General features: G+C 64.0%; 51 protein-coding genes (1 of these 51 running past the window's edge). 26 read left to right on the forward strand and 25 right to left on the reverse strand.

Annotation, left to right across the window (positions count from 1 at the left end):
* A partial coding sequence (locus Q2941_RS24760; protein WP_458193991.1) for an acyl-CoA dehydrogenase family protein occupies positions 1–218 on the forward strand: 218 nt, incomplete at its 5' end.
* Between the two features lie 273 nt (positions 219–491).
* Here Q2941_RS24760 and Q2941_RS24765 read toward each other — a convergent pair.
* The 10 genes from Q2941_RS24765 to Q2941_RS24810 form a co-directional block, all read right to left on the reverse strand.
* Positions 492–1,529, reverse strand: coding sequence for an amino acid ABC transporter substrate-binding protein (locus Q2941_RS24765; protein ID WP_027521593.1), 1,038 nt, complete (start codon positions 1,527–1,529; stop codon positions 492–494).
* 111 nt (positions 1,530–1,640) lie between these two features.
* The gene (locus Q2941_RS24770; RefSeq protein WP_027521592.1) at positions 1,641–2,234 is read right to left on the reverse strand and encodes a L,D-transpeptidase; all 594 of its coding nucleotides are present in this window, start codon (positions 2,232–2,234) and stop codon (positions 1,641–1,643) included.
* A 361-nt stretch (positions 2,235–2,595) separates the two neighbouring features.
* Positions 2,596–3,582, reverse strand: a complete 987-nt coding sequence (locus tag Q2941_RS24775) for a hypothetical protein (protein WP_027521591.1) — start codon at positions 3,580–3,582, stop codon at positions 2,596–2,598.
* Between the two features lie 128 nt (positions 3,583–3,710).
* Entirely contained in the window at positions 3,711–4,286 is a 576-nt protein-coding gene (locus Q2941_RS24780; protein ID WP_458193992.1) for a thioredoxin family protein, read from the reverse strand.
* A 30-nt stretch (positions 4,287–4,316) separates the two neighbouring features.
* Complete coding sequence (locus Q2941_RS24785; RefSeq protein ID WP_458193993.1) at positions 4,317–5,015, reverse strand: cytochrome c biogenesis CcdA family protein; 699 nt, start codon at positions 5,013–5,015, stop codon at positions 4,317–4,319.
* Between the two features lie 445 nt (positions 5,016–5,460).
* Positions 5,461–6,072 carry a sigma-70 family RNA polymerase sigma factor gene (locus tag Q2941_RS24790; protein ID WP_254109310.1) on the reverse strand — a complete coding sequence of 204 codons (612 nt, stop codon included), beginning with the start codon at positions 6,070–6,072 and terminating at the stop codon, positions 5,461–5,463.
* A 375-nt stretch (positions 6,073–6,447) separates the two neighbouring features.
* Positions 6,448–7,185, reverse strand: coding sequence for a response regulator (locus Q2941_RS24795; RefSeq protein ID WP_027521587.1), 738 nt, complete (start codon positions 7,183–7,185; stop codon positions 6,448–6,450).
* Positions 7,186–7,204: 19 nt separating this feature from the next.
* On the reverse strand, positions 7,205–8,953 hold the full coding sequence (locus tag Q2941_RS24800) for an ATP-binding response regulator (protein ID WP_458193994.1): 1,749 nt from the start codon (positions 8,951–8,953) through the stop codon (positions 7,205–7,207).
* Positions 8,923–10,998 (reverse strand): sensor histidine kinase, encoded by a 2,076-nt coding sequence (locus Q2941_RS24805; RefSeq protein ID WP_458193995.1) that lies wholly within the window; start codon positions 10,996–10,998, stop codon positions 8,923–8,925. The genes Q2941_RS24800 and Q2941_RS24805 overlap by 31 nt, the downstream gene beginning before the upstream one ends.
* 6 nt (positions 10,999–11,004) lie before the next feature.
* The gene (locus tag Q2941_RS24810) at positions 11,005–12,000 is read right to left on the reverse strand and encodes a TRAP transporter substrate-binding protein (RefSeq protein WP_458193996.1); all 996 of its coding nucleotides are present in this window, start codon (positions 11,998–12,000) and stop codon (positions 11,005–11,007) included.
* A gap of 218 nt (positions 12,001–12,218) precedes the next feature.
* Here Q2941_RS24810 and ugpB point away from each other — a divergent pair, with 218 nt between their 5' ends.
* From ugpB to Q2941_RS24865, 11 genes are all read left to right on the forward strand, one after another.
* Entirely contained in the window at positions 12,219–13,559 is a 1,341-nt protein-coding gene (gene ugpB / locus Q2941_RS24815; RefSeq protein ID WP_458193997.1) for a sn-glycerol-3-phosphate ABC transporter substrate-binding protein UgpB, read from the forward strand.
* Between the two features lie 233 nt (positions 13,560–13,792).
* On the forward strand, positions 13,793–14,824 hold the full coding sequence (locus Q2941_RS24820; RefSeq protein ID WP_458193998.1) for a M4 family metallopeptidase: 1,032 nt from the start codon (positions 13,793–13,795) through the stop codon (positions 14,822–14,824).
* A gap of 42 nt (positions 14,825–14,866) precedes the next feature.
* Complete coding sequence (locus Q2941_RS24825) at positions 14,867–15,133, forward strand: protealysin inhibitor emfourin (RefSeq protein WP_027521581.1); 267 nt, start codon at positions 14,867–14,869, stop codon at positions 15,131–15,133.
* 314 nt (positions 15,134–15,447) lie between these two features.
* Positions 15,448–17,070 (forward strand): ABC transporter substrate-binding protein, encoded by a 1,623-nt coding sequence (locus tag Q2941_RS24830; protein WP_458193999.1) that lies wholly within the window; start codon positions 15,448–15,450, stop codon positions 17,068–17,070.
* 227 nt (positions 17,071–17,297) lie between these two features.
* A complete protein-coding gene (locus tag Q2941_RS24835; RefSeq protein ID WP_458194000.1) occupies positions 17,298–18,311 on the forward strand; it encodes an ABC transporter permease in 1,014 nt (337 codons plus the stop codon).
* Positions 18,312–18,320: 9 nt separating this feature from the next.
* The gene (locus Q2941_RS24840; RefSeq protein WP_458194001.1) at positions 18,321–19,220 is read left to right on the forward strand and encodes an ABC transporter permease; all 900 of its coding nucleotides are present in this window, start codon (positions 18,321–18,323) and stop codon (positions 19,218–19,220) included.
* A 290-nt stretch (positions 19,221–19,510) separates the two neighbouring features.
* Complete coding sequence (locus tag Q2941_RS24845; protein WP_254109308.1) at positions 19,511–21,319, forward strand: dipeptide ABC transporter ATP-binding protein; 1,809 nt, start codon at positions 19,511–19,513, stop codon at positions 21,317–21,319.
* 19 nt (positions 21,320–21,338) lie between these two features.
* Positions 21,339–21,518 carry a DUF4089 domain-containing protein gene (locus Q2941_RS24850; protein WP_027521576.1) on the forward strand — a complete coding sequence of 60 codons (180 nt, stop codon included), beginning with the start codon at positions 21,339–21,341 and terminating at the stop codon, positions 21,516–21,518.
* Positions 21,519–21,525: 7 nt separating this feature from the next.
* On the forward strand, positions 21,526–22,920 hold the full coding sequence (locus Q2941_RS24855) for an AtzE family amidohydrolase (protein WP_027521575.1): 1,395 nt from the start codon (positions 21,526–21,528) through the stop codon (positions 22,918–22,920).
* A gap of 1 nt (position 22,921) precedes the next feature.
* Positions 22,922–23,314 (forward strand): oxalurate catabolism protein HpxZ, encoded by a 393-nt coding sequence (gene hpxZ, locus Q2941_RS24860; protein WP_254109307.1) that lies wholly within the window; start codon positions 22,922–22,924, stop codon positions 23,312–23,314.
* 4 nt (positions 23,315–23,318) lie between these two features.
* Positions 23,319–24,041, forward strand: coding sequence for a GntR family transcriptional regulator (locus tag Q2941_RS24865; RefSeq protein WP_027521573.1), 723 nt, complete (start codon positions 23,319–23,321; stop codon positions 24,039–24,041).
* Positions 24,042–24,140: 99 nt separating this feature from the next.
* Here the strand turns inward: Q2941_RS24865 and atzF are convergent, their stop codons facing one another.
* On the reverse strand, positions 24,141–25,949 hold the full coding sequence (atzF, locus tag Q2941_RS24870) for an allophanate hydrolase (RefSeq protein ID WP_458194002.1): 1,809 nt from the start codon (positions 25,947–25,949) through the stop codon (positions 24,141–24,143).
* A gap of 196 nt (positions 25,950–26,145) precedes the next feature.
* Entirely contained in the window at positions 26,146–26,655 is a 510-nt protein-coding gene (locus Q2941_RS24875; protein WP_027521571.1) for a MarR family winged helix-turn-helix transcriptional regulator, read from the reverse strand.
* Between the two features lie 135 nt (positions 26,656–26,790).
* Here Q2941_RS24875 and Q2941_RS24880 point away from each other — a divergent pair, with 135 nt between their 5' ends.
* Both Q2941_RS24880 and Q2941_RS24885 read left to right on the forward strand, forming a co-directional pair.
* Positions 26,791–28,647 (forward strand): feruloyl-CoA synthase, encoded by a 1,857-nt coding sequence (locus tag Q2941_RS24880; RefSeq protein WP_458194003.1) that lies wholly within the window; start codon positions 26,791–26,793, stop codon positions 28,645–28,647.
* Positions 28,648–28,873: 226 nt separating this feature from the next.
* The gene (locus Q2941_RS24885) at positions 28,874–30,556 is read left to right on the forward strand and encodes a tannase/feruloyl esterase family alpha/beta hydrolase (protein ID WP_458194004.1); all 1,683 of its coding nucleotides are present in this window, start codon (positions 28,874–28,876) and stop codon (positions 30,554–30,556) included.
* A gap of 359 nt (positions 30,557–30,915) precedes the next feature.
* Here Q2941_RS24885 and Q2941_RS24890 read toward each other — a convergent pair whose 3' ends face one another.
* Positions 30,916–31,410 carry a MarR family winged helix-turn-helix transcriptional regulator gene (locus Q2941_RS24890; protein ID WP_027521568.1) on the reverse strand — a complete coding sequence of 165 codons (495 nt, stop codon included), beginning with the start codon at positions 31,408–31,410 and terminating at the stop codon, positions 30,916–30,918.
* 80 nt (positions 31,411–31,490) lie between these two features.
* Between Q2941_RS24890 and Q2941_RS24895 the strand changes: the two genes are divergently transcribed.
* From Q2941_RS24895 to Q2941_RS24905, 3 genes are all read left to right on the forward strand, one after another.
* Positions 31,491–32,711: a cytochrome P450 gene (locus Q2941_RS24895; protein WP_458194005.1), complete on the forward strand. Its 1,221-nt coding sequence runs from the start codon at positions 31,491–31,493 to the stop codon at positions 32,709–32,711.
* A gap of 9 nt (positions 32,712–32,720) precedes the next feature.
* On the forward strand, positions 32,721–33,044 hold the full coding sequence (locus Q2941_RS24900; RefSeq protein WP_027521566.1) for a 2Fe-2S iron-sulfur cluster-binding protein: 324 nt from the start codon (positions 32,721–32,723) through the stop codon (positions 33,042–33,044).
* Between the two features lie 62 nt (positions 33,045–33,106).
* Positions 33,107–34,318 (forward strand): ABC transporter substrate-binding protein, encoded by a 1,212-nt coding sequence (locus Q2941_RS24905; protein WP_027521565.1) that lies wholly within the window; start codon positions 33,107–33,109, stop codon positions 34,316–34,318.
* Positions 34,319–34,391: 73 nt separating this feature from the next.
* On the opposite strand, the gene Q2941_RS24910 is transcribed toward Q2941_RS24905, so the two are convergent.
* Complete coding sequence (locus tag Q2941_RS24910; RefSeq protein ID WP_458194006.1) at positions 34,392–35,231, reverse strand: fumarylacetoacetate hydrolase family protein; 840 nt, start codon at positions 35,229–35,231, stop codon at positions 34,392–34,394.
* A 108-nt stretch (positions 35,232–35,339) separates the two neighbouring features.
* Between Q2941_RS24910 and Q2941_RS24915 the strand changes: the two genes are divergently transcribed.
* The 3 genes from Q2941_RS24915 (at position 35,340) to Q2941_RS24925 (ending at position 38,102) form a co-directional block, all read left to right on the forward strand.
* Complete coding sequence (locus Q2941_RS24915) at positions 35,340–35,999, forward strand: GntR family transcriptional regulator (RefSeq protein WP_027521563.1); 660 nt, start codon at positions 35,340–35,342, stop codon at positions 35,997–35,999.
* A gap of 73 nt (positions 36,000–36,072) precedes the next feature.
* A complete protein-coding gene (locus tag Q2941_RS24920) occupies positions 36,073–37,314 on the forward strand; it encodes an MFS transporter (protein WP_458194007.1) in 1,242 nt (413 codons plus the stop codon).
* A gap of 11 nt (positions 37,315–37,325) precedes the next feature.
* The gene (locus Q2941_RS24925; RefSeq protein WP_458194008.1) at positions 37,326–38,102 is read left to right on the forward strand and encodes a cyclase family protein; all 777 of its coding nucleotides are present in this window, start codon (positions 37,326–37,328) and stop codon (positions 38,100–38,102) included.
* A 43-nt stretch (positions 38,103–38,145) separates the two neighbouring features.
* On the opposite strand, the gene Q2941_RS24930 is transcribed toward Q2941_RS24925, so the two are convergent.
* Entirely contained in the window at positions 38,146–39,411 is a 1,266-nt protein-coding gene (locus tag Q2941_RS24930; protein ID WP_458194009.1) for an NAD(P)/FAD-dependent oxidoreductase, read from the reverse strand.
* Positions 39,412–39,715: 304 nt separating this feature from the next.
* On the opposite strand from Q2941_RS24930, the gene Q2941_RS24935 reads away from it, so the two are divergent.
* The 5 genes from Q2941_RS24935 (at position 39,716) to Q2941_RS24955 (ending at position 46,770) form a co-directional block, all read left to right on the forward strand.
* The gene (locus Q2941_RS24935) at positions 39,716–40,888 is read left to right on the forward strand and encodes an ABC transporter substrate-binding protein (RefSeq protein ID WP_458194010.1); all 1,173 of its coding nucleotides are present in this window, start codon (positions 39,716–39,718) and stop codon (positions 40,886–40,888) included.
* A gap of 538 nt (positions 40,889–41,426) precedes the next feature.
* Positions 41,427–42,614 carry a hypothetical protein gene (locus Q2941_RS24940; protein WP_458194011.1) on the forward strand — a complete coding sequence of 396 codons (1,188 nt, stop codon included), beginning with the start codon at positions 41,427–41,429 and terminating at the stop codon, positions 42,612–42,614.
* A 361-nt stretch (positions 42,615–42,975) separates the two neighbouring features.
* Complete coding sequence (locus tag Q2941_RS24945) at positions 42,976–43,434, forward strand: hypothetical protein (RefSeq protein WP_458194012.1); 459 nt, start codon at positions 42,976–42,978, stop codon at positions 43,432–43,434.
* A 130-nt stretch (positions 43,435–43,564) separates the two neighbouring features.
* Positions 43,565–45,352, forward strand: coding sequence for a type I secretion system permease/ATPase (locus Q2941_RS24950; RefSeq protein ID WP_051389619.1), 1,788 nt, complete (start codon positions 43,565–43,567; stop codon positions 45,350–45,352).
* On the forward strand, positions 45,349–46,770 hold the full coding sequence (locus Q2941_RS24955; protein ID WP_458194013.1) for an HlyD family type I secretion periplasmic adaptor subunit: 1,422 nt from the start codon (positions 45,349–45,351) through the stop codon (positions 46,768–46,770). Before Q2941_RS24950 ends, Q2941_RS24955 begins: the two co-directional genes overlap by 4 nt.
* A 17-nt stretch (positions 46,771–46,787) precedes the next feature.
* On the opposite strand, the gene Q2941_RS24960 is transcribed toward Q2941_RS24955, so the two are convergent.
* The gene (locus Q2941_RS24960) at positions 46,788–47,564 is read right to left on the reverse strand and encodes a response regulator transcription factor (RefSeq protein WP_027521557.1); all 777 of its coding nucleotides are present in this window, start codon (positions 47,562–47,564) and stop codon (positions 46,788–46,790) included.
* 250 nt (positions 47,565–47,814) lie between these two features.
* On the reverse strand, positions 47,815–48,393 hold the full coding sequence (locus tag Q2941_RS24965; RefSeq protein WP_458194014.1) for a hypothetical protein: 579 nt from the start codon (positions 48,391–48,393) through the stop codon (positions 47,815–47,817).
* Positions 48,394–48,658: 265 nt separating this feature from the next.
* On the opposite strand from Q2941_RS24965, the gene Q2941_RS24970 reads away from it, so the two are divergent.
* Positions 48,659–48,937 (forward strand): hypothetical protein, encoded by a 279-nt coding sequence (locus Q2941_RS24970; protein WP_027521555.1) that lies wholly within the window; start codon positions 48,659–48,661, stop codon positions 48,935–48,937.
* 54 nt (positions 48,938–48,991) lie between these two features.
* Here Q2941_RS24970 and Q2941_RS24975 read toward each other — a convergent pair whose 3' ends face one another.
* The 8 genes from Q2941_RS24975 to Q2941_RS25010 all read right to left on the reverse strand — a co-directional run.
* Positions 48,992–50,863 carry a bifunctional sugar phosphate isomerase/epimerase/4-hydroxyphenylpyruvate dioxygenase family protein gene (locus tag Q2941_RS24975; RefSeq protein WP_027521554.1) on the reverse strand — a complete coding sequence of 624 codons (1,872 nt, stop codon included), beginning with the start codon at positions 50,861–50,863 and terminating at the stop codon, positions 48,992–48,994.
* Positions 50,860–51,918, reverse strand: coding sequence for a Gfo/Idh/MocA family protein (locus Q2941_RS24980; protein ID WP_027521553.1), 1,059 nt, complete (start codon positions 51,916–51,918; stop codon positions 50,860–50,862). The genes Q2941_RS24975 and Q2941_RS24980 overlap by 4 nt, the downstream gene beginning before the upstream one ends.
* Entirely contained in the window at positions 51,915–52,652 is a 738-nt protein-coding gene (locus tag Q2941_RS24985) for an ABC transporter ATP-binding protein (RefSeq protein WP_027521552.1), read from the reverse strand. Before Q2941_RS24985 ends, Q2941_RS24980 begins: the two co-directional genes overlap by 4 nt.
* A 10-nt stretch (positions 52,653–52,662) precedes the next feature.
* A complete protein-coding gene (locus tag Q2941_RS24990) occupies positions 52,663–53,406 on the reverse strand; it encodes an ABC transporter ATP-binding protein (protein WP_458194015.1) in 744 nt (247 codons plus the stop codon).
* Positions 53,403–54,401 carry a branched-chain amino acid ABC transporter permease gene (locus Q2941_RS24995; protein WP_027521550.1) on the reverse strand — a complete coding sequence of 333 codons (999 nt, stop codon included), beginning with the start codon at positions 54,399–54,401 and terminating at the stop codon, positions 53,403–53,405. The genes Q2941_RS24990 and Q2941_RS24995 overlap by 4 nt, the downstream gene beginning before the upstream one ends.
* Positions 54,398–55,273, reverse strand: a complete 876-nt coding sequence (locus Q2941_RS25000; protein ID WP_254109296.1) for a branched-chain amino acid ABC transporter permease — start codon at positions 55,271–55,273, stop codon at positions 54,398–54,400. Before Q2941_RS25000 ends, Q2941_RS24995 begins: the two co-directional genes overlap by 4 nt.
* A 167-nt stretch (positions 55,274–55,440) precedes the next feature.
* Complete coding sequence (locus Q2941_RS25005; RefSeq protein WP_027521548.1) at positions 55,441–56,568, reverse strand: ABC transporter substrate-binding protein; 1,128 nt, start codon at positions 56,566–56,568, stop codon at positions 55,441–55,443.
* A gap of 58 nt (positions 56,569–56,626) precedes the next feature.
* Positions 56,627–57,455: the 3' portion of a shikimate dehydrogenase gene (locus Q2941_RS25010; protein WP_458194016.1), read on the reverse strand. It continues 47 nt past the right edge of the window; the window shows 829 of its 876 coding nt (coding positions 48–876); its start codon lies beyond the right edge, outside the window; the stop codon is at positions 56,627–56,629.

Genomic DNA, 57,455 nt, shown 5'->3' on the forward strand with positions numbered 1-57,455 from the left:
ACGTGGCCAAGGCCGCGTCAGCCGTCGCGGTCGCCAAGGCACGCGCCGGCACCACCGCGACGCGCGCGGTGCAGGAAGGCGTGCAGATGCATGGCGGCATGGGCATGACCGACCAGTTCGACATCGGCTTCTTCATGAAGCGCGCCCGGGTCTGCGAGGAATTGTTCGGCGACGCGAATTACCACGCCGAGCAACTGGCGAGGGCGAGGGGGTATTGAGGCGTATTGAGTGAGGCGAGGCAGCGACGCCGCCTCATCCTCAGGCGTCATCGCCCGGCTTGACCGGGCGATCCAGTACGCCGCGGCCCCTCCGCACCCCATCACTGCCTCTGGAATACTGGATCGCCCGCTTTCGCGGGCGATGACAGTTGACAGGATGTAGAACGTCTGCCCCAAGCTTGTCATTGCGAGCGCAGCGAAGCAATCCAGACTGTCACCGCGGAAAGACTCTGGATTGCTTCGCTTCGCTCGCAATGACGAAGGAGAGACCTCCTACCGCATCGGCGGTGCGTACTGCACACCACCCGCGTTCCAGAGCTGGTTCATGCCGCGCGGGATCTTCAGCTTGGATTTCTCGCCGATATTGCGCTCGTACATCTCGCCGTAATTGCCGACGTGGCGGATGATGCGCACGGCCCAGTCCTTGGTCAGTCCAAGCTGCTCGCCGTAATTGCCTTCGGTGCCGACGAGGCGCATCACTTCGGGCTTCTTCGACTTCAGGGCCTCGTCGATATTCTCCGAGGTGATGCCGAGCTCCTCGGCGTTGATCATCGCGTAAAGCGTCCACTTCACGATCATCATCCAGTCGTCGTCGCGCTGGCGTACGACCGGTGCGAGCGGTTCCTTGGAGATCATGTCCGGCAGGATCATGTGGTCGCCGGGCTTGGAAAGGTTGAGCCGCAGCGCGTAAAGCTGGGAGGCGTCGGCGGTCAGCGTGTCGCACTTGCCGCTGTCATAGGCTTTAACGACGTCCTCGAGCTTGTCGAACTTCACCTCTTCGTACTTCATGTTGTTGGCGCGGAAGTAGTCGGCGAGGTTGAGCAGCGTCGTGGTGCCCGCCTGCACGCAGACCTTGCTGCCGTTCAGGTCCAGCGCAGTCTCCTTGTTGCGCGAGCGCGGCAGCATGAAACCTTCGCCGTCGTAATAGGCGACCGCCGGGAAATAGAGATCGTAGTCGAGCTCACGCGCCATGCTCCAGGTGGAGTTGCGCGAGAGGATGTCGACCTTCCGGCTCTGCAACTCCTTGAAGCGCTCGCTGGCGTCGAGCGGAATGAACTTGGCCTTGCTCGGATCGTTGAAGATGGCGGCCGCCACCGCGCGGCAGAAATCGACGTCGAAACCGGTCCAGTTGCCCTTGTCGTCGGGGATCGAGAAGCCCGGCAGCCCCTTGTTGACGCCGCAGAAGACCTCGCCGCGCCGGACCGTGCGCTTCAGCGTGCGGGTGTCGTACATCTCATAGACAACGGCCAAAGCGCCGACCAGGACCGCGACTGCGAGCCCAATCAGCAGGCCGCCTCGAAAAGTGCGCATGATTTGTCTCTCTCGAAAAAATCGGGAAAAGGAGTTTGGACGAAGGCGGAGAGCATGATCCGGAAAAGTGCGAAGCGGTTTTCCGAAAAGCTCATGCTCAAACGATAACCCTTAGAGTTCGGGCTTCTGCCGGATGACCACCTTGGTCCCGACCGGGACGCGATCGTAGAGATCGGCGACGTCATTGTTGACGAGACGGAAGCAGCCCGACGACACCTTGGTGCCGATCGTATCAGGGCGGTTGGTGCCGTGGATGCGGTAGACGGTGGTGCCGAGATACATGGCGCGCGCGCCGAGCGGGTTGCCGGGGCCGCCGGCCATGAAGCGCGGCAGATAGGGCTGGCGCTGGATCATCTCCGGCGGCGGCGTCCAGTCCGGCCATTCCTTCTTGTTGGTGATGTTCACTAGCCCCTGCCACTGGAAGCCGTCGCGGCCGACGCCGATGCCGTAGCGGATCGCGCGCCCGCCGGGCTGCACCAGATAGAGGTGCCGCTCGTTGGTCGAGATGATGATGGTGCCCGGCGCTTCGGTCGTGCGGTAGTAGACGACCTGCTTCTGCCATTCCGGATCGAGCTGGTAGGAATCGTCCGCGATCAGGCCCGGCTCGTCGCCGCGGTCGGGCTGCTGGGCGGAAGCGTAAGAGGTGGAAAAAATCAGGCCGAGTGTGGCGATGAACATCCCGGTCAGGCGACGAAAATCCGTCATTTCAAGCTCTCCCCGCTGCCACAGCGCAAATCATTCGGAACCATCAAAACTCAGGGGCAGCTTCATGGCAAGTTAATGGCGCGTCCGGCTGGTATGTCACTAGGATGTTTTGGTTTTTTGACATGTATCAATGCCACGAACAGGGGGGCATGGCGCGAAAAGCATAGAAGTATGCAGCCGCGAGGCCGGTGCGCTCCCTCTCCCGCTTGCGGGAGAGGGTTGGGGAGAGGGTCTCCGCAATGGGTAGCTCCCGGCCTGGAGAGAGCCCTCACCCGCGCCTTCGGCGCGACCTCTCCCGCAAGCGGGAGAGGTTGAGCAAAGCGCGTGGCTAAATCACCTGAGCCAACAGGCATCGCGTTTACTAGATCCGGTTGTTCTCAGGCCCTATTCTAAGTCGCCGGACGATCTCGGTGCCCACGGCGCGGGCCTCTTGCCGCGAGCCGATGCGGGGACTGCGAAACCTTTGTCCGGACCGCAATCTGATCACGACGATGCAGTGCTCGTCCTCGGATCGGCCGCGGCGCTCGACCGTGATCGCCTCCACGTCGTGTCCCTCGATATGGTCAGCGCGCAAGCTGCCGTCGCCCGAGAGGCGTTCAACGCGAACATCGCCTTGCCGGATGATCCAGAAGGCGCCGGTCACGAGATTTGCGTATCTGTGAACGGCGAACGCGGCGACCGCGCCGATCGGCAGCAGCAGCATGTCGACCGGGCCGGGCGAAAGGCCACGCCATAGCTTGTAGGCGTAGGGAACGGCGGACAGTCCGACGGCGATCAATGCGACGATCCTGATGTCCCTGCTGGAGAACGGCTCGACGGGCTCGCCGAGATGCATTTCGGGATTGGCAGCATCGAGCGGATTGACCGGTGCCTCGACATTGGGAACGCCGAACTGCGCGGCGATCCGGGCAACGGTGTCGCGGACATGCGTGACGTCGGAGATGGGCGGGGACGTCAGGCGCTCTCCCGAGACGAGCGTGAAGGCCAGATGGAAGCGCGTCGTGGACGCCTTGCGGGCCTGGACCTGTCCCTGGACCTGCAGTTGCGAGATTTCATCTTTCGCGACGATCCTGGTGCGAAGTCGTCCGAACGGACGCTGGCGCCCGATCAGGATTTCATTCGGCGTGATGATCCACACCACTGCCGGTGCAAGCATGACGGCGCCGATGAACGCCGCTCCCAGGAGCAGCGCGAGCACGGAGATGATCAGTTCCAGGACATCGTGCGCGAACAGGCCTGGCGTGAAGCAAAGCGAAACGATTGCCGCGAAGCCGGCGATCACCAGCCGCTGCGCAATTGAGGAGCCTTCACGAAGGCGGATGTCGCTATTGGTGGTCGCGTCGTCCATTTCGGGCGGCCGATTCCGTCGCCACGAAACTCCACGGACGCATCCGTGGAGTCAAGCAACAAGGGCGGCATCCAAAGCCAGCCAAGTAAACCGGCCAAGTAAACCGGCCACGTGACGTCCGCGCGGGATCAGCTACTGGCATTGAGCAGGCGTGCGACCGTGCGGTCGATCTCGTCATAGCGGCCCTCGCCGGCATGCTCGAACACGATCCGTCCGTTCTGGTCGATGATGTATTGCGCCGGCCAATACTGGTTGCGATAGGCGTTCCAGGTCCTGGAATCATTGTCCTGCGCCACCGGATAGGTGATGCCGTGGCGCTTCAGCGCGGCCTGGACGTTGGAGGCTGAGCGCTCGAACGGGAATTCCGGCGTGTGCACGCCGACAACGACCAGGCCCTTGTCCCTGTATTTGGCGTAGAGCTCGGTGACATGCGGCAGCGTGTTGACGCAGTTGACGCAGCCATAGGTCCAGAAATCCACCAGCACGACCTTGCCGCGGAGATCGGCGAGGCTCAGCGGCTTTGAGTTGAACCAGTTGCTGATGCCGGTGAAGTCCGGCGCGATCTCCTGGCTTGCGGCAGCAGTGACCATCGGCGTCGGGCGCGCGGCCTCGTCGCAGATGCCGGGGATGATGGCGCCGGTCAGGACGAAGCCGATCAGCGCGGCGGACACGGCGAGCAGTCTTGGCATCGGTCTTGGGGTCATGGAAGCTTTCCTCCGATGGAACGCAGGCGATTACAGGCCGATCTGGCCGGTGGGATAGAATCCGGTGAGCCACGCCACGATCAGCGTGTCGTATTGGAAGTAGGCGGCGAGGGCGAAGGCGATGACGACGACGCCAAAGGCCTGCTGCAAGCGCGGCGAGATGCGCGCGATGCCGGCTATACGCGTGGTAACGGCCTGTCCGCCATAGGCGATGGCGAGCATCGGCAGCGCCGCGCCGATCGCGTAGGCGATCAGTAGCGTGCCGGCCCAGGCGAGGTTCTTGGAGGTCGCAACCAGGGTGAGGATCGAGCCGAGCACGGGACCCGCGCAAGGCGTCCAGACCAGGCCAAGCGTGGTGCCGAGCACCAGCCCGCCAAGCGCGCCCTCGCGCTGCGCGCTCTGCGAGGCGCCGAGATCGAGCCAGCCGTGGAGCCGGATCGACAGCCACTCGAACGGCGCCGGCCACAGCATCAGCAGGCCGAAGCCGAGCAGGAGAACGGCGGCAGCCGAACGCAGCACGTTCGGGTCGAAATCGAACAGGCGCGTGACCGCGCCGAGCAGCAGCGCGGTTGCGGAGAACGAGACGACGAAACCCAGCGCAATCATCGCTGGCCGCAAATACCCGGCGCGGCCGATCGAGGCGCCGAGCAGGGTCGGCAACACCGGCAGCGTGCAGGGCGCGGCGATGGTGAGGACGCCGGCAAGAACAGCAAAGATCAGGTCGAGCATCGGGGCACTCGTAGGTGGACACGAGGCTGTTCGGGCCGGATGCTTCGATCGTTACGCGGCGTCACGCCTTCGTGACCGAGCAGTGTTGGCCACGACGACGGTGCGCTCCCTCCCCCCTTGTGGGGGAGGGCTGGGAGGGGGTAGCCCCGGGCGAGGTCGGAGTTCGTGGCACCCCCCTCCCTGCCCCTCCCCCGCAAGGGGGGAGGGAATGAGAGAGCGGTGCCCGCCTCACTGCACCATGAATAAAAAACGACCCGGAGGCGGGCACACCGTCCGGGTCGTTGGAGGTCCTTGGGAGGTTTAAGCAAACCGTATGGAGCTTTATAGGAAGGAAGTTTTTCCGCCTGATGTTGTGGTTTGTTTCAATTGTTTCGTCGGCGGTAACGCTTCCGTGTGCCGGGACAGGGCCGTTTAGCTGGTCCTATCCCTTTGAAATTACATATCTTTAGGCTGCGAAGCGGTCGACGCCGGCAACCTTAAGCAAATCGGCGAGTTGCTTGCGGGCATAGAACATCCGCGTCTTCACCGTGCTCTGGGGGATGCCGATGATCTGGCCGACCTCCTCCACCGATTTCTCGTGGTAGTAGACGAGGTTGATGATCTCGCGGTGCGCCGGCGACAGCTTGGCCACGCAGGCGCGCAGGATCGCGCTGGTGTCGTTGCGGTCGAGGGCGGTTTCCGGCGTGTCGTGCTCGTCCGGGATCTGGCGCACGTCTTCCTGGTCGATGTCCTCGAAGCGGCGCTGGCGCATCGCGGTCAGCGCCTTGAAGCGGGCGATCGAGAGCAGCCAGGTCGAAACCTGCGAGCGGCCCTGGAATTGGCTGGCGGTCCGCCACACGTCCAGGAAGACCTGGCTCACGAGGTCTTCGGCCGTGGTGGCGTCGCGCACGATGCGCAGGATGAAGCGGTACACCCGCACATTGTGACGGCAGTACAGGATGTGCATGGCCGTCCGGTTGCCGTCGGCGACGCTCTCCAGAAGCATTTCGTCCGATGTCGCCTGAGCGGCAAGGATGCCCTGGCTGGCCTGGGCGTTGATGGCGACGACGTTCTGCATGACTGGCTCCCCGTAACGCCGCAACCGAGCGGCGTTTCCTTGGACCAAAGTGTTAAAGAGCCAGCGTTTCGGGATGTCTGCGCGACAAGCGGAAAATGGTTTCGTGCGCTGCCAAATTGTTTCGTCGTGGGGCCGGCGACGAAACATTCGGGGCAAAAAAGCCAATTATTTCAATATACGGGATTTACGGGGCTGCGGACTTTGCAGGGGCGGGAACGAATCTTTGGTTTCCGCGTTCGTGCGCGACCTCCACACACCGTCATTCCGGGGCGATGCGCAGCATCGAACTATGGTGCGCAATTGCGCACCTGAGAATCTCGAGATTCCGGGTTCGCGCTTACGCACGCCCCGGAATGGCGACGCGAGAGTGAAGGGCTACGCCTTCTCGCCGGACGGCGAGAACAGATAGCCGCCGCCTCTGATCGTGCGGATCACGGCGGGCTTGGTCGGGTCGGGCTCGATCTTGCGGCGAATGCGCATGATGCGCAGATCGACGGCGCGGTCGAAGGCCTCGGCGTCGCGCGCATTGGCGAGCTCCAGGAGACGCTCGCGCGACAGCACGCGCTTCGGATTGGCCGCGAACACTTTGAGCAGCCCGAATTCGGATGCGGTCAGCGGATGCTCGTTGCCTTCGTCGTCGCGCAGCGCCTGTGCTTCGAGATCGAGCCATTTTGTCCCGAAGCGCACCAGCTGATCCTTGTCGGATTTCGCTGCCGCCGTTTCCGCCGCCACCGCCTTCACCGGCATGCTCCGCCGCAGCACCGAGCGGATGCGTGCCATCAACTCCCTGAGCTCGCAGGGTTTGGCGACATAATCGTCGGCACCGAGCTCGAGCCCCACGACGCGGTCGATCGGGCTCGCGGTCGCCGTGAGCATGATCACCGGCACGTTGATGCGGCTCTTGAGGTCGCGGATGATCGACAGGCCGTCTTCCTCGGGCATGTTGAGATCGAGCACGACGAGATCGGGCATGCTGCCCTGGATCGCGGTGCGTAAAGACTTGCCGCCGTCGCACAGCGTCACGGTGAAGCCGTGCATCTTGAGGTAATCGCCGACCATTTCCCGGGCCGGGGCCTCGTCGTCGACGATCATGATGTGCTGGCTCTGTGTCATGTCATTCAGATCCTGGCACTCAAAGCAATTCGGTCGAAGGTAGCGTGATGGTGAAGGTCGCGCCCTTGCCGGGGCCGTCGCTTGCGGCGGTCACCTCGCCGCCGTGCATGTCGATAATACGCTTGACGATCGAAAGCCCAAGGCCTGTCGAGCTCTCGCCCGCGGTCGGTTTTGCGGAAAGCCGCTGGAATCGGCCGAAAAGGCGGCCCAAATCCTCCGGCGACAGGCCCGCGCCCTCGTCATTGACGCGAATGACGGTGTCGCTGCCCTCATGCGTGACGGTCACGCCGATCCTGCCGCCGATCGGACTGTATTTGATCGCATTGCTGATCAAATTGTCGATCGCCTCGCGGATGCGGTCGGTGTCGCACATGGTGACGATGTTTGCAGGGGCGGTGACGCCAATCGTCTGCTGCTTGTTGACGGCGAGCGGCTGGTTGGCCTCGGCGACCTCCTGCACCAGGGAAGCGACGTCAACAGGTTCGCGGCGGATCGTGATGTCGAAAGCGTCTGCCATCGCATCCGAGATCAGGTGATCGACCATCGTGGTCAGGCGTTTGGTGGCGTCGCGAATGTGATCGACCTGCGCGATGACGCCGCCGCTCGAGGCGCCGGTCGTGATCAGCTCCTTCAGCATCTCGGTACGGCCGAGGATGACGCCGAGCGGATTCTTCAGGTCATGGGCGACGGTGCCCAGAATCTCGTTCTTGAAGCCGTTGGCGCGCTGGAGCCGCAGCCACTGCGCGGAGAGGCGCCGGTTGGCCTGCATCAAGGCACGGGTGCGCTGGGCGACACGGTCCTCGAGCTGGGTATTGGCGTCCTGGAGCTGCTGATAGAGAATGACGTTGTCGAAGGCGATCGAGAGCCGGCTGGAGAAAATCTCGACCAGCGAGCGGTCGGTCTCCGACAGGTCGCGTTCGGCCTGGAGCAAAACCACGACCTCGCGGCCGCTGCCGGTGCGCAAATAGAGCACGCTGCGATGGTCGGCGAATTCGTTTTTGCGGCGCTGGAAGGCGGCTTCCACGAGCGCGCGCAGATCGGGGTCGAGCGCTTTCGATGTAGTGGTGCCGATGAAGCGGCTGTAGCAGCCACTTCCCGCCAGCACCGACAGCTCCGCGCCCGCCGATCCGCCATTGTCGCGCAGTACCAGTATACCGGCGCAGTCGACGTTAAGCAGCGAGGCGAGCTGGGTCAGCACGCCCTCGGCGAGCCGCTGCATCGACTTGAAGTCATAGAGCGTGGAGGCGGCGTCGATGATGATCTCGAGCCCGCGCCGCGTCTGCACCATGCGCTCGAGCTGCTGATAGGAGCGCAGCGCCGCGGTCAGCGAGGTGAACAGCTTGTCGGCGGTGAGCTCGGTCTTCGCCTTGTAGTCGTTGATGTCGTACTGGACGATGACGCGCCGCTCCGGCGCCTGGCCGGGCTGTCCCGTGCGCAGGATGATGCGGACGGTCTCGTTGCGGACCTCGTTGCGGATGAATTCGACGAGCTCGAGCCCCGCGACATCCGTCTCCATGATGACGTCGAGCAGCACGGCGGCGACGTCGTTGTGCTCGCGCATCAGCTTGCGGCCCTCGGCCGCCGAATAGGCGGAGAGGATCTCGAGACCCTGGCCGTTCAGGGTGTAGTCCGAGAGCGCAAAGCGCGTACCGTCATGCACGGCGGGATCGTCGTCGATGACGGCGATCTTCCATTTCCGCGCAGTCGTATCCTCCGCCGCGGTGGCGGTGTCGTCGATCAGGTGGAGGACATCGTCCTGTTCGGCCATTGAGAAGTCCCGTCAGTCTCTGTGCTTTGCATGCCGCCCTTGGCGACCCGGGGCATGATAATGCGAAAAGTGGTGCCTTGTCCCAGCTTGGATTCCAGCATCATCCGCCCGCCGAGCTGCTGGGTGACCAGGTTATAGACGATATGGAGGCCTAGACCCGTGCCGCCTTCATTGCGCCGGGTGGTAAAGAAAGGGTCAAAGGCCTGCCGCTGCACGTCCGGCGTCATGCCGGCGCCGTCGTCGACAAAGCTGATCTCGATGTCATCAGAGCCGCGTGGCCGTGCCGAGATCGAGATGGTGCCGGCGCGGCCGTCGGCGAAAGCGTGGTTGGCGGCATTGAGGAACAGGTTGGTCAGGATCTGGCCATAGGAGCCGGGATAGCCGTCGAGCAGCAGCCCCTCCGGCACGTCGACGTTGAGCGTAATCGGCGAGCGCTTCAGCACCGGGCGCAGGCTCGCGATGATCTGGTCGGTGGCCTCGCTCAAGCTGAACTGTCGCCGCTCGGCATGGGAGCGGTCGACCGCGACCTGCTTGAACGACTGGATCAGCTCGCCGGCGCGCTGGAGGTTGGCGACGAGCTGCTGCGAGGCGTCGCGCGAGGAATGCACGAACTCCTCGAGCTGCGAGCGGCGCAGGCCGCTGTCGCCTTTCAACTGCGCCTCGAAGATCTCGCTGCGCCGGGCAAAACTGGAAGCAACGGTGAGGCTGATGCCGATGGGGTTGTTGACCTCGTGGGCGACGCCGGCAACGAGGCCGCCGAGCGCGGCAAGCCGCTCGGCATCGATCAGGTTCTGCTGCGCGGTGTTGAGCTCGAGCAGCGCGCTCTCGGCCTTCTCCTTCGATGCGCGCAACTCGTCCTCGGTCTGGCGCTTGGCGATCGCGTTCTCGCGGAACACTTCCACCGCGCGCGCCATGGCGCCGACCTCGTCGCGCGCCTTGATGCCCTGCACCTCGCGGTCGAGATCGCCGATCGTGATCGCGCGCATCGCCGTCATGATCTGCTGCAGGGGCAGCCGGATCGACAGCGCGATCAGCACGCCGACGGTGAGGATGATGCCGAGGAAGATCACCGCAATCGACAGGACTCTTCTCGAAATGTCCGACAGCGTTCGGTCGAAGGTCTCCTGCGCCCGCTGCTCGCGCTGGCGCATCTTGGTCGAGAGGTCGTCGATGGCGCCGATCGCCTCGGCCTGGCTGGCGTCGATGGTGTTGCGCAAGAGATCGGTGCGGCTGGTGAGCTGCTCGGAGAGGTTTGCAAAGCCCTCGCGCAGCGCGGTGGTGCGGGTGGCGAGCCGCTCCAGCGCCATGCGCTGGAGATCGTTGTCGGCGAGATCCCTCATGACAGGGATGGTCTTCTCGATCGTCTCGGTGTTGCGGCGGGCGTCCTCGGCGGAAGCCGACGCGAGCGAGAGATAGTAGGAATTGGCCGCGACCAGCATGGCGGTGAAGGCTTCGCGGGACTTGCCGAGCGAGGGCCAGATCAGCGCGTCGCGATGGCCGGTGGCGCCTTCGATGATGGAATAGAGCCCGGCCATGTCCTTGGCGGGCCCCAGCACCTGGTCCTCATAGGTCTTGGCGATGGTCGCCTGCACGCTGCGCAATTCGCCAAAACCGTTGAGGAAGCGCTCGGTGGTGCGCTCGAGCTCCTCGACCGAGCCCGCCAGCATCGGGTCCTTGGCGGCGCGGTTGGTCAGCGTGCCCAGCACGGCCTCGCGGAGCAGCAGGATCTCGGCGAACAGGTCCGGGCTCGGCTGGTTGATGTAGCGGTGGATGAGGTTTTGCAGGCGCCCGGTCTCGCTTTCGAGCAGCGCCAGGATCTTGTCGGACTCGCGCACCTGGCGGAGGTCGTCCCAGGCTGAGGCCAGCACCTGCGCCCCGTTCCAGATCATCGCCACCAGCACCACGACCACGGCGGAGTTCAGCGCCGCGATCGACAGGATGCGCCAGCGGATCGGGACGGCGCGCAGCAGGCCGACGATCCGGGCGCGCAAGCGTCCGACCGGGCCGGGCAGTTTTTCCTTCTCGCTGTGTCCAAGCGCTGCCAAGCGGCCTCACTCCACCTTGCGAATACGTTCGATCAGCGCGGCCGCGGCGGGATCCTGCGCGGCCTTGGCGTAGATCGGGGCCATCGCGTCCTCGAACGGCTTGCGGTCGATATCCCTGACGATGGTGACGCCGGCAGCTTGCGCCTTGCGCTGCGACTGCTCCTCCAGATCGCGCCACTTCTCGCGCATGAAGTGGCTGGAGCGCAGCGCGGCCTCGCGAAAGATCTGCTGATCCTCCGCCGACAGGCTTCGCCACGCTCTTAGCGAGATCACCAGCACCTCCGGGCTCATCGTGTGTTCGGTCAGCGTATAGTAGCCTGCATATTTGTAATGGTCCGTGGTCACGAAGGACGGCCAGTTGTTTTCCGCACCATCGATCAGATGGGTCGCGAGCCCCGTGAGCACCTGCCCATAGGGCAATTCGACCGGCTCGGCGCCGAGCGAGCGTATCATCGCCGACATCAACTCCGACTGCTGGACTCGGATCCGTAAGCCCCTGAGGTCGGTCACGCTCTTCACCGGCCGGATGCGGTTGTAGATCGACCGCGCGCCGGAATCGTAGAAAGCAAGGCCGACGAAGCCGAAAGGCTCGAAGCTGTTGAGGATTTCGCGGCCGATCGGCCCGTCCAGCACTTTTTGCACGTGCTCGATGGAGCGGAACAGGAATGGCATGGCGAGTACATTCATCGCCGGGACGAAGTTGCCGATCAGCGCCACGTTGGTCCGGTTGAGGTCGATCGCGCCGACCCTTGTCTGCTCGATCGTCTCCTTCTCCTCGCCGAGCTGGCGGGAGTGGAACACCTTGACCTCATGCCGACCGCCAGTGCGTTCCGCGATCAGGGCGCCCATGTAACGCAGCGCCTGGACGGTCGGGTAATCCTCGGCCTGGGTATCGGCGGCGCGAAACTCGCGCGCAAACGTCCCCGTCGCGCACATCGCGAACAAGAGCACGACGAAAACCACCCCGGTCCGCGAGAGTTCGGCACGGCTCAACACTGGCACACTCAACCCCTCAGTGATGGAGTCCATGGCGGGAAGAAAAGGTTCAATGCAATCTAGCAGAAGGTGGGGGGAACGCTATCCTGCTGCGAGCGGCGAAGCGGGCCGATTGTGCAGCGCGGCCGATTCTTATTCCTGATTGAAACCAGCCATGCCGCGCCTTAAGCAGGTACGGGGCAAAAGTAGTCGCCTTTTGTTCGCGCGAGACGGGATGAACGATCGTGGTTAGAGCCTTGCGTCTTTTGCAGACCGTCGCCGTCGCAGCGGCCTTCGCCTTGATGCAGATTGTCCCGGTCTCGCCAGCGCGTGCCGCGACCGACATCCAGCTCTGGCACGCGATGTCCGGCGAGCTCGGCCGGCAGTTGGAGAAGCTCACCTCCGACTTCAACGCCTCGCAATCCGACTACCGGATCGTGCCGAGCTACAAGGGCAACTACACCGAGACGGTGACGGCGGCGATCTTCGCCTTCCGCTCGCGCGGCCAGCCGGCGATCGTCCAGGTCAACGAGGTGGCGACCGCCACCATGACCGCGGCCAAGGGCGCGATCTATCCCGTGTTCAGCCTGATGCAGGATCAGAACGAGCCGTTCTCGCCCGATGCCTATCTGCCGGCCGTGTCCGGCTATTACACGGACGCAGCCGGCAATCTGCTGTCATTCCCGTTCAACGCCTCGACGCCGATCCTCTACTACAACAAGACCATGTTCCGTGACGCCGGCCTTGATCCGGAGACGCCGCCAAAAACCTGGCCGGAGCTCGGGGCTGCCGCAAAACGCCTGCGCGAGCGCGGCGCGGCCTGCGGCTTCACCACGTCCTGGCCGTCCTGGATTCTTGTCGAGAATTTCTCGGCGTTTCACGATCTGCCGCTTGCGACGAGAGCCAACGGCTTTGCCGGGCTGGATGCGGAATTGCGCATCAACAATCCGCTTCTCGTGCACCATGTCGCTGAGCTTGCCGAGTGGCAGAAGGACAAGGTGTTCGACTATGGCGGCCGCGGCCAGTTGGCCGAGCCGCGCTTCCAGAACGGCGAATGCGGCATCTTCATCGGCTCGTCCGGCACGCGCGCCGACATCAAGGCTAACTCGAAGTTCGAGGTCGGCTACGGCATGATGCCGTATTGGCCGGACGTGAAGGGCGCGCCGCAGAACTCGATCATCGGCGGCGCCACGCTGTGGGTGCTGCGCGACCGTCCGCGCGACGAGTACAAGGGCGTGGCGAGATTCTTCGCTTACCTGTCGCAGCCGGGCGTGCAGGCGGCCTGGCACCAGAACACAGGCTACCTGCCGATCACCCGCGCCGCCTTCGAGCTGACCCGCGCGCAGGGTTTTTACGAGCGCAACCCGGGCGCCGCGATCTCCTTCGAGCAGATCACGCTGCATCCGCCGACGGAGAACTCGAAGGGCATCCGGCTCGGCTCCTTCGTGCTGATCCGCGGCGTCATCGAGGACGAGCTGGAGCAGGCCTTTGCCGGCAAGAAGGACGCCCAGGCGGCACTCGATTCCGCGGTCGAGCGCGGCAACAAGCTGCTCCGACAGTTCGAGCGCGCCAGCCCGGATCGGTAGGAACGGCGCCGATTGCCGCACCGGTCGCGCATCAGGCGCGACGTTCACTCGTCAGCAAATTCAATTGGACGTCGGAAGAGTGCGTGAATCCGCGCGCAACGAGCCGCGCGTCCACGCTCTCGGAACCGTGAAGCCTGAGCGCGCGGCGGCGCTTGTGGCCGCCCGCCTGCAGCTATAATCTTGAAGTTGTTTCATCCATAATTTTTCCGGAAAAGTTGTAGTGGAGATTATCCATGCCGTGCTCATGTTTCATCATCCCAAACGACGTTCTGACCAAGCTATCCCACGACAAGAAGCTGTCTGCTGCGCTTCGCAAGCAGCTGGTCGACACAGTCCAGATCAGTCATGAACTGCGCGAATTGCGGACGCAGGCTGCGAGATTGACCAGCGTTGCCGCCGCGCGTGCCAGTGGACTCGTCACGCTTGCGGCGGCGCCGTCCATCACGGTGTACGACTGCAAGCACACGCAGACGCTGCCGGGTAGCCCTGTGCCGAAGCCGAAGACGTCCTCGGACGGGTCCGTCAAGCGCACCTTCAACGAGACGAGCAAGGTGGCCAAGTTCTACCAGCAGGTCTTCAACCGGAATTCGATCGATGATCACGGCATGACCATGATGTCGTCGGTTCACTTCGGCAACAAATACAACAACGCGATGTGGAATGGTTCGCAGATGATCTACGGCGACGGGGACGGCAGCATCTTCGTCGACTTCACCAGAGGCAACGACGTCATCGGGCATGAGTTGACCCATGGCGTGACCCAGCACAGCCTCCAGCTTGCCTATAGCGGCGATGCAGGCGGCCTGAACGAGAGCATCTCCGACTGTTTCGGTTCGATGTTCCGGCAGTGGCAAGCCAAGCAGAACGTCCAAAAGGCCGACTGGCTGATCGGGCGTGACATCATGGGTCCCGCCGCCAAGAAGCAAGGGCTCACCTGCCTGCGCGACATGGCCAATCCCGCAGCCAAGCACTGCCTGGCGCCGCAGCCGACCCAATATTCCCAGATTACGCCCGGCATGGATCCGCATTACGCCAGCGGGCCGCCGAACCTCGCCTTCCATACGGCCTGCACGACGCTTGGCGGATACAGTTGGGCCAAGATCGGCCAGGTGTGGTACCATTCGCTCACGGGTTTCGGGCCGACGCCGAACATGACGATGAAGGCGTTTGCAGCGAGGACCCGGCAGGGCGCTCACACGTTGTATCCTGCCGACCCCGCGGTCTTCGCCGCCGTCGATGCAGGATGGAAAAAGGTCGGGCTGTAAGCCGGTTGCAGCGCGTTACGAAAGGAAGGAAGCGTGGATCGCTTGAAGATCGAGCGCGTCGGAGGGTTCGCCGGCTTCGGCGGCCCTCATCTCAAGAGCCGCGGTGAAGTGGCGTTGTCGGATTTGTCGCTCGTCGACCAGAAGACGGTGGAGTCGTTGTTTGCCGATCCGAAGAAAGTCCCTGCGACGCATCCAGGTCAGGCCGACGCGTTCAGCTACCGAATCACGCGCGGTGCCCAGACGATCGAAGTCCCCGAGCATGCGGTCCCCTCGACCATCAGGAACAGCGTCAAGGATGTGCTGGAGTAGGCCAGGCGGAGCCGGGCGCCTTGATGAAGGATTTGATTTGGCCGGGCTGAGCGGTCGGACCGTCATGACGCCTGACTGAAGGCGTGTGACACTCTTGCTCAATTCCAGGGCGATCAGTTTTTCAGCCTAATTTTCAATCAAAATCGCCTCTTTGTATGCAATTGCGGGGTGCTTAAGAAGTGACGCACAGACGCGATTGCATCAATCGCGTTGTAAATCAATAGATTAGGAGGCCTGTAACGTCTCGTTAAGCTTTGGCACGAACCTTGCGAATCCTGTTCCAACCAAAAACCTTTTTGCGTTGGAGCATTGCCATGAAGCGCCGCGATTTCCTGAAATCCGTCTCTGGATTGGCTGCCGGCGCGGTGCTCCCGGCGGCCCCTCATGTGATCTCGCCCGCCAAGGCCGATGCACGCTCCGAGACGCTGCTGATCGTCTCCGAGGGCGGGCCCAACAATCTCGACATCCACGGCGTCGGCACCAACGTGCCCGGCTACGAGGTGTCCTGGAATTGCTACGACCGCCTGATCAGCCACGAGATGAAGAGCGGCCCTGGCGGTGTGCCCTATTACGATCGCGACAAGTTCAAGGGCGAGCTCGCCGACGACATGAAGATCGACGAGATGTCGGTCACCTTCAAGCTGAAGAAGAACGCCAAATTCCACGACGGCACACAGGTCACCGCGAAGGACGTGAAATGGTCGCTCGACCGCGCCGTCAGCGTCGGCGGCTTCCCGACCTTCCAGATGAGCGCGGGCTCGCTGACCAAGCCCGAGCAGTTCGTGGTGGTCGACGATTACACGGTGCGCGTCGACTTTCTGAAGAAGGATCGCCTGACGATCCCCGATCTCGCCGTCATTGTGCCCTGCGTCGTCAATTCGGAGCTTGTGAAGAAGAACGCGAACGAGAAGGACCCATGGGGTCTTGAATACACCAAGCAGCAGACCGCGGGCTCCGGCGCCTACAAGGTGACGAAGTGGACTGCCGGCACTGAAGTCGTGATGGAGCGCAACGAGGAGTGGGTCGGCGGCCCCTTGCCGAAGATCAAGCGCGTGATCTGGCGCATGGTGCCGCAGGCCGGCAACCGCCGTGCGCTTTTGGAGCGCGGTGACGCCGACATCTCCTACGAGCTGCCGTTCAAGGACTTTCAGGAGATGAAGGCGAACGGCAAGCTCAACGTGGTGTCGCTGCCGTTCTCCAACGGCATCCAGTACATCGGCATGAACGTGACCAAGCCGCCCTTCGACAATGTCAAGGTGCGGCAGGCGATGGCCTATGCGATGCCGTACCAGAAGATCATGGACGCCGTGCTGTTCGGGCTCGGCAATCCCATGTTCGGTGCGAGCGCCGACAAGGCGACGGAGGTCGCCTGGCCGCAGCCGCACAAATTCGCGACCGACATGGAGAAGGCGAAAGCGCTGCTTAGCGAGGCAGGTTACGCCAACGGCTTCGAGACGACGATCTCGTTCGACCTTAATTTCGCAGGGGTCAACGAGCCGCTCTGCGTGCTGGTGCAGGAGAGCCTCGCGCAGCTCGGCATCAAGACCACCATCAACAAGGTGCCCGGCGCCAACTTGCGCACCGAGTTGAACAAGAAGGAGATGCCGCTCTTCACCAACGTGTTCTCAGGCTGGCTCGATTACCCCGAGTACTTCTTCTACTGGTGCTATCACGGCAACAATTCCGTCTTCAACACCATGAGCTACAAGTCGGCGGAGATGGACAAGCTCATCGACGGCGCGCGCACTGCCGCCGCCATCGGCGACAAGTCGGCCTACGATGCCGACGTGAAGGGTTTCGTCGACCTCGCCTTCGCCGAGGTCCCGCGCATCCCGCTCTACCAGCCCTTCGTCAACGTCGCCATGCAGAAGAACATCTCCGGCTATCAATACTGGTTCCACCGCAGGCTCGACTATCGCGCCATGGCGAAGGGGTGATGCGTCATGGTGCGCGATACGACCCCGGCGCCGGCTGTCTTGAGTGAGGTGAGCACTGCTCTCTCATTCCCTCTCCCCTTGTGGGAGAGGGGCAGGGTGAGGGGTAGCCACGAACTACGACCTCGCCTGGGGCTACCCCTCACCCCAACCCTCTCCCACAAGGGGAGAGGGGGCGCAGAGGAGCGCGCAGCGAGAGCCTCATTCTCTTCGCGCACAAGGAGGCCGCCATGCTGACCATGATCGGCAAGCGGCTGATGTTCGCGATTCCCTCGCTGATCGGGGTCGTCATCGTCACCTTCCTGCTGACGCGCGCGCTGCCGGGTGATCCGGCTGCGTATTTCGCCGGCCCCGCCGCAACGAAAGAAGCCGTCGAGCAGATCCGCAAAAAGCTCGGCTTCGACAAGCCGCTGATCGAACAGTTCTTCCGCTACGCGGGCGATCTCGCGCATGGTGATTTCGGCAATTCGCTTACGACCGGCCAGCCGGTCGCGACCGAGATCCGCAACCGCCTGCCGGCTTCCGCCGAGCTGACTCTGCTCGGCCTCATCGTCTCGATCGCAATCGCGATTCCGCTCGGCGTGCTGGCCGCGACGCGGCCGGGATCGTGGATAGACCATCTCTGTCGGGTGACGACGACGGCCGGCGTGTCGCTGCCGGTGTTCTTCACCGGCCTCGTGCTGGTCTATGTCTTCTACTTCCAGCTCGGCTGGTCGCCGGCGCCGCTCGGCCGGTTGGATGTGTTCTACAGCGCGCCGCCAACGATCACCGGCTTCTATCTGATCGACACGCTGGTCGCGCGCGATGTCGAGGCTTTTCGTTCTGCACTCAGTCAACTCATCCTGCCCGCGACCACGCTTGCGATCTTCTCGCTGGCGCCGATCGCGCGCATGACGCGCGCCTCGATGCTCGCGGTGCTCGCTAGCGAATTCGTCCGCACCGCGCGCGCCAGCGGATTGTCGCCGGCGACCGTGATCGTCACCTACGCCTTCCGCAACGCGATGCTGCCGGTCATCACCACGCTGAGCATGGTGTTCTCCTTCCTGCTGGGGGCCAACGTGCTGGTGGAAAAAGTCTTCGCCTGGCCCGGCATCGGCTCCTATGCGGTGGAAGCGCTCATTTCGTCGGACTTCGCGCCCGTGCAGGGTTTCGTGCTGACCATGGCGGTCATGTACGTGCTTTTGAATCTCGTGATCGACATTCTCTACGGCGTGATCGATCCGCGTGTGCGGCTGGAAGGGTAGGGGGACACAATGAGCTCCGTTGCACCAGTTGTTGAACCCGTCGGTCCCGCACGCACGTCGGGACTGACTGCGATCCTCGAACAGACACGCTATGTGCTCGGCGAGAACAAGGTCACGGGCTTTGCCTTCGCGCTGCTCCTGATCATCGTCTTCGCCGCACTGTTCGGTCCCTATGTCGTGCCGTACGATCCGCTCGCCTCGGATACCGCAGCCGCGCTGAAATCGCCTTCGGCGGCGCACTGGTTCGGCACCGATCAGCTCGGCCGCGACATCTTCAGCCGCGTCATTGTCGCAACGCGTCTCGATTTCTTCATCGCGATCGCCTCGGTCGTGCTGGTGTTCCTGATGGGCGGGCTTGCCGGCATCGCCGCCGGCTATTTCGGCGGCTGGACCGACCGCATCGTTGGCCGCATCGCCGACACCATCATGGCCTTTCCGTTGTTCGTGCTGGCGATGGGCATCGTCGCCGCGCTCGGCAACACCGTGCAGAACATCATCCTGGCGACCGCCATCGTGAACTTCCCGCTCTATGCCCGCGTCGCGCGTGCCGAAGCGAACGTCCGCCGCAACGCCGGCTTCGTGCAGGCGGCGCGGCTGTCGGGCAACGGCGAGTTCCGCATCCTCCTGGTGCACATCCTGCCCAACATCATGCCGATCATGATCGTGCAGATGTCGCTGACCATGGGCTACGCCATCCTCAATGCCGCGGGCCTGTCCTTCATCGGCCTCGGCGTCCGCCCGCCGACGGCGGAATGGGGCATCATGGTCGCCGAGGGCGCGGGCTTCATGGTGTCGGGGGAGTGGTGGATCGCGCTGTTCCCCGGCCTTGCTCTGATGGTCGCCGTGTTCTGCTTCAACCTCCTCGGCGACGGCCTGCGCGACATCGTCGACCCGCAGCGGAGGACGTGAGCGATGTTTGGTTTCAAGCGCGGGAACAGGAACGCGGACCCTACATGTGAGGCGGACACCATCCTCTCATTCCCTCCCCCCTTGTGGGGGAGGGTTAGGGAGGGGGGTAGCCACGAACTCCGACCTCACCCGGGGCTGCCCCCCTCCCCAACCCTCCCCCACAAGGGGGGAGGGAGCGAGAGAGTTGCGCCCGCCTTACGTGCGAATTTCTGGCCAAAATTCTCCAATGAATTCAGCTCCCTTCTACTGTGCATGGGGTTGTTTTCGACGTTTCTGAGCCGGAGGCCGTCATGACGTCCCAGCCGCTGCTCGACGTCCAGGACCTCACGGTCGAATTCACCACCCGGCGCGGCATCGTGAAGGCGGTGCAGCACGTCAACATCTCCGTCGCCAAGGGCGAGACGCTGGCGATCGTTGGCGAGTCCGGCTCGGGCAAGTCGGTGACCTCATATGCCGTGATGCGCATCCTTGACCGCGCCGGCAAGATCGCCGAGGGCTCGGTGATGTTCTCCGGCATAGACGTCAAGGCGGCGAGCGAAGACCAGATGCGCGACCTGCGCGGCCGCGAGGTCTCGATGATTTTTCAGAACCCGCGTGCGGCACTCAATCCCATTCGCAAGGTGGGCGATCAGATCGAGGACGTGCTGCGCACCCATGTGCAGCAGGCTATGGTTTCGGACCACGGAGAAAAGGCGATCGAGGCGCTGGAGCAGGTCAAGATCGCCCGCCCGCGCGAGCGCTACCACGCCTATCCGTTCGAGCTGTCGGGCGGCATGTGCCAGCGCGTCGTCATCGCGCTGGCACTCGCCTGCAATCCGCAGCTCCTGATCGCGGACGAGCCGACCACAGGTCTCGATGTCACCACCCAGAAGGCGGTGATGGATCTGATCGTCGAGCTGACCAAGCGGCGTGCGATGTCGACCATCCTGATCACGCACGACCTGGGATTGGCAGCCGCCTATTGCGACCGCGTCGTGGTGATGGAGAAGGGCAGGGTGGTCGAGACCGCCAAGGCCGCCGACATCTTCGCCAATCCGCAGCACCCCTACACCCGGAAACTGATGCGCGCGACGCCGCGGATCGGTGTGTCCTTGAGAGACTTGCTGCCTGAAGACGAGTCGGCTGCCTTCGTCTCTCCCCGCACGCGGGGAGAGGCCGACACGCGAAGCGCGGCGGGTGAGGGGGACTCTCCACGAGTCGTGCCCGTGGAATCAGCCCCTCACCCCGACCCTCTCCCCGTGAAGGACGGGGAGAGGGAGAAGAAACCCCTCCTCCTCATCGAAAAGCTCGTCAAGGAATACCCGCGCCAGGGCACGACCGCCGTGCTCGGCAAGCTGTTCAGCCGCAAGCCGCCGGTGGAGCCGGAGATGTTCCGCGCGGTCGACGGCATCAGCTTCTCGATCCGCACCGGCGAGAGCGTTGGCCTGGTCGGCGAGTCCGGCTGCGGCAAATCGACGACCTCGATGATGGTGATGCGGCTCTTGGATCAGACCTCCGGCCGCATCCAGTTCGACGGCGAGGAGATCGGCAGCATGATGCCGAGCGCCTTTGCGCGCCTGCCGCTGCGCAGCCGCATCCAGATGGTGTTCCAGGACCCGACCGACAGCCTCAATCCGCGCTTCACCGCCGCGCGTGCCATTGCCGATCCGATCATGCAACTCGGCGACGTCAGGGGACGCGATGCGCTGCGCGCGCGCTGCGAGGAACTCGCGACCATGGTTGGCCTGCCGCACAATCTGCTCGACCGCTTCCCGCATCAATTGTCAGGGGGACAGAAGGCCCGCGTCGGCATCGCTCGCGCGATCGCGCTGCATCCAAAGCTCGTCGTCCTGGACGAGCCGACCGCCGCGCTGGACGTCTCGGTCCAGGCGGTGGTGCTCAATCTGCTCCAGGACCTCAAGGCGCGGCTAGGTATGAGCTACCTGTTCGTCTCGCACGATTTGAATGTAGTGCGCTTGCTGTGCGATCGTGTCATTGTGATGCGGGCGGGTCGAATCGTCGAAGAGGGGACCTCCGAACAGGTCCTTAGCGATCCGCAGGACGACTACACCAAGGAGCTGTTGACGGCGATCCCGCATCCGCCGTTGCCGGTGCACTGAGAGCCTGTTTGGGAGTGTGATGGCCGAACCGCTGGACGACTATATCGACGCTGTCGCGCAAGCGCTGGCGTTGCCGATCGAGGAGGCCTGGCGACCGGCCATTCGCGCCAACCTCGAGGTGTCGCTGCGGCTCGCCCGCCTCGTCGACGAATTCGCGCTGCCGGACGAGACCGAGCCGGCGCCCGTGTTCGCCGCCTGATGTTGCCATGACGACAGCTCCTGAAGGGACGGCTGCGAACATCGCCAGAGCGGTGGCGGGCGGCAAGCTGTCCGCACTCGATGCGACCGAAGCGGCGCTCGCCCGCATCAAGCAACATGACACGATTCTCAATTCCTTCACCGACGTCACTGCCGAGCGCGCTCGCGCAAAAGCGCGCGCGATCGATGCCGACATCGCGGCGGGCAGAAAGGTCGGCCCGCTCGCGGGCGTCCCGTTTGCGGTGAAGAATCTGTTCGACGTTGCGGGCCTGCCGACGCGGGCCGGCTCGAAGATCAACCGCGACCGCGCGCCCGCCGCGCGCGATGCCACGCTGATCGAGCGGATGGAAGCTGCCGGCGCGGTGCTGGTCGGCGCGCTCAACATGGGCGAATACGCCTACGACTTCACCGGCGAGAACGTCCATGACGGTCCCTCGCGCAATCCGCACGATGTGACGCGGATGAGCGGCGGCTCGTCCGGCGGCTCCGGCAGCGCTGTCGGCGGCGCGCTGGTGCCGATCGCGCTCGGCTCGGACACCAACGGTTCGATCCGCGTGCCGTCCTCGTTCTGCGGCATCTTTGGCCTGAAGCCGACCTACGGCCGGCTGTCGCGCGCACGCTCCTTCCCCTTCGTCGCGAGCCTCGATCATCTCGGCCCGTTCGCGCGCTCCGTCACCGATCTCGCGCTCGCCTATGACGCGATGCAGGGCCCGGATGCCGACGATGCCGCCTGTACCACGAGGCCGGTCGAGCCGGTGACGCCGCTATTGTCGGAGCCGATCTCCGGCCTGCGCGTCGCAATCGCCGGCGGCTATTTTCAGAAGAACGTCTTCCCCGAAGCCGTCGAAGCCGTTGGCCGCGTCGCCAAGGCCCTTGGTGCAACGCGTGTGGTCGACATTCCCGAAGCCGCGCGGGCCCGCGCGGCCGCCTATGTCATCACCACCACCGAAGGCGCTTCGCTGCATCTCGATCGGCTGCGCCAGCGACCCAACGATTTCGACCCCGCGGTGCGCGACCGGTTGATCGCGGGCGCAATGGTGCCGGCGGCGCTGGTCGACCGCGCGCAAAAATTCCGCCGCTGGTACCGCGCGCGGCTCGCCGAGATCTTTGGGTCGGTCGATGTGCTGCTCGCGCCGGCGACGCCCTGTACGGCGCCAAAGCTCGGGCAGGTGACGTTCAAGCTCGATGGCGTCGAATTGCCGGTGCGCGCCAATATCGGCGTCCACACCCAGCCGATCTCCTTCATCGGCCTGCCTGTGGTTGCCGTGCCGGTGCCGCTCGAGCCGATGCCGATCGGTGTGCAGATCATCGCCGCGCCCTGGCGCGAGGACATTGCGCTGCGCGTCGCGCACGCATTGGAACGGATGGGCGTGGTATCCGCGCCGTCGCCGAGAGGGTTTTGAGATGGAGATCGATCTCCCCGACGTGATCGCGGAAGTCAAGTCGGCGTTCGAGCGTTATGAGACCGCGCTGGTCAGCAACGACGTCGCCGTGCTCGGTGAGCTGTTCCGCAATGATCCCCGGACGCTGCGCTACGGCATCGGCGAGAATCTCTACGGCTATGAGGCGATCTCCGGCTTTCGCGCCGCGCGCTCGCCGGTCGGCCTGAACCGCCGCACCGCGAAAACCGTGATCACCAGCTTTGGCCGCGACACCGCGGTCGCCTCCACGCTGTTTTATCGCGACACCATGCCGGGCCGGGTCGGCCGGCAGATGCAGACCTGGATCCGCTTCCCCGAGGGCTGGCGCGTCGTCGCCGCCCATGTCAGCATCATCGACGAGCCGAAAGAGACCTGATCGCATGACGCTTGACGACCTTCCGCCTGGAGCCCTGCCGACTGAGACGGTGGTGCCGCGCGTCGACCGGCCGCTGCCTTCGGTGCAGAAGGTCACGCGTGCCGAGGAGCTGCGGCTTCAGCTCGCGGACGAGATCGTGCGTGGCATGCTGCCGCCCGGTGCGCCGCTGGACGAGACCGATATCGCGCGGCGCTTCAACGTCTCGCGCACGCCGGTGCGTGAAGCGCTGCGTCAGCTCGTCGCAAGCGGCCTCGTCGAGGCGCGGGCCCATCGCGGCGCGGTGGTGGCGCAGCCCTCGATCGAGCGGCTGACGGGCATGTTCGAGGCGATGGCGGAACTGGAAGCCTTGTGCGCCGGCCTTGCCGCCGAGCGGATGTCGGCGGCCGAGCGCCATGGTCTGGAAGCCATTCACGAGGAGCTGCGGGTCTTGAGCTACACCGGCAATCCGGAACGGTTCCACGAGGTCAACGAGCGCTTCCACAACGCGATCTATGCCGGCTCGCAGAACGGCTATATCGCCGAAATCACGCTTGCGACCCGCGTGCGCGTGCAGCCGTTCCGTCGCGCCCAGTTCCGTAACCTCGGCCGGCTCGCCAAGTCGCAGGCCGAGCACGACCGCGTCGTCGTCGCCATCATGCGCGGCGACAAGCAAGGCGCCGCTGCCGCCATGCGCGCGCATATCGAACTGGTGCGCGGAGAGTACGAGATCTACGCGGTGTCGGTGTGATCTCGTACGGTGGGCAAAGGCGCACAGCGCCGTGCCCACCGCTTTTCGCGCGGCACAATTGGTGGGCACGCTACGCTTTGCCCACCCTACGACAGGCGACTACGCCGTCGCAGCTTCCGCCATATACGCGCGCCAGCCACCATAGGCCGTGATGTCGCGCGCGGCGCCCAGCGCTTCCGGCTCGACGATGAAGCCCTTCACGCTGCGGCCATCGGCGAGCTTGATGCTGCCGATCGACAGCGGCGGCGGGATCGCGTTGACGAACTTGCCGAAGGCGGACGCCGAAAGGGACCAGATCTCCAGCTCGATCGCAGATCCCTTGCCGGCCTCGACGCGCAGCATGCCAGGTTTTGGCGGCGTTGTGTCGAGCGCGTAGAGCTTGTAGTCGGGCGCCGTCTTCGTGGCTTCGATCAGGTGAGCGTTCAGCGCCTTCAACTCGCCGTTCAGCGCCATCCCGGACAGATGCGCGCCGACCACGGCAATCGGAATCTCGTCGGCGCTGCTGGCCGGCAGCGGAGCGAGTGGTGCTTGCACAACACCCTTCGCGCCCACGCTGAGCTTGGTGTCGGCGTGGAACACGCGGCCGATGCTGGCGAGGAATCCATCGCGGCCGGCGGGCGCGAGCAGCGTGATGCCGAAGGGCGCACCATCAGAGCGCATCGATGCCGGCAGCGCCAGGCCGCAGAGATCGAGCAGATTGACGAAGTTGGTGTAGGTGCCGAGCCGGCTGTTGAGCTCGATCGGGTTGGCGAGCACCTGCGCGGTCGAATAGACCGTGGGCGCCGTCGGCAGCACCATCGCATCCAGATGCGCGAAGGCGCGCTCGACGATCTTGCGCAGCCCTTGCAGGCGATAGAGCGCGGAGAAGGTATCGGCCGCGGTGAGCCGCGCGCCGGCAGCGGTGATCTCGCGCGTCACCGGGTGGATCGCATCCGGCGCGGAGGCGAGGAGATTGCGGATCACGAGATAACGCTCTGCGACCCAGGGGCCCTCATAGAGCAGCCGCGCGGTCTCGTAGAACGGCTCGAGGTCGAACTCGACGAGTGTCGCGCCAAGTGTCGTCCAGCGCTTCAGGGCCTCGCCATAGGCGGCCTCCGATTTCTTGTCGCCGAAGAAGATCAGTTGCCCGTTGCGCGGCACGCCCAGACGAACGTTGGCTGGAAACGGTGTCATCGCGCCAAGCGGCCGGTCGCGCGAGAATGGATCGGCCTGGTCCGGCCCCGCCATCACGGCAAGCGCGAGCGCGGCATCGTCGACCGTGAGAGCGAACACCGAGATGCAATCGAGCGTGCGGCATGCGGGCACGAGCCCTGCCGTCGAGATCATGCCGAGGCTCGGCTTCAGCCCGACGATGTTGTTGAGCATCGCCGGCACGCGGCCGCTTCCCGCAGTGTCGGTGCCGAGCGAGAGCGGCACGAGGCCGGCGCTGACCGCCGTTGCTGAGCCCGAGCTCGAACCGCCGGGAATGAGATCCTCGCGGATCGGATTCTTCGGGATGCCGTAGGGCGAGCGCACGCCGACGAGGCCGGTTGCGAACTGGTCGAGATTGGTCTTGCCGATGATGATGGCGCCGGCCGCGCGCAGGCGCTCGACGGCTGTGGAGTCATGCGTCGGCGTGTAGGAGAAGGCCGGGCAGGCGGCCGTGGTCGGAAAGCCCAGCGCGTCGATATTGTCCTTCACCGCGACCGGCACGCCGTAGAGCGGCAGGTTCGTGGCGTCCTTTCGCGCCGCAAGCTTCTCGGCTTCCGCGATCGCGTCCTTCTCGTTGCGCAGGCTGATGAAGACCGCGCTATCGCCATGGTCGCGGATGCGCTGATAGGTCCGCGCGATCGTCTGCGCCGGCGTCATCGTGCCCGCGCGATGCGCGGCCACAATCGCGGCTACCGTCTCAGGCTGGTCGGCCCCCATGGCGCAAAAAACTCCGGCAACGAATCTTCACCGGGGGTGAAGCAAGCGATGTGCCATTGTGTACAGGATCCGGGCAGCTCGCCTTCTCCGGATATTATCGAAAGATCAGTCAGTTACGAGAATAATCACCGGCCGGCAGCGGTGCGGGGGTAACGCCCGGATGTGTGCATTTGCTCAACTTTTGAGCAGCGGCGGTTCAGGTAAAACCGGCGAGGATCTGCAGCAGCCGCTCCCGGTTCCCCTTGCCGATCTTTTCCTCGACATGGCGCTCGTGCTCGGCGGCGAGCTGCTTGAACTTCGCCAGCGACAGCCCGCCCTGCGCGGTGAGATGCAGGGCGTGGGAGCGGCGGTCCGTCTTCGACTTGATCCGCCTGACGAGCTTGCGCCCCTCGAGGCTGTCGAGGAGATGTACCAGCCGCGCCCGCTCGATGCCGAGGCGCTTTGCGACCGCCATCTGGGAGAGGCCCGGATTGGCGCCGATCACGGTCATCACCGAATATTGCGTTGGCCGGATGTCGACTGAAGCGAGCGTGCGGACGAAGTCCTGAAAAATCCAGATCTGGAAGCGCCGCACCGCATAGCCGGCGTGACCGACCAGCGCGTCGAGACCGACCTCGTCCGCGTCATCGGGACGCGCCGCGCCCCTGCCGGCCCGCTTGCGCGGCGCGCGGGTTGGCAGTTCATTTCGACCTGCACTGGTTGTCACTTTCTTTTCTCCGGCGGCGCGCAAGTCTAGCGCCTCGCCGGGCTTTGGCAAAGATTGTTGTTGACGACAACAATTGCTCTGCCCAACATTATTGCCAAAGCAGCCCGCACGAGGCCGCTGCCCGGGAGGACACCCATGACCATGGCCGCCGTAGGAGGTGAGGCTTCCAGCCTGTTCGCAACGCCCAGGACGGTCGCCGAGCATCGCGCCGACGGCAGCATCGTGTTGCGCTCGCCCGATCCCTTGCGCGAGGCTGCGCGCTGCACCGGCGACTGGCTGGAGCAATGGGCGCTGCAAGCGCCGAGCAAGATCTTCCTGGCAGAGCGTGGCAAGCCTGACGCGTCCTGGACCAGCGTCACCTACGCGCAAGCCTTGCAGCAGGTGCGCTCGCTGGCGTCCTGGATCCTCGCGGAAGGGCTGAGCACGGAGCGTCCGCTCGTCATCCTCTCCGACAACAGCGTCGATCACGCGCTGCTCGCGCTGGCTGCCCAGCATGTCGGCGTGCCCTCCGCCGCGATCTCGCCGGCCTACTCGCTGATGTCCAGGGATTTCGACAAGCTCAAGAGCATGATCAGCCTGCTTCAGCCCGGCGTGATCTATGTCAGCGACACAAAACCGTTCGCGGCAGCGCTGGCCGCGATCAGGCCGCTGCATCAGGCGGAAATCGTGAGCGGCAATCCCGATGACGCCGATGTGCTGTCCTTCCGCGCGCTCACCGCGACGCCGGAGTCTTCCGACGTCGCAAAGGCGTTCGCCGCGGTGACGCCGGACACGATCGCAAAATTCCTGTTCACCTCGGGCTCGACCGGCACTCCGAAGGCCGTGATCAACACCCAGCGCATGCTGACCTCGAGCCAGCAGGCCAAGGCGCAGACCTGGACCTTTCTCGCGCAAGGCGGCGACCTCGTGATCCTCGACTGGCTGCCCTGGAGTCATACGTTCGGCGCCAACCACAATTTTAATCTGGTGCTGCGCAATGGCGGCTCGCTCTATATCGACAGCGGCAAGCCGGCGCCCGGACTCTTTGCGACGTCGCTGGCGAACTTGAAGAGCGTGATGCCGACGGTCTATTTCAACGTGCCGCGCGGCTTCGACATGCTGATCGCGGCGCTGCGCACCGACGAGGAGCTGCGGCGCCGTTTCTTCGGCGAGGTCAAGTTCGCCTTCTATGCCGGCGCGGCGCTGCCGCAGAATCTCTGGGATGCGCTCGAGGAGCTCTCGCTCAAGACCGTCGGTCGCGCGCTGCCGATGGTGTCGGCCTGGGGCTCGACGGAAACCTCGCCGCTCGCGACCGACTGCCACTTCCTGGCCGAGCGCTCCGGCAATATCGGCGTGCCGATCCCCGGCACCGAGCTGAAACTCGTCACCTCTGGTGACAAGCTGGAAGTGCGCGTGCGCGGCCCCAACGTCACGCCGGGATATTGGAAGGCGCCGGAGCTGACGAAGCAGGCGTTCGATGAGGAAGGTTTTTACCTCATCGGCGACGCCGTGAAATTCGCCGACAGCGCGCGCCCCGAGCGCGGCCTGTTCTTCGACGGCCGCGTCGCCGAGGACTTCAAGCTGAATTCCGGCACCTGGGTCAGTGTCGGCACGCTGCGCGTCGCCGGCATTGCGTCGCTCGCACCGCTGGCGCAGGACATCGTCGTGACGGGCCATGGCGGCGATGACGTGCGCTTCCTGGTATTCCCCAACATCGCAGGTTGCCGGACGCATGCGGGGCTGCCGGATGCAGCTGCCGTGAGCGAGGTGCTTGGCCACGACAAGGTGAGAAGTGCGATCGCGCTGGGGCTCGCAAAGCTGAAAGCGCAAGGTGCAAACTCCTCCGGCCACGCGACGCGCGCGCTGCTGCTGGCGGAGCCGCCTTCGGTCGACGGTGGCGAGATCACCGACAAGGGTTACATCAACCAGCGCGCCGTGCTGACGCGCCGAGCGGAGGCAGTGGCGCGGCTGAACGATGACGCGTCGGCCGAATGGATCGGCTGCGCCAGGTAAACCGATCGCCTCCACGCTAAACGCTCTCGTGCCCCGGACGCAGCGCAGCGCGCTTGGCGATGCGACGCAGAGCCGGGACCCATGGCCGTCTTCAAAGAAAGACTGGGCCCCGGCTCTGCAGCGCATCACTGCGTGCTGCGCCGCGTCCGGGACACGAGAGTCCGGCTTGCCAAGATATGGAATATGAGTAATAATTATACTATATAATCAAACATGGGAGGCCGCCGTGAGGTCTGGCTTGATATCGGCAGTCGCGCTGGCTGCCCTTCTTGGATCCACCGCGCTCGCGCGCGCCGAAGGCGAGGGCTGCTCGCCCGTTACCTCGGCGTCGTTGTCCGTCCCGGGCGTCGAGATCGTCGCTTCCAAGCTTCAGGAGGCCGGCAACAGTCTGCCCAAGCATTGCATCGTGACCGGCCTCGCCAATCAGCGCACCGGTGCGGACGGAAAGTCCTATGCCATCCAGTTCGAGCTCAGGCTGCCGGCCGAATGGAACGGTCGCTTCCTCCATCAGGTCAATGGCGGCAATGACGGCGTCGTGGTGCCGGCGCTCGGTGACAAGCCGGACGGGTGGGCCTCGGGCGGCACGGTGCCGCTCGCCCGCGGTTTTGCGGTGCTGTCATCCGACAGTGGTCATTCCGGTTCCGATCCCGCGAACAAGCCGCTCGGGCTCGCCGCAGGCGCGGCCTTCGGGCTCGACCCGCAGGCGCGGCGCGATTACGGCTATTCCGCCGACATGACGCTCTCGCCGGTCGCGAAGAAGATCATCGCGCTGCATTACGGCCGCCAGCCGGATCGTTCCTACATGGCAGGCTGCTCGAACGGCGGACGTCATGCGATGGTGGCAGCATCGCGCATGCCGGAAAACTATGATGGCTTCCTCGTCGGCAATCCCGGCTTCGATCTGCCGCGCGCCGCGGTCCAGCACGCCTGGGACGTGCAGGCCCTCCTGAAGGCCGATCCGGATCTCCGCAAGTCGATCACCAAGGAGGAGGCGCAGACAATCGCCTCGCGCATCACCGAGGCCTGCGATGCGCTCGATGGAGCGAAGGATGGCCTCACGTCCAATCTCGCCGCCTGCCAGAAGGCGTTCGATTTCAAGATCCTAGTTTGCGCTCCGGGCCAGACCAATGCTTGCTTGCCGGAAGCCAAGGTCGATGCGCTCAGGACCAGCCTTGCCGGTCCGAAAAATTCGAAGGGCGAGGCGCTCTATTCGGACTGGCCGCTCGATGGTGGCATCGGCACCGGCAATTGGCGCGCCTGGAAGGTCGAGAGCCCCGTCGCGCCCTGGAATAACTTTCCGATCATCGCGACCATGGGCGCAGTGTCGCTGAACTATATCTTCTCGACTCCGCCCGTCGCGGTGGAGGGCAGCAATGAGAAGCTGATCGACGCGCTGAAGGCCTACGACTTCGACAAGGACGCGCCGAAGATTTTTGCCAAGGATGGCCCCTTCACGGAGTCGGCGATGGACTTCATGACGCCGCCCGATGTCGATGATCCCAAGCTCGCCGGCCTGCAGAAAGCGGGTCGCAAGATGCTGATCTATCACGGGCAGGCCGATCCGGTGTTCTCGGTCAACGACACCATCCGCTGGTACGACCGGTTGAACAAGAACGCGCAAGGAAACGCCAACAATTTTGCGCGCCTCTTCACCATGCCTGGCGGCACGCATTGCGGCGGCGGCGTCACGCTCGACAAGTTCGATGCGCTGACCGCGCTGACGGATTGGGTGGAGCAGGGCAAGGCGCCCGAGCGGATCGTCGCCTCGATCAATCCGGCGAACAAGGAAGTCCCGGCGGCTTGGAGCCCGGGCCGCACGCGGCCGCTCTGTCCCTATCCGACGTATGCGGCCTACTCGGGGCAGGGCGATATCGAGGACGCCGCGAACTTCGTCTGCAAGGCGCCGTAACTGAGAGACCGAAGTGCAATCTCGTGCCCCGGACGCAGTGCGGCGCGTAGCGCTGCACTGCAGAGCCGGGGCCCATACTGCTGGGTCCCGGCTCTGCGTCGCGTCATTTCATGCCGCGCCGCGTCCGGGACACGAGACCGCGGGCTTTCCACCAAGGCCAACGCTCCTGTCCTAAAACGTCTCCTGAAACTTTTTGTTGCCTAAGCAACTAATTTATGCGAGTCCTTCGCAGGCAAGGGTGACGGCGGGAAAACCGCTGCGCCTCAACGGGAGGATTCATGTTCGGCAGGAATGGTGCCGCCGGCAATCGCTGGCGCATGCCAGGTGAACGCGATCTGGCGCGCACGAGATGCGCGCCGTTACGCGTCGCCGGTCACCGCGCCGAGATTTTCGTGCAGCCGGCGCAACAGATCGATCAGCACCTCCTGCTCGTCCCTGGACAGGCACGACAGCAGCCGCCGCTCGCGCGCGAAGGCGGCGACGATCACCTTGTCATGGGTGGCGCGGCCTTTTGCGGTGAGCGAGATCGAGTGCGTGCGTCCGTCGTTGGGATCGCTGCGGATCGCCACCAGCCCGCGCTTTTCGAGACTCGCCAATGTCCGGCTCACCGGCCCCTTGTCGAAGCCGATGACGTGGCAGATGCGCGAGGCCGGAATGCCCGGCTCGATCGCGAGCAGCGACATGATCCGCCATTCCGTGACGTTGACGCCGAATTCGCGCTGATAGAATGCGGTCGCGCTGTTCGAGAGCTTGTTGGCGATGAAGGTGATGAAGGCCGGGACGTAACGGTCGAGATCGAGCGTCGGCCCCGCTTCCGCAGGCTTCTTGTGGCTTCTGGTCGAGGGCGCGGTCATCTGATCGGGGCTCGCTTCATGCGCGACAGAAATAAGGACATGCGCGCGCGCTCCACAAGCGCAAAATTGGGAGGATGTGAATGAGTGCAGCCAGCTTCGCTTCGACCGGCGGCGTGCCCGCCATCCCGCATCTCGATGTCGATCCCTTCGCGATCGGGTTCTTCGCCGATCCCTTTCCCACCCATGACGTGCTGCGGGACGCCGGCCCCGTGGTCTATCTCGACAAGTGGAACGTCTATGGCGTCGCGCGCTATGCCGAAGTCCATGCGGTGCTGAACGATCCCATGACGTTCTGCTCCAGCCGCGGCGTGGGCCTCAGCGACTTCAAGAAGGAGAAGCCGTGGCGGCCGCCGAGCCTGATCCTGGAAGCCGATCCGCCCGCCCACACGCGCACCCGCGCCGTGCTCTCGCGCGTGCTGTCGCCGACGGTGATGAAGCAGGTGCGCGATCGCTTTGCCGCAGCGGCAGAGGAGCGGGTGGATCTCTTGCTGGAGAAGCGCAGCTTTGATGCGATCGCTGATCTCGCGGAAGCCTATCCGCTTTCGATCTTCCCGGACGCGTTGGGCTTGAGGCCGGAAGGCCGCGAGCATCTCATCCCCTATGCGAGCCTGGTGTTCAACGCCTTCGGCCCGCCGAACCAGTTGCGCCAGGAGGCTATCGAGCGCTCGGCGCCGCACCAGGCCTATATCGCCGAGCAATGCCAGCGCGAGAACCTTGCGCCCGGCGGTTTCGGGGCCTGCATCCACGCCCGCGTCGATGAAGGCGAGATCACTGCGACGGAGGCACCGCTCCTGGTGCGCTCGCTGCTGTCGGCGGGGCTCGACACCACCGTCAACGGCATCGGCGCCGCGGTCTATTGTCTCGCGCGATTTCCCGATCAGTGGCAGCGGCTGCGCGATGATCCTACGTTGGCGCGCAATGCCTTCGAGGAAGCCGTGCGTTTCGAGAGCCCCGTGCAGACCTTCTTCCGCACCACGACGCGCGAGGTCGAAATTGGTGGCGCTGTCATCGGCGAGGGCGAGAAGGTTTTGATGTTCCTTGGCGCGGCCAATCGCGATCCGCGGCGCTGGGACAAGCCCGATACCTATGACATCACGCGACGTACCTCCGGCCATGTCGGCTTCGGTTCGGGCATCCACATGTGCGTCGGCCAGCTCGTCGCACGCCTCGAGGGTGAAGTGATGCTGTCGGCGCTGGCGCGGCGTATCGCGAAGATCGAGATCACGGGCGAGCCGAAGCGCCGCTTCAACAATACGCTGCGCGGGCTCGACAGCCTGCCGGTGACCATCACTCCGGCTTGAGGATCTTTGATGCCTGCGATCACCTTCATCCATTCCGGCGGCAAAACCGATCGTGTTGACGTCAGCGACGGCGAGAGCGCCATGCACGCCGCGACCCGCCACGGCCTCGACGGCATTTTGGCCGAATGCGGCGGCAACACGATGTGCGCGACCTGCCATGTCTATGTCGACGACGGCTGGCTCGCGCGCCTGCCGGCGATGGCGGATGACGAGGACGCGCTGCTCGACGGCGCCGCCGCCGAGCGCATGGCCAACAGCCGGCTGTCCTGCCAGATCAGGATCACACACGAGCTCGACGGGCTCGTGCTGCGCCTGCCGGAGCGGCAGGTCTAACGTTCTGATCGCCCTCGGCAACGACCGGTGGCACGACCGAAAATTCAACAGGAGAGGGAATGATGAGGCACTTGAAGTGGACGCTTGCGCTTGCGGCATGCCTGATTGCCGGCTCGGCCAGCGCCGAAATATCCGACAATGTCGTACGTATCGGCGTGCTCAACGACATTTCCGGCATTTTTCAGGACACCAACGGCATGGGCTCTGTCGAAGCCGCGCGCATGGCGGCCGAGGACTTCAATGGCGGGGGAAAGAACATCAAGGTCGAGATCGTCTATGCCGACCACCAGAACAAGGCCGACGTCGGCGCGGCAATCGCGCGCAAATGGCTCGATGTCGAGGGCGTCGATGCGATCGTCGACGTGCCGAATTCGGCGGTCGGTCTCTCCATCAACACGCTGCTGCGCGACAGCCGCATGACGTTCCTGGCATCGTCCACGGCAAGTGCCGACCTCACCGGCAAGGCCTGCTCGCCCAACACCATCCAATGGGTCAACGACACCTGGGCGACCGGCAATACCACGGCGGCCGCGATGGTCTCGCGCGGCGGCAAAGAATGGTACTTCCTCACGGTCGACTTCGCGCTCGGCAAGGGTATCGAGTCAGAGGCGCAGAAATACATCGAGGCGCATGGCGGCAAGGTGATCGGCTCCTCAAAACATCCGCTCGGCACCTCCGATTTCGCCTCGTTCCTGCTGCAGGCGCAGGGCTCGAAGGCGCAGGTGATTGGCCTCGCCAATGCCGGCGGCGACACCATCAACGCAGTGAAGCAGGCCGCCGAGTTCGGCATCCAGCAGAGCGGGCAGAAGCTCGTCGCCTTCCTGCTCTTCATCAACGACGTTCACGGCATGGGTTTGAAGGTCGCTCAAGGCCTCCAGCTCATGGAAGCCTTCTACTGGGACATGAACGACGACACCCGCGCCTTCGCAAAACGCTTTGCCGCGCGCCCCGGCATGAACGGCAAGATGCCGAGCGGCAACCAGGCCGGCGTCTATGCCTCGACGCTCGCCTATCTCAACGCGGTTGCCGCAACCGGCAGCGATAATGCTGGGGCTGTCGTGCCGGAGATGAAGAAGTTCCAAGGCAAGGACAAGCTGTTCGGCGACACTGCGATCCGCCAGGACGGCCGCGTCGTGCACCCGATGTACCTGTTCGAGGTGAAGAAGCCGGAGGAGTCGAAATATCCGTACGACTATTACAAGTTGGTCTCGACGATCCCTGCGGATCAGGCCTTCCGGCCGATGGCGGAGGGTGGGTGTTCGCTGGTGAAGTAATTGCAGCCGCGAGTATCCGCGGCACTTCTCCCCTTACAAGGGGAGAAGAAGGAGTTTGCAAGAGCGTCGCGGTTCAGACATCCCTGCGGAGCACCTGATTGCGCAGTCTGCCGATCCTCTCGACCTCGAGCTCGACGGTATCGCCATGGTGCAACCAGCGATCGAGCTCGAGGCCGCAGCCGCCGCCGACCGTACCTGAGCCCATGAATTCACCCGCCCGCAACGTCTCGCCGCGCGAGACATGGGCGATCATGTCCTCGAAGGAGTGCAGCATGCCGCTGCTCGTGCTGTCAGTCCAGATCTCGCCATTGACGCGTGCACGCATGGCAAGATTGTAGGGATCGGGAATTTCGTCCGAGGTCACGATCCAGGGGCCGATCACGTTGCCGGCATCGAAGCTCTTGCCTTTGGCGGGGCCGAGCATGCCCCGCATTTCCTCAAACTGCGTGTCGCGCGCGGAGAAGTCATTGTAGATCGTGTAGCCGAAGATGTGCTCACGCGCCTTCGCGAGCGGGATGTCGCATCCTCCCTTCGACAGGAAAATCCCGAACTCGAGCTCGAAATCCATCAGTTCGCTGTACGCGGGCCACGGCACCGTCGCGTCCGGGCCGGACACGCTGAAGCGGTTGGTGATGTAGTAGATCGGCCGCTCGCGGTAGACTTGGGGCACCTCCTGGAGTGGTCGTGTGGGCGCATCGCTTGCGACCCCCTTCCGCTGCGCGATGCGCGCCATGCCCGCCGGAGCTTCGCGGATGTGCCCGGGAAAGACCGAAAAATCGCGCATCTGCGGCGGCTCGGGGACCGGAGCCAAGAGCCTGATGCGGTCGAGCGGGGAGGAGATGTCCTCGTCCGCCGCACAGGTTTCCACTACCCGACGCGTGGCTTCGAGAGCTGCTTCTCCCGCCTCGATCAATTGCAGCATCTCCTTGAAAAATATATTTTCTCCACTAAAATATACAAAGTTGTCAATGCCAGCCGTTCGTCCGCAAGCCCAGGACGACCATCAGCGAAGGCAAGGTCCATGGATCAGGAAAGCGCGACCCTTACCGAGCGCGCCGAAGCAGCGTTGGAAGTCGCCATCGTCAAGGGCGAGCTGCGCCCGGGCGCCAAGCTCAAGATCGCAGACATCGCGGCTGACTACGGCGTCAGCCAGACGCCGGCCCGCGAGGCATTGTCGCGGCTCGCGTCAAAGGGGCTGGTGATCGCGGTGGGGCAGCGTGGATTCCGTGTGGCGCCCATGAGCGACACGGATCTCGCCGACATCACATCGACGCGAATTGCGCTCGAAGCGGCGGCGCTGCGCCAGTCGATCCGACATGGCGATGCGAAATGGGAGGGAGAGATCGTCTCCTGCCTGCACCAGCTCAAGCGTGTCGCCGGTCGATCCAGGATTCTGAAGAATACGCCCGAGCTCGACCGGGTTCACAAATTATTTCATGCCGGCCTGATCGCGGCTTGCAGTTCGCCGCGAACCGTTGGGCTGGCAAGTCAGCTCTACGATCAGGCGTCGCGGTATCGCAATCTGATGCTCTCGAATGCCGTCGTCGCGCAGGACTTCGTTGCCGAGCACGAGGCGCTCGCCAACGTCGTCCTGTCGCGTTCCGCCAGCGCCGCCGTGACCAAGCTCACGGCTCATCTCCAGCGCACCTACAGCGACATCTACGGGGCGATGCCCGACTAGAGCGAAGCCAGCATCTGCGCGACAGAACCCAAAGCAAAGAGCGCAGGGAGAATTCAGTATGAGGGAGGGAGTTGTGAGTTTGATCGATCATCCAGTCGGGCTGCGGAAGCATGAGATCACCCGCGGCTGGTTCATCCTGGCCATGGCGCTCGTCGGCATCGCGGTCGGCGCGTCGTCTCTCTTGTTCTACAGCATCGGGGTATTTTTCGAGCCGCTGCAGCGAGAGTTCAACTGGAACCGCGGGCAGATTTCCGGCGCCTTGATCTACCTCACCGCCGGCCTCGTCGTTTCCGGGCCGGTCGTCGGCTCGCTGATCGACAGGTTCGGCGCGCGGATCGTCGCGCTGATATCGATCCCGCTCTTGGTGCTGAGCATGGTCGGTCTCGGCAGCCTCAACGATTCCATCTCCGCCTTTTATGCATTGTTCTTTGCCGCCGGATGTTTCGGCGGCGGCACGACGCCGGTCGTCTACACCCGGGTCGTCAACGCCAACTTCAGCGCGTCGCGCGGTCTGGCGCTCGGCATCGTATTGGCCGGAGGCGGGATCTCTGCACTGGCCTTGCCGCCGCTGCTCGCCTCGCAGATCGCGTCATTTGGCTGGCACGCGGGCTTCATCGTCCTGGCTGCGCTCGCCGCTGTGGCCTGGCCCCTGGTCTATTTCGGCTTCCGCGATCTGGAAGGCGCGATGCAGCCGACGCGTACTGTCACGGCGGGCGCCGGACGCTGGCAGGCGCTACGGTCTCGCGTCTTCTGGACCATCGCGATTGGGTTCCTCGCCGTTGCGGCAGCCATATCGGGAACGGTCGTTCATCTGGTGCCGCTGCTGCGGGATGCCGGCGTGCCGCTGTCGACCGCCGCCGGCGTCGCCTCGCTGATCGGTGTCGGCGTCATTGCCGGGCGTGTGCTGATCGGATGGGGCATTGATCGCATCTTTGCGCCCTACGTGGCTTGCACAGTCTTCTTGGTTGCGGCAGCAGGCTGCGCGCTTCTCAACTACGGTGGTGCGCAAGGCGCTCCGGTCGCTGCACTGCTGATCGGCTTTGCCTTCGGCGCGGAAATCGATCTCATCGCCTACCTGACCGCGCGCTACTTCGGCATGCGCAATTACGGCTTCCTCTATGGATTGGCCTATTCGCTGTTCAGCGTCGGCGCGGCTGCTGGCCCCGCCGTCATGGGACGCCTGTTCGACCTCAACAAGAACTACGCGGCCGCACTTTGGCTGATGGTGGCGTGTCTCGTTTTCGGGGCATTGGCTCTCGGGACATTGCCGCGCTTTGTCGGGACGTCTGACAACGAGATGCAGGGAACGTCGTAGGATCAAGAGGCATGGCAAGGCGAATCATCGACATCTCGGTCCCGTTGCAGAACGATGTGCCAGCGGATCCCCCTGGCAACCGGCCAACCATTCAGTACATCGATCACCAGCAAGGCCTGCCGGGCATGCTGCAATTCTTTGCAGGCCTGAAGGCGGAGGATCTGCCGGACGGGCAGGGCTGGGCGGTCGAGCACGTGACGCTGTCGACCCATAACGGTACCCATCTGGATGCGCCCTGGCACTTTCACCCGACGATGAATCGCGGCCAGACGTCGTGGACCATCGACGAGGTGCCGCTGGAATGGTGTTTCCAGCCGGGCGTGAAGCTCGATTTCCGGCATCTGCCGGACGGTCATGTGGCGACCGCCAAGGACGTCGAAGTCGAGCTCGAGCGTATCGGCCACACGCTGAAGCCGCTTGAGATCGTCGTCGTCAACACCCGTGCCGGCGCCAGGTTCGGCCTGCCCGACTACGTCAGTTCCGGTTGCGGCCTGGGGTATGAGGCGACGATGTACCTCCTGGATCGCGGCGTGCGGCTGACCGGAACGGATGCCTGGAGCTGGGACGCCCCCTTTGTCTTCACCGCGCAGAAATATGCCGAAACCAGGGATGCCTCGTTGATCTGGGAGGGGCACAAGGCCGGCCGGCACACCGGCTACTGCCATCTGGAGAAGCTGCACAATCTGGAGCTCCTGCCCTCGACCGGATTCACTGTGTCGTGCTTTCCAGTCAAGATCGCGCGCGCGTCGGCCGGCTGGACCCGCGCAGTGGCGATCATCGACGGCTGAGGCGTCACCTCTCCCCGTAAGAACGGGCAGAGGGAGAGGAACGTCACCCCGACACCTTGCTGCTGCCTTGCGTGATCAGGCGGGCGGCGCGCTGGTCGCGGACGTAGATCCAGAGCCAGGTCAGCGCGACGGCGAGCCGATGGCGCAGGCCGATCAGGAAGTAGATGTGGGCGATGCCCCAGATCCACCACGCGATCGCGCCGCGCAGCTTTACGCGGCCGAAATCGATCACCGCGAGACGCTTGCCGATCTGCGCGAGGCTGCCGGCATGCTTGTAGCGGAAGGGGCCGAGCTTCTCGCCGCGCAGCCGAGCCTTGATGAGGTTTGCAACGTAGCGTCCCTGCTGTTTGGCCGCCGGCGCGATGCCGGGCACGGGCTTGCCGTCCCAGGCGGGAATCGTGACGGTGTCGCCGATGGCGAAGACATCCGGATGGCCCGGCACCGTCAGGTCGCCTTCGACCTCCACGCGTCCCGCGCGGTCCGCCGGCGCGTTCAGCCATTCGGCGGCGGGCGAGGCGCGCACGCCGGCCGCCCAGATCTTGGTTTTCGCGTTGAGCCGCTGTCCGCCATAGACCACGCCGTCGCGGTCAACCTCGGTGACGGGCTGCCCCAGCACGACCTCGACGCCGACCTTCTCCAGCGAAGCCTGTGCATAGGCCGAGAGATCGTCGGCAAAGCCGGCGAGCACGCGCGGTCCCGCCTCGATCAGCACGACGCGCGCCTTGCGTGTGTCGATGTTGCGAAAATCGCCCGGCAGGGTGTGATGCGCCATCTCGGCGATGGTGCCGGCAAGCTCGACGCCGGTCGGACCGGCGCCGATGATGACGAAGGTCAGCCGCGCGGCGCGGCGCTCCGGATCGGTCTCGCGCTCGGCGCGCTCGAACGCGACCAGGATGTGACGGCGCAGCGTGGTCGCATCCTCCAGCGTCTTCAAGCCGGGTGCCCACTGCTCCCATTCGTCGTGGCCGAAATAAGCGTGGCTGACGCCGGTCGCGAGCACCAGCGTGTCGTAAGGAACTTCGCTGCCGTCATCGAGCAGCACGGCGCGCCGCTCGGCATCGACGCCGTTCACGGTCGCAAACAGCGTCGTCACTTCGCGCCGCGCCCGCATGAGGTGGCGGACCGGCCAGGCAATATCGCTGGTCGCGAGCGAAGCGGTCGCGACCTGGTAGAGCAGCGGTTGAAACAGGTGATGATTGCGGCGGTCGATCAGCGTGATCTCGACCGGCACGCCGCTGAGCCGGTAGGTCGTCTCCAGCCCGCCGAAGCCGGCTCCGACAATGACGACGCGGTGGGGTTTCGCAGTCATGAAAGCTGCCCTCGATTCGCTGGGTGCGCGCCGCTCATTAAAGAGCGAAGACGGGGTCGCGGTCCAATAGCCGTCATCAATTGAGGAATAGCGACGTCGTATCGACGAGACCGCGAAAAAGCGCCGCAGCCCTCGTCGAAGGGAGTAGAACTATATTTCTTGCCATCCGGGATGAGGGCGAATTATGGTGCAGGGGCGGGCGCTGAGCCATTGACGGCTCACACGATTTTGCGTCCTAAACAGAACGAACCGGAAGCGGCCATCCGCCATTTCGGGGCAATGAAAATTGAGGAGGGGAGTGGTTATGAGGACGGCATTCTGGCTGGCGGGCGCGGCTGCGCTCGCGCTGGCAAGCCCGGCATCGGCCGGCGACACCATCAAGATCGGCTTCGTCTCGACCTTCAGCGGCCCGACCGCGGTGATTGGCAACGACATGCGCAACTCCTTCGAGCTCGCGCTCGACCATCTGGGCCGCAAGATGGACGGCAAGCCGGTCGAGGTGATCTACGAGGACGACCAGCAGAAGCCCGATGTCGGCAAGCAGAAGACCGAGAAGCTGGTGCAGTCCGACAAGGTCGATTTCATCGTCGGCTACATCTGGTCCAACGTGCTGCTCGCCTCGCTCAAGACCGCGGTGGATTCGAAGACCTTCCTGATCTCGGCCAATGCTGGCCCGTCGCAGCTCGCCGGCGAGCTCTGCTCTCCTTACGTGTTCTCGACCTCCTGGCAGAACGACCAGACGCCGCAGGCGATGGGCCAGTACATGAACCAGAAGGGCGTCAAGAGCGTCTTCCTGATCGGACCGAACTACGCCGCGGGCAAGGACATGCTCGCGGGCGTCAAGAGCACCTTCAAGGGCGAGATCAAGGGCGAGGAATATACGGTGTGGCCGAGCCAGCTCGATTTCTCCGCCGAGCTGTCGAAGGCTCGCGCCTCGGGCGCGGATTCGATCTTCGTGTTCTATCCGGGTGCGGCCGGCGTGCAGTTCCTCAACCAATATGTGCAGGCGGGCCTGAAGACCCAGATCCCGCTCTATACGGTGTTCACCGTCGACGAGCTGTCGCTGCCGCTTCAGAAGGAGAATGCGCTGGGTATCCCCGGCGCGCAGGAATGGGTCAACGATCTCCCGAACGACGAGAACAAGCGCTTTGTCGCCGATTACCGCAAGAAGTACACCAACCTTCGCCCAACCTATTACGGAGCGCAAGCCTACGACGCGGCCCAGCTCATCAACAGCGCGGTCGTGGCGGTGAAGGGTGACGCCAGCAAGAAGGACGCGATGAAGGCCGAGATGGAGAAGGCCAACTTCAAGTCGCTGCGTGGTCCGTACAAGTACGGCAACAACCACATCCCGATCCAGAACTTCTATCTCCAGGACGTCGTGAAGGACGCCGACGGACAGCTCGCGCTGAAGACGGTTGCCACCATCGTCAAGGACGACCAGGACCGCTTCCACGACAAGTGCGCGATGAAGTAAGCTCGCTCCTCTCCCTCTCCCCGTTCTTACGGGGAGAGGGCTGCCTCTACAATCACGGTAAGAGAGGGACGCGCGGAGAGTCTCCCTCGCCCGCATTCCCGCTGCGCGTGAATTGCGACCTCTCGCCGCAAGCGGGGCGAGGTGAAGAGCTACACCTGCGGCACGTTCGCGGAGACCTGCTCCCGCAACGGCTGTCTGCTCCCAAACGGGTGTAGCCGATCTGACGTCCTCCATTCGAATCGCTGCACTCGAATTGACGACTCGGCTTTTGACCTGCCCAGGCTGACACTCCTTGACGTCGGGGAGAGGCCCGTCCGATTGCGGCGAGGGAGGCGACATGAATTTCCGGTACCCGTCGGACGCGATCGTACCGCTTCACCGCGACCACCATCACGTTGACGATGATGGCTATGACAGGTTCGCTTCCGCATCGAGGGACACTTCGCCATCCTCCATGCCGACTTCTGGAGACGATGGCGCTGGCGCCCATGGCCGGCTCTGGTTTGCGGGTCAGGAGGCGCACTCTCCCACTGGAATCATGAGCCGGCACGACGCCGTGTCTTCCGAGCCCGATGGCGACCATCACGCCACTCCATCCGACGGAATCGGATCTGGATCGGGTAACTCAGGGCTCGGTTCGGGCTCAATCCAGAGCGGAGGCAACACGGCCGGTCATGGCGGAGATGGCTATTCTTATGGAGGCATCGTTCATGCCTCCATCCTGATCTATGAGCCGATCAACATATCGGTGTCCGTCGGATACGGCTCCGTTGCATTGGCTCAGCAAACCAACGACGTGAATGTCGATCAGTCCGCCTTTCAGATGGCGGGCGTCGGGGGAGACGGCGGCAACGGCAATATCGCGACAGGAGGCGGCATCGGTGGCGCCTCCACGGGCTCCGCCGTGATCGCGACTGGTGGCAGCAGTGCCGGCAACGGGGGCGACGGCTATTTCTCCGGCGCGCTGGTTGACGCTCCCGTCGTGATCTACCATCCGGTCAATATTGCGGTGGCGGGCCCAGGTGGCACCGCATACGCAAGTCAGTCGAATGCGGTCGATATCAATCAGTCGGCCGTCCAGATCGCAGGTGTTGGCGGGAGCGGAGGAAACGGCAACGTCGCCGGTGGCGGCAGCGTCATCACGCTCGATCCCGCCTGGGGATCAAGCAACGGCGGAAACGCCTGGCATCTGGTGGAGACGGGTGGCAGCCAGGCCGGCAATGGCGGGGACGGATCCTTCTCTGGAGAGCTGGTTCATACCTCCTTCGTGCTGTACGACCCGATCAACATCGCGGTCGCGGGTTACAACTCCAGTGCTTACGCGATCCAGACCAATAGCGTGTATGTGGATCAGTCCGCCCTTCAGATCGCCGGCATCGGCGGGCATGGGGGCAACGGAAACGTTGCGATGGGCGGCAGCCTTGTCTCTCACAGCCTGTGGGGCGGCTCCGACGCGATTGCCACTGGGGCCAACGGCGCGGGCAATGGCGGGAGCGGCCATTCCTCGGGGAACCTGATCGACGTCAGCGTCGCGATCTATGCTCCCATCAATATCGCAATCGCCGGCCCGCATTCGACGGCAATCGCGGATCAGACCAACGATGTGCACATCGACCAGAGCGCGGTCCAGATCGCCGGAGTGGGCGGCGACGGCGGCCATGGCAATCTGGCGCTGGGTGGCGATCTTGCAACGCATCTTCTGCCAGATCTGCACTTGATGGCCTGAAGCGCGATGAGATCAGGATGAATCGTCATCGCGCTTCAGGTGATTGATTGCGCATGATCTTTTCGGAAAACCGCTTCGCACTTTTCCGGATCGTGCTTTAGCGAGACTTGCGTCGCTCGCCCGATCGCAACGCGGCTGCTTCGTCGATGCGCCGCGCATGCAAGCACCCGGACGCACCCTGACGTCTGCGAGGTCAAGATGTCAGCACGGAGGTCATACTTTCGTGCGTAGGCCCACCAAACCGGATGGTGTCCGATTTGACATCTATCGCCGCCCAGCATGCGCGGATCAGAGTTGCTGAGCGTGTCCATCTGATCGGGATGGATGATGCGTGCAAGTCAACAAACGGAGGGAGGCTCAAATGATGCCCAAGGCGATCCACATTTCAGATTCAATCGGCTTCAAATCGATCGACACCGGTGGTCAAAGTGTCGGAAACGGCGGTGACGGCACTTTCAAGGGAGCCATCATCAACAAGCCCACGCTCACCTTCGACCCAACCAACAAGGCGGAAGGTGCCGACGTGCACGTCAACACCGGCGATCACGTCAAGCAAACGGCGGACTGGGATGCCGGCGGCGCGAATGCGACCGCCTCATGGTACGCAAAGGCCCATGGCGGAACCGCAACGTCGAACGGAAGCCAGAGTTCGGAGAGTGGCTACGATACATCCAAGGTCTACGCGAATACGGACGCCACCCAGATCAACAAGCTCTGGGTAGACCAGCACCAGGACGCGGCCGCCGCTATCGGCGGTGACGGTGGAAGCCTCAACTACGCACAGGGTGGAGACGTGGGCTTCCACTTCGACGTGCTCTGACCAGCAGCTCGTCGCGTGGCGGGACCGGCGGCGCGTGCCGCCGGTCCCGGATTTGCAGCGAATGGTTCGTCGTCACGTCTGATCGACGGGCAGGCGTGAGGCCAAACCAAATCTCCGGCGGTGACGAAAAATGCTGATGCCGCCTCTCCGAACACCGCTTCTGCCATCGGCCCGGACTTCGTTGGAAGCCGCGCTTTGGGCCTGCGCGGGCCCGCTCGGTCTCGTGTTCGCGTATAGCTGCAGCTACAATCTGCTGCTGTTTGCGCCTTCAATCTACCTGCTTCAGATCTACGATCGGGTGTTGTCGAGCCGGAGCGGCGACACGCTTCTGATGCTCACCTTCATCGTTGCGCTCACGGTCGTTGTCGGTGGAGTGCTTGACGCATTGCGCCGCGTCCTGTTGGGCCGCCTTGGCGCGTGGGTTGAAGACCGACTTCGTCCTTCCGTGCTTTCGGCTTGCCTCGAATCCGCCTTTCGCGGCGATTGGGCCCAGTCGCCGGACGCATATCGGGATCTCACGGCTCTGCGCCAGTTCGTCGAGTCCAGCGCATGCCCGCTGCTGTTCGATGCGCTCTGGACACCCTTCTTTCTCGGTGTCCTTTTTCTCGTTCACCCGTTGCTTGGGGTCGTGGGAGCCTGCAGCGTGATTCTGCTGTTCGGTCTCACGCTTGCAGGCGACCTGCTCACGGACGATGCTACGGTCAAGTCCGGCGCAGCGTTGTCCAAGAGCTACGGCCGGCTCGCGGCTGCGATCGGCAATATTCACTTGATCCGCGCAATGGGAATGGTGGATGGCACGGCGCGCCTCATATACACCGACGCACAGGAAGCCCGCAGAGAGCATGATGTTGCGCTCTCGCGGCACGCGCTCATCATGCTCGCGACCAAGCCGGTACGAGCGCTGTCGCAGGTCGTGATCATGGGAGCGGCAGCGTGGCTCGTTCTCGACTACGGCAAGAGCCCGGCGATCATTTTTGTGGCGACACTGATGTCTGGCCGCGCCATCGCACCGGTCGAAGGTGCGATTGCAAGCTGGAAATCACTCGCGACGGCCATGAAAGCCTATCGGCGACTCAACGCCGTGCTCGCCGCAATTCCGGCCACGGGCGTGAATGCAGAATTCCCGTCCCAGCAGCCGCTGAGCGGCCTCGTCGTCGATAACGTCAGCCTGAGATTGTCCGGGTCCAACAACTTTCCGTTGAAAGGCATCTCATTCAGTCTCGCACCCGGCGAATGCCTTGGCATCATCGGTCCGTCCGGCTCGGGCAAGTCGCTGCTTGGCCAAGTCATCGCCGGACTTACGATTCCAACGCACGGTCGTGTGCTGCTCGACAATGCCGACGTATCGCTGCTCCGCGAGGGACGAGGCGGTCGCCATCTCGGATACCTCCCTCAAGACATCAATCTCTTTGGCGAAACGATAAACGAGATCATCGCGCGTCTTGACGATGCCGATCCGCGGGAGATCGTCGAGACCGCCAAGCTCGTCGGCATCCATGACGCGATCATGCGACTGCCGCAAGCTTACCACACCGTGGTTCCCGGCGGGGGCGTGGCCTTCTCTCGCGGATATCGCCAGCGCCTCGGTCTTGCTCGGGCCTTCTTCCGCAACCCGCGCCTCGTCGTTCTCGACGAGCCGAACGCCAGCCTCGACTACGCCGGGGAGCGGATGCTGCTGGACGCCATCGAGCAGTTGAAGATCGCCAATGTCACGGTGGTCGTCGTCACTCACCGGATGGGCATCCTCGGAGCCACGGACAAGATCGCCATCATGGAAGGCGGCGCGGTCATCGCGTTCGGCGAGAGCGAGGAAATGTTCGAGCGGCATCTGAGCAGGCCCCAGGTGATATCGCAAGCCGCACCGGCCGAGAGCGCGCCTGCAACCGCCAAGGCGCCGGGACAGCCGGTCCGCCCATGATCCGGAAACCGAAAACGCGCGTGCCCCTGCGCACCCCACCCGCCGAGCGGAGGCTTGGAGTCGTGATTACCGCAATCGACGATTACGAGCCCCTTGAGTTTCCATGGTGCACGGCCCCGACGCCGATCTCGCCACGGACGAGGCTGCGCGGGGTGACGCTCGCGGGCAATCTGCTCGTGCTCTGCTTCATGCTGGGGCTGGGGACGTGGTCGAGCCTTGCGCCTCTGGAGAGCGCGGCGATCGCTTCCGGCGTCGTGGAATCGGAATCGAGTCGCAAGACCATCCAGCACCTGGAAGGCGGCATCATCGGAAAGATTCTGGTTTCAGATGGCGACGTCGTGCGTAGCGGTCAGGCAATGATCGCGCTGGACGACACCAGGGCTCGTGCTGAAGTGCAAAGCCTTCAGGGCCAGCTGTGGGATGCAATGGCACGTGAAGCCCGGCTCGACGCCGAGCAGCGGGGATATGAGAAGCTCTCGTTTTCGGAGACGCTGGAGCATGCGGCCAGTGCGAATCTGGCCGCCGCCACCATTCTGTCGACGCAGCAGACCGTCTTTTTGTCGCGGCGGAAGGTGTTTCAGTCGCAGGTGACGGTGCTTCGAGAGAGGCGAGGACAGGTCGAGAAGGAAATCGAGGGCCTCAAGGCCCAGGAGGCCGCCGTCGCGCAGCGCACCGACATCGCCCGGGAGGAACTCGACATGGTCGCCACCCTCGTCAGCAAGGGCCTCGAGCGGCGACCGCGTCTTTTGAACCTTCAACGGGAACTGGCTGACATCGAGGGGCGTCGGGGCGAGATCGCCGCGCAGATCTCACGTGCCGGGCAAGTGATCAGTGAATCGCAGGCAAACCTGATCAAGCTCGAGAGCGACAGGCAAAACGAGATCGCACAAGCGTTGCGTGAAGCACAGAACCAGATATTCCAGTTGCGCGAGCGGTTGCCGGCGGCCCAGGACCAGTTGTCGCGAACAGTGATCAAGGCGCCTGAGGACGGCGTCGTGACCGACCTCCGGGTTCACACGCCGGGGGGCGTGATCGGAGCGGGGGCTCCACTCATGGATCTGGTGCCCCGGCAGGATCGCCTCATTGTCACCGCGCGCCTGAGGCCCGAGGACATCGATGTGGTCCATCCGGGCCTGAATGCGGAAGTGCATCTCCTGCCGTACAATCAGCGTCGTGTGCCGCGGCTGAAGGGAATCGTGACACATGTGTCGGCCGACCGGCTTCTCGACAAGCGCACCGACCAGCCGTACTACGCGACGAAAATTCGCGTCGACGACGCACAGATCGCCGCAAACGATATCCAGATCATCCCGGGGATGCCGGTTCAGGTTTTCATTACGACAGGACGCGGTACCGTCGCGCTTTACGCCCTAAGGCCCCTGCTCGACAGCTTCCATGGTGCGTTCCGCGAGGATTGAGTATCGCGGGTTGGCACCTATACCTCGGGAATCGAAGACGCGTTCGCGTCGGTGTCGCGACCGTGTGCTGACAGTCGTCCGCTCCAGCGGAGAACCGCCTCGGTGCGGTTGCGGGCGGCGCATTTTCGCATGATGTGCTGAATGTGCATTTTGACGGTGTTTTCAGAGAGATTCAGCTTGGCGGCAATCAACTTGTTGGGCAGACCAAGCTCCAGTTCCGTCAGCACCTGCTGCTCGCGAGGTGTGAAATCGGTCGTATTCCTGTCGGCCGAGCTCCTGTCACCATTCGAGTACGCTGATGCAAGTGCGCGAGGATATGACTGGTCGAGCCCGGGTGCCTTGCTCAACTCGATGACCGGCAGTGGCCTGTAAACCCCGCCGGCCAAAACAAGGCGCAGACCGGCAACAGCGACTTCGATGGGAAGCGAGGTGGGGAAGAAACCACGCACACCCCGCTGCATTGCGGCGAGTGCGGTGGCCTCGTCATCACGATTGGAGATGAGGGCGATTGAGGCGTTCAGGCAGCCCTCGGCGATCAGCGCAAGATCGTCCTCGACGGTGCGATCGTCCGGCGGCTTGTCCCCGATGCTCAGCGCGACCAGACGAACGTCCCGTGTGGGCACGCAATCCAGTCCCTGGGTGGTCGCCATGTCGACGATCTCGAGCGACGCCAGCTCGCGCCTGAGGATGCTCAGAATGCTGGTGCGCGTGAGCGTGAGCGGCTCGATGAGCGCCAGGACAGGCAACTGCAGGGATTCGTTGAGCCGTTCAGCGGAATGAACCTGATCGTGCATAATATCCTCGAATGCAAAGAACTCTGTAAGCTCACCTCACCAATTCCGCGACCGCAACGCATTGCGCATCGGGAAGCCGATGCATCAGTTCTGTCTTGCGGTCCTCCTGCGCACCCTTAGGCCGGGGCGCAGCTGTCAGTTCAGTTGCCCGGAAATTCTTTCCACGCAATTCATCGCACGGCCGCGCGCCTGGCGATGCACTCCGGTCTTCATCGCGCGCAAACCTCCCTTTTCGCTTTCACCTCACGCTCTAGTTGCAGATGTTGCGATAGGCGATCGCCGCCGCCGAGCTTGCCGGTCCGTCGACAACGTAGGCATCGTTCTCCTTCACGAGATAGAGAAAGGGCCGTTCTCCGGTCTCCTCCCCTGACGCATTTTTCCCTTTGACGCGCCCGCAAATGGTGTCCACGGAACGCCCCAGTGTGTTCTTCCTGTTGGCCCGCTTCATATCGCTGAATTCGGCGGAGTTCGGATTCTCCATCTTTGCTGCGATCGAAGTCTTTGCCTTACTCAATACGGAATCTTCCGCGGCCGAATTGGATGGCGAGACGCGGATCCGTGTCGCCGGAGGCGCCGCTTTGGCCAGAATGGTGTCGCCGCGCTTCTTCTCCGATGGCCTCTTGCTCGATCCTGCCGCGGTCGCAGGACTCGCCTTTGCAATCGAGGGATCCGACCCGAGGGCAGCAGGCTTCGCTGTCGGCGGTTGAGCCATTGCCACCCTGTCAAAACAGGGTTGCGAGCCGCAGCCCAGGAAGTAACCCTGAGAGGGGGCAAAGAAGCCAAAGCCGATCAAAATTCCGGCCAGCACGCCAATGAAAAGCAGTCCCATCCGATTCGACTCCCCGGGGGCGGAGCTCGGTTCACACTTATGACTAAGACGTACTTTTGCGCTGGTGACCCATTAGTTGCGCAAAAGCATTAAGCGCTCATTAAGCGTTTTTCAGATCAGAGGTTGCGTATCATGCGCTATATCGCGCGAAGATTGATTTAATCGGCGCGTCGCGTGACCTTGCGCTGGTCCGATTTCAGACTCAAATCCGCCAGCGACTCAGTGAATTCCTTCGAAGGCTCGGGGGCCTGTTCGGGGATTTGCCATGAGTAACGAATATTTGCCGCTCAGCGAGAAACAGGAAGCTATTTCGACTGCGGACGATGCCGCGTCCAATGATGCGTTGAGATTCCTGTCACCACAGCTTCTGGAGGAGTTCGACGACGATGAATCGCCGCCAGATGAGGTTCTGCGGCTCCTTGAGGAGAATGCGCGGCTTCGTGCGCTTGCGGTCGAGCTGTCGAACCTCGTCGGAAACCTGTCCGATCGAGAGTGGGATGCCGCGCTGACGCCTGCCGAAGATCGTCGAAAGCCCGGTAAGTAGTCAGAGTTTGGCTGCTGTCGCCATCAAATGCAGCACCAAACGTGCTGCATCCACTCAGATCCTCGGCATGCTCGCGGGGCGAACCTCGCGCGCTTGCGCTGCGAGGCGGATGGCGGCGTTCGCTGCGCCAAAGCCCTGGTAGTTGCGACGCTCGACGATCTCGAAGAAGAAGCGCTCGTCGAAAATGTGGGTGTAGACCTGGAAGAACTCGCCGTCGCCCTCGCGGTCGTAGAGGATCTGGTTCTCGCGAAGCTGCGCCATCACCTCGGGCGCGAGATCGTACTTGGCTTCGATGTCGTCGTAGTAATTGTCAGGGATTTCCAGAAACTCCGCACCGCGCTCGCGCATGGCGGCTACCGTCGCAAAGATGTCCTGGCAGGAGAAGGCGATATGCTGCACGCCTGAGCCAAAAAACTCAGAGATGAAGCGCGCCGGCAGCGTGCGGTTGGCGGAGGAGCCGTTGAGCACGAAGCGCAGGCTCTGGTCGCCATTGATGATCGCCTGGCTCTGCACGAGGCCGCGCGGGTCCGCGATCTCCATCTGCGGAAGGCGGGTCAGATCGAGGATGCCGGTGTAGAACAAGAGCCAGGACAGCATCTCGTCATAGGGCATCGACTGCGCGATGTGGTCGACCGCGAGAAGCTGATCGGCGCCGGCGTTGCTTGCGATCTCTTCGAAATCGGTGTCCCAGTTCTTGCCGGCCTGGTCGAGGAAATAGAGCAGGCTGCCGCCAACGCCGTGGATCGCAGGGATCTCCAGCTCGCCCGGACCGACCGGAGAATAGAAGGTGCGCGCTTTCAGGGCTTCCGCGCGCGCCATGGCGCGGCCGGAATCGTCGACGTCGAGCGCGATGGCGCAGACGCCGGGGCCGTGCGTGACGTAGTGCGAATGCGCAAAGCCGTCGGTCTCGCAGTTGATCACGAGCTCGACCTTGCCTTGCGTCCAGCGCTCCACCGCCTTGCTGCGGTGCTTGCCGGTCTTGCGGAAGCCGAGCTGCGAGAACAGGCCGGCAAGCTCCTCCGCCTTGGTCTCGTTGACCGCGAACTCGACGAAGCCGGTGCCGCGGGTCTTCGCCTTCGGTGCGAGTTGCTTGTCGGCGAGCTTCGGCCATTTTGCCGCGAGCTGGTCCTGCAACAGGATCAGCGAGCGCAGGCCGTCGGTCGCCGTCTGCGCCGCGGAGCCGGCGCGGAACTGGTCATTGAAGATTTCCAGCGACAGCGGCCCGGCATAGCCGGTCGCCGCGATCGCCTCCATGAATTCGCCGACAGGCAGGTCGCCCTGGCCGGGGAAGGAACGGAAGTGCCGGCTCCAGGAGAGGATATCGAGCTCGAGCTTCGGCGCGTCGGCAAGCTGTACCAGAAAGACCTTGTCGCCGGGGATCGAGGCCATCGCGCGTGTCGGGAAGCCCGGCGCCAGAGCGTGAAAGCTGTCGAGGATGACGCCGATCGCGGGATGGTCGGCACGGCGCACGATCTCCCAGGCATCCCGGTAGTCGTTGACGTGACGTCCCCAGGCCAGCGCCTCGTAGCCGACGCGCAAAGAGCGCTTGGCAGCGCGATCGCCTAGCTCGCGGAAATCGTCCGCGGCGCGGTCAATGCCGCCGAGCGAGGCCGGCGAGACGTTGCTGCAGATCAGGAGGAGATCGGTGCCGAGCTCCTGCATCAAATCGAACTTGCGCTCGGCGCGGGCAAAGTTGCGCGAGCGCTGCGGCTCCGGCATGCCCTCGAAGTCGCGGAACGGCTGGAAGGCACAGATCTCGAGATTGAGGTCCTTGCAGAGGCGCGCCACCTCGCGCGGGCTCGCGCCGAACGACAATAGGTCGTTCTCGAAAATCTCGACGGCATCGAAGCCGGCCGATGCGATTGCGCGGAGCTTTTCGTCCAGCGCGCCGGAGAGGGAGACCGTTGCGATCGAGCGTTTGTTCATGCTGCCTGCTCCATGATCCGGCCCGGCGATATCTTTTGTCCCGTGCGCGCCGCTTCACTGACGGCTTCGACCACGGCGAGTGTTCCCATCGCGTCTTCGACCGAAATCAACGGTTGCTCGCGGCCGGCGATCACCGCCTGGAAATGCCGGAGCTGCTCGGCGAGCGGATCGTAACCGGAGAGTGCGACGGGCTCGCGAACCAGCGGCGCGTGCCAGCCGGGATTTTGTGGGTAGGACCACAGCTCCATGTTCGGCACCGACAGCGAGCCGTTCGTGCCGGCAAAGACGTAGCAGGGCTGGTCCTGCTTCGGGTAGACTGCGTTCTCGCCCGCGGTCAGCTCCCAGCTCCACGGTGCGGGCGTCGCATCGGACACAGTCACAGTACCGAGCGCGCCATTGGCGAAGCGCAGCAGCAGCGCGGCGGTGTCCTCGACCGCGAAGCCGCGAACCTTGTTCGAGGTCAGCGCCTGCACCTCGACGATCTCGCCGCAGACGAAGCGCAGATTGTCGATGTCGTGAATGAGATTGATCAGCAGCGGTCCGCCGCCCTGTTCGCGCCGCCAGACGACCTCGAAGTAATCGTCGGGCTTTTTCAGGAGCCACAGCCCGACCACTGCGGTGAGCTGGCCGAGCTTGCCGTTCGCCACCGTCTCGCGCGCGGCCTTGATGATCGGATTGTGCCGGCGGTGGTGGCCGACCAGCATCGGCACGCCGCTCTGCCTGACCGCCGCGCAGAGACGTTGTGCGGTGGCGACCGTGTCGGTCACCGGCTTCTCGATCAGCGCCGGCGTCTTTGCGGCGACGCAATCGAGCGCCATCTGGAGATGCAGCGCATTCGGCGAGGCGATGATCAGCCCGTCCGGCTTTTCCTGCTCCAGCAGCGCGCGGTGATCTGCGTAGCAGGGCGTGCCGCGCGCCTGCGCATAGTCTTTCGCCGCGGGCGAGGGATCGGCGATGCCGGCAAGCGCGCAATCCGGCGAGGCGTCGATCAGCTCGATATGGCGGCGGCCGATCAGGCCGGCGCCGGCAACGGCGATGCGCATTTTCTCGCTCATGCGGCACTCTCCTCCATGGCGCCGCCAAGGAAGAGCTGGCCGATGCGCGGGTCATTCAGGATGCGTTCGGCCTTGTCGAACATGCGGGTCTGGCCAAGCTCGAGAACAATGCCGAAATCGGATATTTCCAGCGCAGAGCGCGCGTTCTGCTCGATCATCAGGATCGTCACGCCGCGGTCGCGCAAGGATTTGAGGATATCGAAAGTCTGCTGCACCATCAGCGGCGACAGGCCGATCGAGGGTTCGTCGATCAGCACGAGTTTTGGCTCGAGCAGGAGCGAGCGTGCGATCTCGAGCTGTTTCTGCTCGCCGCCCGACAGTGTCGAGGCCTGCTGTGCAGATTTCCGCCGCAGTGCCGGGAACAGGTCGAGCGCAGCCTCGATGCGCCCGGGCAGGTCGATGCCCTTCTCGGCCGCGACGCCGCCGAGCTCGATGTTGTGACGCACCGATAGCTCCGGAAAAATGTTGCGGCCCTGCGGGACGTAGCAGATGCCGGCATTGAGCAGGGCGCGCTGGCTCAAATTCGTGACGTCACGGTCGGCGAAGCTGATCTTGCCCTCGCGCAGCTTCAACAGGCCGAAGATCGCCTTGAACACGGTCGACTTGCCGGCGCCATTAGGGCCGATGATGGTGGTGATGGTGGCTTGCGGCACGGCGAACGTGGTGCCGTTCAGGATGGTCATCTTGCCGTAGCCGCCGACGAGATTGTGAACCGAGAGGATCGTGTCGCTCATCGCTCGCTCCTCAATGTCCGAGATAGGCTTCGATCACGGCGGGGTTCTTGCGCACCTCGTCCGGCCGCCCCATCGCCAGCACCTTGCCTTCCGCCATCACCATCACGCGCGAGCACAGCGACATCACGAATTCCATGTTGTGCTCGATCACCACGAAAGTCGCGTTCTTCTCGCGGTTGATCGCGATCAGGCGCTCCTTGAGGTCCGACAGCATCGTCGGGTTGACGCCGCCGGCAGGCTCATCGAGCAGCACGAGCCGCGGTCCGCCCATGAAAGCCATCGCGGCATCGAGCAGCTTCTGTTGGCCGTAGGAGAGGCCGCCGGCCGGCTCGGCGGCGAGATGATCGAGCTTGAAGAAGCCGATCATCTGGTTGGCGGCGTCCGTCAGCCCGGCGTCGGAGCGGCCGGCGAGGCGCGAGGCCATGTTGCCCTGGTGCTCCTGTCCGGCAAGGATCAGGTTCTCGCGCACCGAGAGTTTTGGAAACACCTGCAGGAGCTGGAAGGTGCGGCTGACCCCGAGCTTGTTGAGCTCGGAGGGGCGCAGGCCCGTGACGGTCCTGCCGTCGAGCTTGACCTCGCCGCTGCTTGGCGTGAGCTGGCCGAGGATGCAGTTGAACAGCGTTGACTTGCCGCAGCCGTTGGGCCCGATCAGGCCGAGGATCTCGCCTTCGCGGACATCGAAGCTGACGCCATCGACCGCTGAGATGCCGCCAAAGTTCTTCTTGATATTGGTGACTTCGAGCACCGCACTCATTGCGCCGTCTCCAGGCGGGATTTCGCGACGGCCCTGAGCGCAGACGCAGCCTTGGTGCGTCGCGCGGCCATGTAGCGATCGAGGATCCCCAGAATGCCGGTCGGCGACCAGATCAGGAGCAGCATCACCGCGATCGCGTAGAGCATCAAATAATAGCCCTCGGTAAAGCGCAGCCATTCCGGCAGCAGCACCGCGATCATCGCGCCGAGGAAGGGACCGAAATAGAAGCCGGCGCCGCCGACGATCACCATCATCAACAGGTCGAGCGAGAGCGACAGGTTGAACGGCACCGGATCGATATATTGCGTCAGCGGCGCATAGAGCGCGCCGGCGATGCCGCCGAGCGCCGAGCCGATCGCGAACGCCATCAGCGTGTAGCGGCGGGTGTCGACGCCGAGCGATTGTGCGCGCAACGGGTTCTCGCGCAGCGCGATGAAGGCGCGGCCCCAGGGCGAGCGGATCAGCCACCAGACGGCGAGCGACACGATCGCAAGCGAGCCGAGGCAGACATAGTAGAACGGCAGCGGCTTGTTGGTCGCGATGCCGAAAATATGCGGCCGCGGAATATTGGAGATGCCGTAGATGCCGCCGGTGAGCCAGCTCTCGTTGCGGAACACCAGGAAGGCGAGGGTGGAGAAGGCGAGCGTGACGAAGGCGAGGTAGTGGTGCTGCACGCGCAGCGCCGGATAGCCGAGCACCCAGCCGACCGCGAAGCTCAGCACGATGGCTGCTGCGATCGCGGCGGGCAGCGGCCAGCCATGGGTCGTCATGATTGCCGCGGCGTAAGCGCCGATGCCGACGAAGGCGCCCTGGGCCAGCGAGACCTGGCCGGCATAGCCGAGCGTGAGGTTGAGGCCCATCGCGGCGATCGTCATCACGGCCCACTGGCTCAGGATGAACAGGCCGTAGCGATTGAAGTTCATGGGAACGACGATCAGCGCGGCGATGACGGCGATGCCAAGCGCGATCTTCAGGGGTTTGGCAAATCCGCTCATACCGTGCGCTCCTCTGCGCGGCCGAGCAGGCCCTGGGGACGGAACAGGATGACGATGATCAGGACGAGCATCGGCACTGCCGCGCGGTATTGGGTCGAGACGTAGGAGGCCGCGAGATTATCGAGCACCCCGATCAGGAGACCGCCGGCGATCGCGCCGCGCACCTGGTTGAAGCCGCCGACGATCGCGGCGATGAAGGCGGCCTGGCCGAGTACCTCGCCGGAAGAGAATTTCGCCAGATAGATCGGCGTGATCAGCAGCGAGGCCAGCGCGACCAGGAAGGCGTTGATCAGGAAGGTCAGGAGGATCATGCGCTCGACGGGAACGCCGATGATGCGCGCCACTGTCGGGTTCTGCGCCGCGGCCTGCATCTGGTGGCCGAGCGAGGTGCGGTTCAGAAGCGTGGTCAGCCCGACCACGGCGAGAATGGCGACGACGAGCACGCCGATGCTTTGCAACGAGACCGCATGTCCAAAGACAGAGATGTCACCGGTCGGCACGATCGAGGGGAAGGGCGAGGCCTCGGCGCTGAAGAACTGCTTCACGGCTTCCTTGATGCCGATCGCTAGCGCCATGGTGGCAATTGCCAGCGGCAGCACGCCATGGCGCATCATCGGATCGACCAGCAGCATCTTGAAGGCGAGGCCAAGCAGGACCATCGACAGCAGGATGCCGAGGATGATGGCGAGCCAGAACGGCGCCCCCACATGCATCGCCGCCAGCATCAGGAACGCCGGCAGCATTACGAACTCGCCTTGCGCGAAATTGATCGTCTGCGAGGTCTGCCAGAGTAGCGTGAAGCCAACTGCCACCAGCGCGTAGATCGCGCCTGTTGCAAGTCCCGCGACCAGAAGATCGAACAGATTGGACATTTTCCCCTCTCCCCGCGCTGCGTTCTTCTCCCTCTCCCCGTTCTTACGGGGAGAGGGTGGGGTGAGGGGCTCTCTCCGCGAGCTCATCGCTCACCGTGTCCGCGGAAGCAGCCCCTCACCCCAACCCTCTCCCCGCGAAGAGCGGGGAGAGGGAGTATCGCACGCGCTCACTTCAGCTTCGGCAGCACCTGCTTCACCACCTGCTTGCCTTCCACGACCTCGACCAGGAAGCTCTGGCGATCGATGTCGCCGGTATCGCTGAAGGTGACGTCCATCAGAATGCCCGGCTCGTCTGCGGCCTTGATGGTCAGGCCGTGCAGCGTGTCGGCGAACGCCTTGGAGTCGACCTTGCCCATCTTCTCGGTGGTGGCCTTCACCATGTAGACGGCGAGGTAGCCCTTCAGGCCGTTATGGTCGGGCACGTAGTTGTACTTCTTGGAGAACCGATCGCGGAAGCCCTTGATCAAGTCGACTGGCGCATCCGTGGTGAGGCCGACATGGCCGCGCGCGCCGTTGGCGGCATCGCCGGCCAGCTCGATCACCTTCTGGCCGATCAGCGTGGTTTCGCCCATCAGCGGCGCGGTGACGCCTTGGCGCTTCAGCTCTTTGAGGATACGCGCGCTTTCTTCTTCGTTGAGATAGACGAACACCGCGTCCGGATTGGCAGCCTTGATCTTGCCGACGTCGGCGGCAAAATCGGCCTGGCCCGCTTCGGTGGAGAGATCGGCGACCACCTTGGAGCCGAGGCGCTCGAGCTCCTTCACGACGACGTCGCGTCCGCCGCGGCCGAAGTCGTTGTTGACCCAGACCACCGCGACCGACTTCGCCTTCATGTCGTCGTGGATGTACTTGGCGACCTTCGGCATCGAGGATTGCTGGCCGAAGGAGGTGCGGAACAAGAACTTGTTGCCCGCTTGCGTCAGCTCGGCGGCCTCGCCACCCATGATCTGCGCGATGCCGGCTTCGGCGGCGAGTGGCGCGGTGACCTTTACCGATCCGGAATAGCCGGGTCCGAGCAGCACATAGGGCTCGGCGTCGAGCGCCTTCTGGACCTGCGCGCGTGCCACGCCCGGGTTGGACTGCGAGTCGGCATGGGTGACCTCGAGCTTGCGCCCGAGCACGCCGCCCTTGGCGTTGATCTCCTCGATCGCGAGATCGATGCCGTTCTTCCAGTTGGTGCCGACGGTGGCGCCGCCGCCGGACAGCTCGGCGACGTCGGCCAGCTTGATCGGCTGCGCAAAGGCGCTCGTTGCCATGGCAACCGCAAGCAGGGCGCCCAGTAGTGTCGATTTCATCTCACTCCTCCCGTTTCTCTTCAGTTATGCAAGCGGCCTTGTTTCCGGCCGCTTTCCGTCAAGCTGCCTGATAGGTGGCGCTGCGCGCCGCCATCACGGCGTCAAAAGCCTCGCCCATGACCTCGGTCGACGGGGCAAGGCCGGTGAACAGTTCGAACGCGTCCGCGGCCTGGTAGATCGCGAGCTCGCGCCCGGTCATGATCCGCGCGCCCTTGGCCTGCGCGGCCGCGAGCAGCGGGGTGATCAGCGGCGAATAGACGGCATCGGCGACCCAAAGGTCTGCACGCAGCAGCGCCGTCGGCACCGGCGTGTCGCGGTTCGGAAGCATGCCGACCGGCGTGCCGTTGATCAGGCCGGTTGCACCCTCGAGCGCATCCTCGACGCTCGAGGCGACCTTTGCGCCGTTCTCGGTCAGGAGCGCGGCGAGCTTCTCGGCTCGCGCCGGTTCGCTGTCGACGATGCGGATGTCGGCGACCTTCTGGCTCGCCAGCGCAAAGGCGATCGCCTTGCCGACGCCGCCGGTGCCGATCACGGCGACCGCATTGCCCGCGGGCGCCAGCAGCGGCGCCACCGCACGGGCAAATCCCGTGGTATCGGTGTTGTGGCCGATCAGCCGGCCATCCCGGACGACGACGGTGTTGACCGCGCCCATGGCGGCTGCGCCCGGCGCAAGTTCGTCGAGCAGCGGCACCACCGCTTCCTTGTAGGGATAGGTGACGTTGACGCCGGCAAAGCCAAGGCGCCGCACGCCCTCGAGCATCATGCTGAGCCCGGTCGCATCCGCGCCGGCGACCTCGATGAGCTGGTAGTGGCCGCGCAGCCCCAGCGCCTCGGCGGCGCGCTCGTGCATGGCGGGGGAGGCGGAATGCTTAATCGGCGCGCCGATC

The organism is Bradyrhizobium sp. UFLA05-153 (assembly GCF_054185185.1).

Coding starts and splice junctions, on each gene's coding strand:
- Q2941_RS24765 (WP_027521593.1), bottom strand. CDS start 1,529: ATGCGCACTTTTCGAGGCGGCCTGCTGATTGGGCTCGCAGTCGCGGTC.
- Q2941_RS24770 (WP_027521592.1), bottom strand. CDS start 2,234: ATGACGGATTTTCGTCGCCTGACCGGGATGTTCATCGCCACACTCGGC.
- Q2941_RS24775 (WP_027521591.1), bottom strand. CDS start 3,582: ATGGACGACGCGACCACCAATAGCGACATCCGCCTTCGTGAAGGCTCC.
- Q2941_RS24780 (WP_458193992.1), bottom strand. CDS start 4,286: ATGACCCCAAGACCGATGCCAAGACTGCTCGCCGTGTCCGCCGCGCTG.
- Q2941_RS24785 (WP_458193993.1), bottom strand. CDS start 5,015: ATGCTCGACCTGATCTTTGCTGTTCTTGCCGGCGTCCTCACCATCGCC.
- Q2941_RS24790 (WP_254109310.1), bottom strand. CDS start 6,072: ATGCAGAACGTCGTCGCCATCAACGCCCAGGCCAGCCAGGGCATCCTT.
- Q2941_RS24795 (WP_027521587.1), bottom strand. CDS start 7,185: ATGACACAGAGCCAGCACATCATGATCGTCGACGACGAGGCCCCGGCC.
- Q2941_RS24800 (WP_458193994.1), bottom strand. CDS start 8,953: ATGGCCGAACAGGACGATGTCCTCCACCTGATCGACGACACCGCCACC.
- Q2941_RS24820 (WP_458193998.1), top strand. CDS start 13,793: ATGCCGTGCTCATGTTTCATCATCCCAAACGACGTTCTGACCAAGCTA.
- Q2941_RS24830 (WP_458193999.1), top strand. CDS start 15,448: ATGAAGCGCCGCGATTTCCTGAAATCCGTCTCTGGATTGGCTGCCGGC.
- Q2941_RS24835 (WP_458194000.1), top strand. CDS start 17,298: ATGCTGACCATGATCGGCAAGCGGCTGATGTTCGCGATTCCCTCGCTG.
- Q2941_RS24840 (WP_458194001.1), top strand. CDS start 18,321: ATGAGCTCCGTTGCACCAGTTGTTGAACCCGTCGGTCCCGCACGCACG.
- Q2941_RS24845 (WP_254109308.1), top strand. CDS start 19,511: ATGACGTCCCAGCCGCTGCTCGACGTCCAGGACCTCACGGTCGAATTC.
- Q2941_RS24850 (WP_027521576.1), top strand. CDS start 21,339: ATGGCCGAACCGCTGGACGACTATATCGACGCTGTCGCGCAAGCGCTG.
- Q2941_RS24855 (WP_027521575.1), top strand. CDS start 21,526: ATGACGACAGCTCCTGAAGGGACGGCTGCGAACATCGCCAGAGCGGTG.
- hpxZ (WP_254109307.1), top strand. CDS start 22,922: ATGGAGATCGATCTCCCCGACGTGATCGCGGAAGTCAAGTCGGCGTTC.
- Q2941_RS24865 (WP_027521573.1), top strand. CDS start 23,319: ATGACGCTTGACGACCTTCCGCCTGGAGCCCTGCCGACTGAGACGGTG.
- atzF (WP_458194002.1), bottom strand. CDS start 25,949: ATGGGGGCCGACCAGCCTGAGACGGTAGCCGCGATTGTGGCCGCGCAT.
- Q2941_RS24880 (WP_458194003.1), top strand. CDS start 26,791: ATGACCATGGCCGCCGTAGGAGGTGAGGCTTCCAGCCTGTTCGCAACG.
- Q2941_RS24890 (WP_027521568.1), bottom strand. CDS start 31,410: ATGACCGCGCCCTCGACCAGAAGCCACAAGAAGCCTGCGGAAGCGGGG.
- Q2941_RS24895 (WP_458194005.1), top strand. CDS start 31,491: ATGAGTGCAGCCAGCTTCGCTTCGACCGGCGGCGTGCCCGCCATCCCG.
- Q2941_RS24900 (WP_027521566.1), top strand. CDS start 32,721: ATGCCTGCGATCACCTTCATCCATTCCGGCGGCAAAACCGATCGTGTT.
- Q2941_RS24905 (WP_027521565.1), top strand. CDS start 33,107: ATGAGGCACTTGAAGTGGACGCTTGCGCTTGCGGCATGCCTGATTGCC.
- Q2941_RS24915 (WP_027521563.1), top strand. CDS start 35,340: ATGGATCAGGAAAGCGCGACCCTTACCGAGCGCGCCGAAGCAGCGTTG.
- Q2941_RS24925 (WP_458194008.1), top strand. CDS start 37,326: ATGGCAAGGCGAATCATCGACATCTCGGTCCCGTTGCAGAACGATGTG.
- Q2941_RS24930 (WP_458194009.1), bottom strand. CDS start 39,411: ATGACTGCGAAACCCCACCGCGTCGTCATTGTCGGAGCCGGCTTCGGC.
- Q2941_RS24935 (WP_458194010.1), top strand. CDS start 39,716: ATGAGGACGGCATTCTGGCTGGCGGGCGCGGCTGCGCTCGCGCTGGCA.
- Q2941_RS24940 (WP_458194011.1), top strand. CDS start 41,427: ATGAGCCGGCACGACGCCGTGTCTTCCGAGCCCGATGGCGACCATCAC.
- Q2941_RS24945 (WP_458194012.1), top strand. CDS start 42,976: ATGATGCCCAAGGCGATCCACATTTCAGATTCAATCGGCTTCAAATCG.
- Q2941_RS24950 (WP_051389619.1), top strand. CDS start 43,565: ATGCTGATGCCGCCTCTCCGAACACCGCTTCTGCCATCGGCCCGGACT.
- Q2941_RS24955 (WP_458194013.1), top strand. CDS start 45,349: ATGATCCGGAAACCGAAAACGCGCGTGCCCCTGCGCACCCCACCCGCC.
- Q2941_RS24960 (WP_027521557.1), bottom strand. CDS start 47,564: ATGCACGATCAGGTTCATTCCGCTGAACGGCTCAACGAATCCCTGCAG.
- Q2941_RS24965 (WP_458194014.1), bottom strand. CDS start 48,393: ATGGGACTGCTTTTCATTGGCGTGCTGGCCGGAATTTTGATCGGCTTT.
- Q2941_RS24970 (WP_027521555.1), top strand. CDS start 48,659: ATGAGTAACGAATATTTGCCGCTCAGCGAGAAACAGGAAGCTATTTCG.
- Q2941_RS24975 (WP_027521554.1), bottom strand. CDS start 50,863: ATGAACAAACGCTCGATCGCAACGGTCTCCCTCTCCGGCGCGCTGGAC.
- Q2941_RS24980 (WP_027521553.1), bottom strand. CDS start 51,918: ATGAGCGAGAAAATGCGCATCGCCGTTGCCGGCGCCGGCCTGATCGGC.
- Q2941_RS24985 (WP_027521552.1), bottom strand. CDS start 52,652: ATGAGCGACACGATCCTCTCGGTTCACAATCTCGTCGGCGGCTACGGC.
- Q2941_RS24990 (WP_458194015.1), bottom strand. CDS start 53,406: ATGAGTGCGGTGCTCGAAGTCACCAATATCAAGAAGAACTTTGGCGGC.
- Q2941_RS24995 (WP_027521550.1), bottom strand. CDS start 54,401: ATGAGCGGATTTGCCAAACCCCTGAAGATCGCGCTTGGCATCGCCGTC.
- Q2941_RS25000 (WP_254109296.1), bottom strand. CDS start 55,273: ATGTCCAATCTGTTCGATCTTCTGGTCGCGGGACTTGCAACAGGCGCG.
- Q2941_RS25005 (WP_027521548.1), bottom strand. CDS start 56,568: ATGAAATCGACACTACTGGGCGCCCTGCTTGCGGTTGCCATGGCAACG.